Genomic DNA, 56,840 nt, shown 5'->3' with positions numbered 1-56,840 from the left:
CAAATGGTTCGGGCATGAAGCCTTTTTCGCGCTCAAGCCCGATCGCGGCGTGATTGTCGCGGCTTTCTATCGAGATTGCGCGCCGGCATCCGCGCGCTTTTGCCTGCGCCGAGAGATAGTCCAGCATGGCCCAGCCGATGCCCTTGCCGCGGTGATTGCCACAGACCGAGATCGCGATTTCCCCGGTGTCGAGCGGACCGTCACAGGCAAGCAGGCCCGAGGCGACGATCTGCCCGCTGGCACGGTTGATGCCCACCCAGGATTCGGTGCGGAAGTGATCCGCATGGACAAGCGGCTCAAGCAGCACGGGTCCGACATGATCGGTAGCAGACAGGAACCGGAAGCGGCGGTCTTCATCGGTCACGCGGTCGAAGAAGTCGGTCAGGGCCGGTGCATCGCCTTCGGTTGCCGGGCGCACGTCAAGGTCGATGCCCGAACGGGTAGGGAGAGTGACGATCATGGCAGAAACACCTTTCGATTGAACGGCGCCTTCATGGCCCACAACCGTTCGAAGCACCTTGATCGAGATCACATCGCCCGCCATCTTCAGGGAAACCGGCACATGGGCCGGAGCGCTGTTTGACTATGGTCCAACATGATCGCCCCCGCCCATTGTGCTACGCAACATCGAGGCCGGAAGAGCCCGGTCCGACAATACGAGAGGAAAATCGAATGGCCGAGTCCGTCTATCCCGTTCCCGCCCAGTGGAGCCGGACTGCGCTTGTCGACGATGCCCGCTACCAGGAGATGTACGCGCGCTCGGTGTCCGATCCGGACGCCTTCTGGCGGGAAGAAGCCCAGCGCCTGGACTGGATCAGGCCGTTCAGCGTGGTGAAGCAGACCAGCTTTCACGAAGAGGATTTCGGCATTTCCTGGTTCACCGACGGCACGCTGAACCTTGCCGCCAACTGCCTTGATCGTCATCTGGCGGAGCGCGGCGATCAGGTTGCGATCCTCTGGGAACCGGACAGCCCCTCCAATCCGGAACGCCGCATCACGTATCGTCAGTTGCACGAGGATGTTTGTCGGTTCGCCAATCTGCTGAAAGCGCGCGGCGTCAGGAAAGGTGAACGGGTAACCATCTATCTGCCGATGGTGCCGGAAGCGGCCGTGGCCATGCTTGCCTGCGCGCGCATCGGCGCGATTCATTCGATCGTCTTCGCCGGTTTTTCGCCCGATGCACTGGCCAATCGCATTCAGGACTGCGACAGCAGGATCGTCCTGACCGCCGACGCAGGACTGCGCGGCGGCAAGAAGGTTCCCCTAAAGGCCAATGTCGACGAAGCGCTGGAGCATTGCCCCGGCGTCGACAGCGTGATCGTCCTGGCGCACACCGGCACGCCTGTCCCCATGGTGGAGGACCGCGATGTCGATTGGGCGTCCGCTGTGGCGCAACAGGACGCCGAGTGCCCCGTTCAGGAGATGAACGCCGAAGACCCGCTGTTCATTCTCTACACTTCAGGATCGACCGGAAAGCCCAAGGGCGTTCTGCATACCACGGGGGGCTATTCGGTATGGGCATCGATGACGCACGAATACGTGTTCGATTACCGTCCCGGGCAAATCTACTGGTGCGCCGCTGACATCGGCTGGGTGACCGGTCACAGCTATGCTGTCTACGGCCCGCTGATGAACGGTGCGACAACCGTTATGTTCGAGGGCGTGCCGAACTTCCCCGATCCCAGCCGGTTCTGGCAGATCGTCGACAAGTTCGGGGTAGAGATTTTCTACGGCGCGCCGACCGCGCTGCGTGCTCTCATGCGTGAAGGCAACGACTGGGTGCAGAAGACCAGCCGGAAGTCGCTGCGCCTGCTCGGTTCGGTGGGCGAACCCATCAATCCGGAAGCTTGGGCGTGGTATCATGAAGTGGTGGGCGAAGGGCGGTGCCCGATCGTCGATACTTGGTGGCAGACCGAAACCGGTGGCGTCATGATCTCGCCTCTGCCGGGCGCCACCGCGCTCAAGCCGGGTTCCGCTACGCGTCCAATGTTTGGCGTGCAACCGCGCCTCCTCGATAACGACGGCCACGAGATCGAGGGGGCCGGCGATGGTTGCCTCGTCATCGTCGATAGCTGGCCGGGCCAGATGCGCACCGTCTGGGGCGATCACGAGCGTTTCTTCCAGACCTATTTCAGCACTTTCAAAGGCAGCTACTTCACTGGCGATGGCTGCCGCCGCGATGAGGATGGATACTACTGGATCACCGGCCGCATCGACGATGTCATCAACGTGTCCGGGCATCGCATGGGAACCGCCGAAATCGAAAGCGCGCTCGTTGCCCATCAAAAGGTCGCGGAAGCCGCGGTGGTCGGCATGCCGCATGAAATCAAAGGGCAGGGCATCTATGCATTCGTGACCTGCAACAGCGAGGTCGAGCCTGACGAAGCCTTGCGCAAGGAACTGATTGCATGGGTTCGCCACGAAATCGGTCCGATCGCGACGCCTGATGTGATCCAGTTCGCTCCGGGGCTGCCCAAGACCCGGTCGGGCAAGATCATGCGTCGCATTCTGCGCAAGATCGGTGAAAACGACGTGTCGAACCTGGGCGACACTTCGACGCTGGCCGACCCTTCGGTTGTCGACAACCTGCTGGCGAATCGTCCCCAGCCAGTCAGCGCCTGATCGTCAAGACGCAAGAGCCCGCGCCTTGTGCGCGGGCCCTTCAAGATGAGCCTAAAACCTTCGAAGGTCAGACCGTCCTTGACCGACAGGCAGCGCCACGTAACCTGATGCCTTACGTCCATTTCAGGATACCGGGGCACCAATGAAACTCTTTCCAGCGGCAGCGGCACTTTGCCTTGTAGCGTTCCCCTTGTCTCCGGTCGTAGCGCAGACCGCGACATGCTACCGCCTTGGCAATGTTTCCAGCTGCGGCATTCGGCAAGGCACTGTGGGCGACAACCCGGCAGAGCAGCGATACTCCTCCTTCAACGAAGTCGAACGCCTGCGCGACAAGAACGAAGCGCGCGAAGAAGTGCGCAAGGAGCAGAGCCTGAGGGAAGAAGTCGGTAGTCAGATCGCGGAGGGTCAATGCGCAGAGGCCCGGAAAACCGCTCTTCGTGCTGGCGACTTCGAACTGGCGGACAAGGCTGCGGGTATGTGCGAAAGGCAGGGCCACCGCTAAACTTGCCGGTTATTTCAATTGGCGGACAGGCTGGAATTTTGAAGCAGCATCTGCATGTGATCAGACCATGGGCAGGGCTTGGTCGGCGAACCCCCATCCTCGCAGATTCTCGGCATGTTCCATTAGGACGGTCGCATCACTGATCGAGAATGGGTGGGCGTTACTCATCTGGCCGAGCTCATCCCAGTTCACTGGCACCGCGACCGGGGCACCGTCGCGTGATCGCGCGGAATAGGGCAGCACGGCGGTGGCCCCTCGCTGGTTGCGCAGCCAGTCGATGAAGATGCGGCCCTTACGCCTGGCCTTGCTCATCGTCGCGACATAGCGGTCGGGCTCGGCAAGGCTCATAGCTTCGGCGAAGCGGCGGGCGAAGTCCTTGTGGGTGTCCCAGTCGTGCCCACGCTTCAGCGGTACGACGACATGGACGCCCTTGCCGCCGGACAGCATTGCGAAGGTCACTAGCCCGAGGTCGGCAAGTCGGGCGCGGATGTCGCCGGCGGCCCGGACGCATGCCTTGAAGTCCAGCCCCTCGTCGGGATCGAGGTCGAAGATCATGCGATCGGGATGTTCCACATCGTCGATCCGTGACGCCCAGGCGTGGAACTCGATCGTGCCCATCTGCACACAGGACAGCAGGCCCTCGGCATCGCGCAGGTAGAGGTAGTCCTCCGCGCCGCCGTCTTTTTCGCGGATCGGCACGTGATGGACGTGATCGCCGAACGTGCCGCTATCATGCTTCTGGAAGAAGCATTTCTTTGCCCGGCCCTGCGGACAGCGCACGAGGCTGATCGGCCGGTTCGCCACGAACGGCAGCATCAGCGGCGCGACGGCGGCGTAGTAATCCGCGAGGTCGCCTTTGGTGTCGCTGCTTTCAGGGAAGATCACACGCTCGCGGTTGCTGATTGTCACGGCGATCGCGGCCTGTGGCGTGGGCTGCGCTTTCTCCGGCTTCACCGCCTGGGCCTTCTTGTCGCTCCTCAGGCCAAGAAAGCTGCCATGGCGCACGCGGCCCTCGGCGGTCAGTTCAGCGAAGGCGACTTCCGCCACCAGCTTCGGAGTGACCCAGCGCGCGCCGCGTGCCTCTGCCTTGTCGACGTCCAGCGGCGGTGTCTTGCGCGCCAGCTTCTCAAGCCTTCCCGCCATGTCGGCAAGATCCTCCGCGTCAAAGCCGGTGCCCACCTTGCCGCGATAGACAAGCGTCTTGCCCTCGTATTGCCCCAGCAGCAGCGAGGAGAATGGCCGAGCCTTTGCGTTCGACTTCGCCCATCCCACGATGACGAACTCCTGCCGCCGGGTGCATTTGACCTTCACCCAGTCCTTCGTGCGGCGGCCCCGATAGGGGGCGTCTATGCGCTTGGCGATGATCCCTTCCTGTCCGGCGCCGCACATCGCATCGTAGAGCGTCTCGCCCGCGCCGATCACATGGTCCGCGACGAAGACGGGCGGCATGGCATCCGCCAGCAGCGCCTCCAGCCGTTCCTTGCGTTCGATGTTGGGCATCGCCGCAAGATCCTCGTCCTCCAGTTCGAGGAGATCGAAGGCGTGGAATTCCAGGGGCTGATCTGCGCCCTGGCTGCCCTTGCCGCGCTTGAGTACGGCCTGGAGGCTGGAGAAATCGGGGTTGCCCTGCGCCCCGCGCGCGATGATCTCGCCGTCGATCAGGCAGGGCGGCAGGTCCAGCGCGGCGATATGTGCGACAAGCGGGGCGAACTTGTCCGTCCAGTCGAGGCCGCTGCGGGTATGGACGACGATCCTGTTCCCCGCTGCGGCGATAAGCGCGCGGTAACCGTCGAACTTGATCTCGTGCATCCACAAGTTGCCGGTGGGCACGGTATCGACCAGCGTGGCTAGCTGGACGGGGCGGAATTTCGGCGGCTTGCCCGAGCCTTTGCGGGAGGGGCGCTTCTGCCGCGCGTTGCGGGAGGCGGCCTTCTCCATGACGTGCGCAAAGGCATCGCCCTTCTTGCCCTTTAGCGAAAGGGTGCCGCTCTTGTCGGTTTCGATCTCGGCCATGGTGCGGCCGGTGAGGACGCTGGTCAGGCCCTGTTCGACGAGGACATCGCCGGCCTGAGCATGGGCATCCTGCACCTTGCGCAGCAGCCAGTTCTCGCGCTTTTCTCCCGGCCGGGGCTTCATGCGCACGAGCAGCCATTCGCCCTTCATCCGCTCGCCATCGAGCGTGAAGTGGAGGTGGCCGTCTTCGATGTCCTTCACGCTTTTGCCCGCGATCGGTGCCCAGGTGCCTCGATCCCAGAGCATCACCGTACCGCCGCCGTATTCGCCCTTCGGGATGCCGCCTTCGAACGCGCCGTAGGACAGCGGGTGGTCCTCAGTGCGCACGGCAAGGCGCTTGTCTTCGGGATCGGCGCTCGGTCCCCGGGTCACCGCCCAGGACTTGAGCACGCCATCGACTTCGAGACGGAAATCCCAGTGCAACCGCCGTGCCGCATGCTTCTGCACGACGAAAGCGTTGCCGCCGTTCTTTCCGCGTTTTCCCGCTGGCTCAGCGGTCTTCGCGAAGTCGCGCTTGCGGTTGTATTCGGCAAGAACCTCCGTGCCAGAGCCGCGCTTGTTCATGGGTCGTCCTTCCCTCGCGCCCCGATACGTCGATCGCGACTCCATTCCCCTTCGATCAAGGTCAGCAGCGTGAGCATCAACACACTGGCAAGCACGCACACGGCGACAAGCGGCCAAAGGCCGGCCCCGCAGGCCACGCCGATGACAGCAGTCAGCCATAAATGAGCGGCGGTGGTCAGGTTATGCAGCTTGCCGCGGGCAAAAACGATCAAGCCGGCACCGAGAAAGCCGACAAACGCGCCGGTCGCTTCAAAAATCCGCAGCGGATCCATGCGGGATTCGCCATCGCTGTCGAACTGAAGATACAGCGCCACTACCGCGACGGTCATTGCGGCGGCCGAAACGCAGATGAGACCATGCGTACGCAGCCCTGCCGCATGACCGCGCATTTCGCGGTCTAGACCCAGTAGTGGACCAAGCACCGCCGCCGCCCCGATACGCCACAACAGTTCGGCATCCACGGCGGTCACGGGGATAGGCGCATTGAGCTCCATCGCTCAGGCACGCTTGCGGGTACGGGGGCCACCAGAGGCTGCTGGCTTCTTCGCCGCAGGCTTGCGTGAGCTCGATTTTGCGCTGCTCTTGCCGTCCCCGACCGACTTCTTGAGCGCCGCCATCAAGTCGATGACGTTGCCCTTGCCGCCGGCCGGTTCCTCCACATCCTCCAGAATGCGCTTGTTGCTCTTCGACTTGGCCTTCTTGTCGATCAGGCGGTGGAGCGCATCGACATAGCGGTCGTGGAACTCTGCGGGTTTGAACGGCGCGGTCTTCTTGTCGATCAGCGTCGTCGCAAGGTCGAGCAGGTCTGTATCGGGCTTGGCATCCTCGATGTCGCGGAAGTAGCCCTGCGCCTTGTGGACCTCGTCGGCATAGCGCAGCACTTCCATCACCAGCCCCCGCCCGCAGGGCTTGATCGAGACTAGCTGCTCGCGCCCGCGAACCGCCAACTGGCCGAGGCCAACCTTGCGCGTCTTGCGCAACGCTTCGCGCAACACCGTATAGGCTTCCTCCGCCAGATCGTCCGCAGGGACGACGAAGTAGGGCTTTTCGTAATAGAGCACGTCGATCTCGTCGGCATCGACGAACTGGACAAGTTCCAGCGTCTTGCGGCTCTCGATCTTGACCGCCTCGATCTCCTCCTCGTCGAGCAGGACATAGCTGCCCTTGGAGACTTCGAAACCCTTGATGATCTCATCGCGGTCCACGGGTCCGACGCCGGGAGCGACTTTCTCGTAGCGGATGCGCTTGCCGCTGGGCTCATGGATCTGGTGAAAGGAAATCGCCGCACCCGATCGCGTTGCCGGATAGACCTCGATCGGGATCGAGACGAGCGCCAGACGAATTTGGCCTTTCCAGTATGCGCGTGCGGGCATTAGCAGGCTCCTTCCTCCGCATCACAAGCCGGGAGCGGGCAGGTGGTTCCCGGTGGCATTACGGAGCTGCGCGCGACATGGCTTTGGAGAGTTGGCCGAAGGGATTCGCCATGCTGTGGCCATCGATCGACACACCTTCACGCCGGTGGAAGATTATCGACCGGGCCCTGTGCTACAGCAGCTTGTCGAGCGTGATCGGCAGGTCGCGCACCCGTTTTCCCGTCGCATTGTAGATTGCGTTGGCGACCGCTGCCGCCGTGCCGGTGATGCCGATCTCGCCGATGCCGCGCGCACCCATCGGTGTGTGCGGGTCGGGGATGTCGGTCCAGATTACGTCGATCTCGGGCACATCCATGTGGACCGGTACATGGTATGCGGACAGGCTGGGGTTCATCACCCGGCCATTGCGCTCGTCGATCTGGCTTTCTTCCATCAGCGCAAGGCCCAGCCCCATGATGATGCCGCCGCGAAACTGGCTGGTCGCCGTCTTGGGGTTGAGAATGCGCCCGCAGTCGAAAGAGCCGAGGAAGCGGCTGACGCGCGGTTCGCCTGTGATCGCATTGACGCGCGCCTCGCAGAACATCGCCGCATGGCTGTGCATCGACCAGTGCATGAGTTCGAGCGGCGGCGGACCTTCGCCGACCACCTCTATGCTGTTTTGACCCGCGCGGGCGAGGATCGAGGCGTATGTCTCGTGGCGTTCCGGATCGTCACGCTTGCACAGGCCGGAATCCCGGCACGCCACGTGGTCGGGCTTCAGACCTGCCAGCGGGGAATCGTTGCCGATGATGCCCAGCAGTTCCTTGATGAGTAGGCGGTGCGCCGCGATAACGGCCGCGCCGATGGCGGCGGTCTGCTGCGATCCTCCCGCCAGCACCGGGCCGGGAAGCGTGGAGGCACCGTACTCGAAATCCACCGCCTCAATCGGCAGCCCGAGCCGTTCAGCGGTGACCTGCACTTGCGCGGTGGCCGTGCCCATGCCCATTTCGTGCGCGGCGATTCCCACGCTGGCGCCTTTCGGCGTGAGGGTAAGTCGGGCCGCGCCGCCGGGCATTCGGTAATAGGGATATGTCCCCTTGGCGCAGCCCATGCCGATGAGCCATTCGCCTTCGCGCCGGCTGGCGGGCACCACACTGCGACGTTCCCACCCAAACGCCTGTGCACCTGCGCGCCAGGCATCGACGATACGGCGCGAGGAAAACGGCAGGCCGTTCAGGGGATCGACCTCGGGTTCGTTGCGGATGCGCAGTTCAATGGGATCGATGTTCAGCGCCTCGGCCAGTTCATCCATCGCCGATTCCAGCGCGAATGTGCCCACCGACTCGCCCGGCGCGCGCATGAAGGTATTGGCCAGCAGGTCCAGTTCAACCGTATGCACATCGAGTTCGATCGTCTCGGCGGCATAGGAACTGCGCGCGGCGAGGATGAACGGCTCGGGCATGACGTTCGAGGGCGTCTTCGCGGTGAGGCCGCGCTGGATCAGCGCCTTCAACCTGCCGTCCGCATCTGCGCCGAGGCTGACCTGCTGCTCGGTCAGCGAGCGACCGCCCACCAGTCGGTACACGCCTTCGCGTGACAGGACGAGCCGCACCGGGCGGCCGCAAAGCTGCGCGGCGGCGGCGGCCAGAACATGGTGCTGCCACATGCACTTGCCGCCAAAACCTCCACCGACGTAAGGCGAGGTGACGATCACCTTGTCCTCGGGAATGCCGAACATCTGCCCGAGCGACCAGGCCGTATGACTGACAAGTTGAGAGGCATCGTGAATGCGCAGGACATCGTCCTGCCACGTCACGGTTACGGCATGCAGTTCGATGGCGTTGTGATTGTGGCGCGGGGTCCGGTATGTCGCATCGATGCGCACCGCCGACGCATCGAGCGCAGCCTTGGCCTTGCCCTTTTCATCGTGGAGCGGCTGCCCCATGAACATCGCAGGCCGTGCATTGGCGCGGGCGTCCTCGAACGCCGTGACGGCAGGAGCGCTTTCATAAGTCACATCGACCAGAGACGCGGCGTGATTGGCCTGTTCCTGCGTTTGAGCCAGCACGACGGCGACGGGCTGGCCGTTCCAGTGGACCTGATCGTCCTGCATCACCGGCAGGCTGTCCCCGCCGGCCGCCTTAGGGTCGGACATGAAGGCAGGCGGCGGCGCGAGGCGGGGCGCATTGCGGTATGTCATCACCTCGACCACGCCATCGGCCGCCAGCGCGCGAACGGTGTCGAGCCTCACGATGCGGCCCTTTGCGATCGTACTGAAGACGATGGCTGCATAGACCATATCCGACATCGGAAAATCGGCGGCGAAACGGGCCGTGCCGGAGACCTTGAGCGGCCCGTCGATTCTCGACACCGCACGGCCCAGATGGCCATGCTGCCGGCCGATCAGCGGATCGGGCACACCCCCCGGAACCCAGTTGTCGGGCGCCAGTGCGACGGCTTTGGCCATCAGGCTCTGCGCCATGCCCTGGGCGAGACCCTTGGCGTCCTTGGCGATGCTCATGCCGGGTCTCCCGTCAGTTCATCAAGCACGGCGACGATGGTGCGACGGGCGAGTTCGATCTTGAAGCCATTGTCCCGCAACGCTTGGGCATGGCTCAGTTCGGCATCGGCGGCAGCAGCGAACGCAACTTTGCCGATCGGGCCGCCGCGCAGAACGTCCTCGGCGCGGTAGGCTCGCCAGGGCCGGGGCGCAACACCGCCAAGCGCAAGTCGCACGTCCCGGATATGCCCGTCCGCCAAGTCGATCGCGCCCGCGACCGAAACCAAAGCGAAGGCATAGCTCGAACGGTCCCGCACCTTGCGATAGGTGGAACGGGGGAGGGCCGGCGGCAGAGAGATGCCTGTAACGAGTTCTCCCGGTTCGAGCACGGTTTCGATATCAGGATGGTCGCCCGGCAGCCGGTGCAGTTCGGTCAGCGCGATTTGCCGTTCGCCTTTGGAGGTGCGCGTGTGGACAACGGCATCAAGCGACGCCAGCGCGACGGCCATGTCCGACGGGTGTACCGCGACACACGCATCCGAAGCACCAAGGATCGCGTGGTTCCGGTTGAAGCCGCCGAGCGCGTCGCAGCCCTGTCCCGGCTGACGCTTGTTGCAGCGCGATCCGCTCTCGTCGTAGAAATAGGCACAGCGGGTACGTTGGAGCAGATTGCCGCCGGCCGTCGCCATGTTGCGGATCTGGGCGCTGGCACCGGCAAGGATCGCGCGGGCAAGCACGGGGTAGCGCTGCCTGACGAGGGGATGCGCCGCGATAGCAGTGTTTCGCGTACCGGCGCCGATCATCAGGCCGCCGTTCTCGGTCTCCTCGACACCGACGGCAAGCCCGGACACGTCCACCAACTTTTCGGGACGCTCGATCGTCTCTCGCATCAAATCGACGAGATTGGTGCCGCCGCCCAGATACGTCGCTCCGGTCGTGGCCTGCAGTACGGCGTCCTGGGCGTCGACGGCACGGGCGTAGCGCAGCGGGGTCATTCCGCTGCCTCGGTTGCCCGCTCTGGCAACGGGGCTAAAGTCGTCGCTATGGCATCGATGATCCCATTATGCGCGCCGCAGCGGCACAGGTTCCCACTCATCCTCTCGCGAAGTTCCTCATGGCTGAACGGCATATCCGCGGCATCGAGATCATCAGTTACATGGCTTGGGACGCCGCGCCGGATTTCATCCGCCATGCCGATCGCGGAGCAAATCTGGCCGGGGGTGCAATAGCCGCACTGGAAGCCGTCATGGTCTATGAATGCCTGCTGGAGCGGGTGCAGATCGGTGGCTGAACCGACGCCCTCTATCGTGGTGATGGAGCGCCCGTCGTATTGTACCGCCAGTGCAAGGCATGACAGGATACGTTCGCCGTCCGCCAGAACCGTGCAGGCGCCGCAGGCACCCTGATCGCAGCCCTTCTTCGTGCCATGCAGGTGGAGCTGCTCGCGCAGGAAATCCAGCAGGGAAACGCGGGGGTCGCCGGGGACTTCGGCAGGCATTCCATTGACGACGATGCTCATCGGACGAACCTCCTGATGCTGGATGCGCCTGATGACGGAAAGGCACCCATCTATAATGCAATCAGTGCCTCCGCGTGCCGGCAGCGCGCCATGGTGGTGGTGCCTTAAGGCAAAGCGATAAGCTGCACCGTTTTTGAGCGCACCCCGTCCCTTCAGTTCCGCCGGGTCAGCGCGCCGAACGCCTGCTTGACCTTGGAGATGCCGAAGCGCAGCGCCTGACCGGGATCGATATGCGGCATCGCGGGTATCTCGTCGGGATTGACGACAGCATGGAGGATCGCCGGGCCGGGTTCGGCCAGCCACGCGTCCACGGCGACGGTCAGTTCGTGCGGCTTCCTCGCCGTAAACCCGCGCGCGCCGCAGGCCTGCGCAAAAGCGGCGAAATCGAGGTTTGGGAACGATGCGCCTTCGCTCGGCGGCACGCCCGCGCCCTCCATTTCGAGGTGGACGAGACCCCATGCGCTGTTGTCGTAGACCACCACCTTAACCGGCAGCTTGTGCTCCACCGCAGTCATGAATTCGCCCAGCAGCATGGTGAAGCCGCCGTCGCCCGCATGGAGAATCACCTGCCGCGCGGTATCGAGTGCCTGAACGCCGTTGGCGATGCCCATCCCGGTGCCGACGGCGGCATTGTTGAACGAGCCGGTAATCTGCTGTCGGCCGCTCTGGCGCAGCCAGTTCGCCGCCCACAGCGTCACCTCGCCGGTATCCGTCACCCACACCGCGTCCTCGGCGGCACGATCGCTAACCGCGCGCGCGACGGCCTGAGGATGGAGTATGTCGGGCGTTCGATCGAGCGCGGCCTTTTCGTCCAGCATTGCGTCCCACTTCGCGCGGTCGGCATTCACCGTATCGAGAAAGGCGGTGTCGCTGCGCTGCGGCAAGGCGTCGAGCAGCATGCGCAAGGCCGGGCGCACCGATCCGACTATGCCCAGGGCAACCGGCGTGCGGCGACCCAGCGCGAAAGCGCGCTCGTCGATCTGCACCACGCACGTCTTGGTGGGGAGGAATTCGGAATAGGGGTAGTCGGTCCCCAGCATCAGCATGAGGTCCGCCTTGTGCAAAGCGTCTACGCCGGGCCGCCCGCCGATCAGGCCGATGCCGCCGATCCAGCGCGGATCGTCGTAAGGCAGAATATCCTTGCCGCGATAGGTATGCATCAGCGGTGCGTTCAGACGGTCTGAGAGCGCTTTCAGCTCCTCCGCTGCGCCGTGGCAGCCAAAGCCGCACAGGACGGCCACGGTCTTTGCCTCGCCTATCATCTGCGCCAGAGCGGCGATGTCGGTCGGTGCCGGTGCGATTTCAGGCCGGGGGCGCAGGGTGGCAATGCTCGGTACCGGCGCGGAAACTTTCGCGGCGAAAACCTCGGGCGGGATCGAGATATGCGCGACGCCTCGCTCGCCATACGCATGCGCGATCGCCTGCTGGATCACCGCCGCTGCCTGATCGGGCGAGGCGATGATCTCGCTGTAAACGCCGACATCGCGGAACAGCGCGACCGGATCGTCCTCCTGCAGGTAGTCGCTGCCGCGCTTGGCCGTGGCGACGCCGCCCGAGATGGCAAGGACCGGCGCGTGGTCCTTGCGCGCCTCGTAAAGCCCGGCGACGAGGTGGTTGGCCCCCGGCCCTGTAGTGCCGCAGCATACGCCGAGGCGTCCGGTGACTTTGGCCTGCCCGGCAGCGGCGAGCGCGGCGCCTTCCTCATGGCGCACGCCGATCCAGCGGACCTTGTCCTGGCGGCGGATCGCATCCGTGAACGGATTGAGCGCATCGCCGACGATGCCGAAGACCTGATGGGCGCCGATCTCGTCAAGCGTGGCGACAAGCAGTTCGGCTACGGTGAGGGACATGGGTTTACTCCTGCGGATAACGGGAAAGCTGTGCGTGGATCAGGCGGGCTGGCCGTTCGACGCGGAAATCCCCGCATCGACGGCAAGGATCGCGCCCGTCACCAGCGCCGCATCTTCTGATGCGAGGAAGGCGACGGGACCGGCAATGTCCTCTGCCTTTGCATGCTTGCCCAGCGCCGAGCGCTCGTGGAATTTCGCGATCAGCTCTTCGTCGTCCAGCATGTCCCTGGTCAGGTCGCTTTCGGTAAGGGCGGGAGCGACGGCATTGACGCGAATGCCGAACTTGCCGAGGTCTAGCGCCAGCGCGCGGGTGAAATTGACGACTGCACCCTTCGCGGCATTGTAGGCCGTCATGTCCCAGTCGCCTCCGGTGCCGGAAACCGAAGCGGTGTGAACGATGCAGCCCTTGCTCGCTTTCAGGTACGGCAACGCCAGCTGCGCGCAATGGAAGGGGCCATCAACGTCGATCGCCATCGTCTGGCGCCAGTCCTCGGGCGTGGTGTCCTCGAAGGATTTCATCACCGCAATGCCGGCGTTTGAATGCAGAACGTCGATCCCGCCGAACTTCGCGACGGTTTCCTCCACCATGCGCGCCACGTCATCGCGCGAGGACACGTCGGCGACGCATACGAGGGTGCGGGCCGGATCGAGATCGGCAGCGACTGCCTCCAGCTTATCGCGGGTACGGGCAACGAGCGTGACGTTGGCGCCCTCCTGCGAGAAACGCCGGGCGCAGGCAGCGCCGATACCCGAACTGGAGCCGGTGACGATGACGGTCTTGCCGTTGAAACGGTTCATGAGAAGGGTGTCCTTGTTGCGGGGCGCAGGGGCGCGTGTCGTGAAGGAGGGCGGCGCCTTGACGGGACCGCCGCCGGGCTTTGCCGGTTTCGAGATTTCAACCCCTGCGCCTGCAACGAGGTTCCTTGCGTTGACCTGATCCGCCATTGCGCCCAGCGAAACGGCCTTGCTCCAATTCCGGTCAGTCGCGGAGATCCGAGGGCATGTCGTGAATCCAGTGATCCTTCAGCGCAGTGTAGAGCGCCCGGAAACGCGGCTGATGTTCGGCCATGCGGGCGGCCAGCCGTGCTTCGGGTTCGATACGAGAGATTTCGGGGCCTGCGGCTGGGCAGGTGTCTACACCATCGATCGCCATCCTTGCCAGGTGCGCTGCGCCAAGCGCCGGCCCGACAGCGGCATTGGCGCGCCAGACTAGCGGACGGCCAAGGGCTGCCGCTATGATCTGGCCCCACACCATCGATCGCGAGCCGCCACCCGCCATCGCCAGTTCGCCTATGGCATCTCCGCCGGCTTCCAGCGCGTCGAGACCATCGCGCAGCCCCATCGCGACCCCTTCGAGCACCGCCTTCGCCAGATCGGCGCGCGTCGTTGCCGAGGTCATTCCGAACCATACCCCTTGCGCATCCGGATCGGGGTGGGGAGAGCGTTCGCCCGACAGGTAAGGCAGGAAGATCACACCGGGCTGGACCGATGCCTCTTCTGCCTGCGCCAACAGCGCGGCGACGTCGGGAAAGGCCAGCACTCGGGCCGCCCAGTCGAGGCACGCGGCGGCTGAGAGCATGACCGTCATGCGGTGCCAGGTATCGGGAAGGGCATGCGCGAAGGCGTGGATGCCGCGCGATACATCGGGCTGGAAACCGTTGGAGACGCTGAAGATCACCCCTGACGTTCCCAGTGAGAGGAAAGCCTCGCCGGGATGGGTGACGCCAAGGCCGATCGCGCCGGCAGCGTTGTCGCCTGCGCCGCCGGCCACGGGCACCCGTTCCATGCCCCAACGCTCCGCAATCTTAGCGGTCAGCCGCCCGGCCGGAGCGCTGCCCTCGACAAGCCCCGGCATCGCCGCGCGCGACAGGCCGCAGGCGTCCAGCATGGCATCCGACCAGTCACGCGCGCCGACATCGAGCCACAGGGTTCCGCTGGCGTCCGACATGTCGGACAGCTTCTCACCCGTCATCATCAGGCGCAGCCAGTCCTTGGGCAACAGCACGGTGCGGATGGCGGCGAAGACTTCGGGTTCGTGCCGTGCCAGCCATAGCAGCTTGGGCGCTGTGAACCCGGCCACCACCGGATTTCCGGTAATCGTATGGGTACGCGGTTCAAGTTCAAGAAGCTGCGCGCACTGCGGACCGGCGCGCCCGTCATTCCACAGGATCGCCGGGCGCAGGACCTTGTCAGAAGCGTCGAGGACGACTGCCCCGTGCATCTGGCCGGACAGACCGATCGCCCGTACTTTCCGCCGTAGCGCCGGATCGAGCGCGGCGACGGCCCGTTCGGTGGCGCTCCACCAGTCGGACGGGGACTGCTCCGACCACAAGGGATGAAGACGCGATACCGAGAGCGGGATCACGGCCTGCTCGACGACCGCTCCACCGTCGTCAGCCAGTACCGCCTTGACGCCCGAAGTGCCGATGTCGATCCCCAGGTACATGCCGTCTCCTCTTGGTGGTGGGCATCATATTGAACGCACGAGGGAGCAAGCCGGGCGCAAGTGCGTTGGAAAGCCGTTGGAAATACCCGGCCCCGTGCCGCCGAGAACCGCAGATCAGCCCGCGAACGCACAGGGAAAGGCAGCTCACAGATGGCAATCGCGCCCGTATCGAAATCGACCCCTGGCGCTCAGGAACCTTCACTGCTCAATCGCGGGCTGCTGGCCTGCATCGCGACGACGGCACTGGCTGGCCTGCTGTTCGGCTTCGATACGGCCGTCATCTCGGGGACCACGGAGTCCCTGCGGCGGACTTATGCACTCGATGATTTCTGGCTGGGCATCACCGTTTCCTCGGCGCTGTGGGGAACGCTGGTCGGAGCGCTGACGGCGGGCATCCCCGGTGATCGGTTCGGCAGTCGCAACACCTTGCGCATTCTGGCCGTGTTCTACGTGGTCGGCGGACTTGGCTGCGCGCTGGCGTGGGACTGGACCTCGCTGGTGCTGTTCCGTGTCGTGGCCGGGCTGGCCGTGGGCGGTTCCTCGGCGCTGGCGCCGGTCTATATCGCAGAGATCGCGCCGCCTTCACGGCGCGGCAGCCTCGTCGCCTCGTTCCAGTTCATGGTGATCTTCGGCATTCTCGCCGCCTATGTCTCGAACGCGGTGATTGCCGGCATGGAGTTCGGCGCGGACGACTGGCGCTGGAAGTTCGGCGTCTCGGCGCTGCCGGCCGCGATCTTCCTCGTGCTGCTGCTGCGTATCCCCAACAGCCCGCGCTGGCTGCTGACCAAGGGGCGCGATGCCGAGGCGGGCCGGGCGTTTGCCCATGTTGGCCTCACCGAACAGGCCGCATCGGCCGAAATCGCTGTCGTTCGCTCTACTCTTGGCCAGCAACCTAGCGGGGAAGCGCTGTCCTGGACGCGGCATCGCAAGCCGATCCTGCTGGCGTTCATGGTGGCGGCATTCAACCAGCTGTCGGGCATCAACGCGCTTCTGTATTATCTGAACGAAATCTTTGCGAAAGCGGGGGGCAGCCTGTCTCCCGATGTGCAGGCGATCATCATCGGCGTGGTGAACGCGGTCTTCACCGCATTGGGGATGGCGCTGATCGACCGTCTGGGAAGGCGCACGCTGCTCTTGATCGGGTCGGCGGGCATGGCATCGTGCCTTGTGGTTGCGGGGCTGGCGATGAGCGCCATCCTGCCGGGCTGGATGGTCCTGCCCGCCCTGATCGGCTTCATCGCCTTCTTCGCGCCGAGTACCGGCGCGGTGATCTGGGTCTATATATCCGAGGTTTTCCCGACCGCAGTGCGCAGCCGTGGCAGCGCCATCGGCGCATCCACGCATTGGGGTTTCGATGCGGTAATCGCCGCGGCTTTCCCGATGATCGCTGCGGTTTCGGTCGGCCTGCCGTTCTATTTCTTCGCTGTCATGATGGCCCTGCAGTTCTGCCTGGTGCTGTTCTATTTTCCCGAAACGAAGGGCGTCTCGCTCGAAGAGATGGAACGCAGGCTGGGCGTCACTATGGAGTGACAGGGCTGCGGGGAGTGACGCCAACCCGCGATCGTCAAAGACCCTCGGATTGGTCCTCCCGGCGCAGGGCGGCAAGCACCAGCGCGCGATAGCTGCGTTCGCGCAGGCCGTGCGGCTCGGCCAGGCCCATGCGCTCGAGCGCTTCGGCCTCGGCTTCCGTCGGCGCAGCGCCGGTCAGGCCATGCGCCATCAGTCCGGCCAGACCGGATGGGTGATGCGCGATCTCTGCAAGGTGTTGCAGGGCCGGAAGGAGCCGTTGTTCGACGGGCGTGAAATCGGTCCCGAAAGGATAGGGCGGGAACTGCGAAGCGGACAACGACGCCGCAAGCTCCTCCGGAAGATTGCGGCGACAGGCATCGTCCGGCATCCAGTCCGGTGCCAGCTTGCCGGCATCGCGCGCTGTTTCCATCAGTTCGTCCTGAAACCGACTGTCGGCCACGGCGACGAGGCGCCGGATCACTTGTTCGTCGCTCACGCCGCGCAAGTCGGCGACGCCGTATTCGGTGACGACAATGTCGCGCAGATGCCTCGGGATCGTTTCGTGACCATAGGACCAGACGATGTTGGAGCGCAGTTCACCGTCATGCACCCGTGTCGCGGGAAGGGTGATGATCGAGCGCGCGCCTTCGAGTTCCAGCGCCTGCGCAACGAAGTTGTACTGCCCGCCAACGCCGCTGACCACCCGGCCGCCCTCCAGAGCGTCCGACACCGTCGCGCCCAGCAATGTCACCATCATCGCGCTGTTGACGAACCGGGCACCGACACGGCCCGCGCGCTTGGCCTGCTCGTCACCGTAGAGCGCATTGATCCAGGAGATTTCGCGCATGTGGATGCGGGCGCGGGTGTCCTCGTCCATCTCGCGCAGCGCTGCATAGAAACTGCGCGGACCGATGAAGAAGCCGCCGTGCAGCACGGCCCCGTCGACTTCGCGCCTGAGGATGCCGGCGCGCAGCAGTTCGAGGAACCCGTCGACGAGCATCTCGGTCGGTGCGTAAAGCCCCTGCTCGAACGGCGAGGCTTCGACCGGAGGGCGCGCGCCCACGGTGATCTCGGCCAGCGTGCGGGCGAACGCGCCGGGCTCGCGGTCCCTGCGGATCAGCGCGTGCGCTACGGCATCGCCGATCTCGCCGATGCCGATCTGGAGCGATCCGCCATCGGGCACCAGCGAGGCGACATGCAGGCCGATCGCGTGCTGCGCGGGACTGATCGGCTGCTTGGGCGGTCCGAACAGGGCAAAGCGCGTCTCGGCGCTGTCGAGGATCATCGCGAAACGATCGGAGGGCAGGTCGGCGGGGCCGGTCATGAACGGCAGTTCGTCGTTGACTTGCCCCACCAGCAGGAAATCCGCATTCCCTGCGTCACGCGCGGCGAGCAGGTCCAGCGTCATGTCGGTGTTGCAACTCAGGCTGAAGCGTTCGCCGCGCCGGGCTACGATCTGCGCGATGACGTTGACGCCCTGATCGATGAGGCAGCGCATGGCGTGGGTGTAGTTGACCGAGATGTAGCTGCGCTGCGCGTCATCGTTGCCGAGGCGGCTGCCCGCCTGGAAGAAGAACTCGTTGACCTCGATGTTGGGCGGCATGTCCCCGGCGCGCTGGGCGGCGGCGTAGACGAATTCGGGATAGCCGCCCATCGTGCGGTCGAACACCGGTCGCAGAAAACGGCGCTCCAGTTCGCTGCCGAGGGGAGGGGGCTCCAGCGTCAGGGCGGTGAAGATGGTAAGGTGAATGGCGGGATCGGCGCGCGCCATCTCGAACAGTGCGTTGGCGACGTGCGGTGCCTTGCCCAGCCCCAGCGGCAGGCCGAGCACAATCCTGCCCCCGGTATGCTCGACGATGCGGCGGGCGACCTCTGCGGGGTCGGAAAGGCAGAGGCTCACCGCAGCGCTTCCCAACCCGCGTCGGGTGCGAAGCGGGCGCCGTGCTCGTGTTCCAGCGCAGACAGTGCGGCGAGGACGTCGTCGATGCCGCGCTGTTGCGCGTAATGGATCGGACCGCCGCGAAACGGCGCGAATCCGGTACCAAAGATCATTGCCGCATCGATCACGTCGGGATCGTCGCTGACGTTCTCGCGCAGCACGGCGACGGCCGTATTCACCATCGGCAGGATGAGCCGATCGGCTAATTCGGGATCGGGATCGGGACTGTTGCTCTTCACCGGCTTGCCGTCGCGCCAGACGTAGATGCCCTTGCCAGTCTTGCGGCCCCTATCGCCGGCGGCAACCTTGTCGGCCAGCCACTGCGGCGCATCGGGCAGCGCCCAGCCGAGTTCGCGCTTGAGCATTGCCGCCACGTCCAGCGCCACGTCGAGACCGACCTGATCGGCCAGTTCCAGCGGCCCCATCGGCATCCCGAACCCGGTGGCGACGCGATCGATGGTTTCGGGTGCGAGCCCCTCATCCATCAGGATCAGCGCTTCGGCGAGATAAGGCGTGAGGATGCGGTTGACGATGAACCCCGGAGCGCTGCGGGCAGGCGCCGGTAATTTGCCGATCCGGCCGACGAAAGTACGCGCGGCAGCCTCGACCTCCGGCGCAAGGCGATCGTGCGCGATCACCTCCACCAGATCGAGGCGCGAGACGGGGTTGAAGAAATGGATGCCGACCAGCCGCTCGGGCCGCGCCAGCCCCTCGCGCAGTTCGGGCAGGGGGATCGACGAGGTGTTGGTGGCAAGGATTGCGCCTTGCTTCATGCGCGGTTCCGCCTCGGCGTAGAGCGTGCGCTTGAGGTCGGCCTTCTCGGGCGCGGCCTCGATCACGAGATCGGCCTGTGCGATGCCGAGGCCATCCGGATCGGGGATCAGCCGGTCAAGCGCGTCGCGCACCTGCAAACGGTCGCCGTGCGCGATCTTCTCGTAGAGTTTCGCGGCGCGGGCCTGCGCACCGCCGATCGGCTCCGGCTTCACGTCGGACAGGCTGGTGCGCAGGCCCTTCCATGCGCACCATGCGGCGATGTCACCGCCCATCGCGCCCGCACCGATGACGTGGACATGGCGGATGGCATCGGTCTTGCCGGCAAGATCCTTGAGCGTCTGGCGCAGGAAGAACACGCGGATGAGGTTCTGCGCGGTATCGGTCAGCATCAGCTTCGCGAAGGAGGCGATCTCCGCGCGCTTCATCGCATCAAGGTCGCCGCCGTGCTCTTCCCACAAGTCGATCAGGGCATAAGGCGCCGGGTAGTGCGCGGAAGGTGCCTGCTGCTCGGCTTCGGTGCGCATCTGGCGGGCGGCGATGCGGCGGGCGGGCGCGCTGTCCTTCGCCTTGTCGAGCACACCCTGACGGGCCTGCGGCAAACTGCCGGCCACTGCGGCATCGACGGCGGCCTGCACATGGCGCTCGGGCACCAGCGCGTCGATGAGGCCCATCGCCTTCGCCTGCCGGTCGTGGATCGTCTTGCCGGTGAGCATCAGGCTCATCGCCGCGATCGGATCGCAGATGTGGGTGAAGCGTGCGGTTCCGCCAAGGCCGGGGTGCAGACCGATCTGCACTTCGGGAAAGCCGAAGCGCGTGCCCTCCACGGCAATGCGCTGCGTGCAGGCAAGCGCGATCTCCAGCCCGCCGCCCATCGCATAGCCGTGCATGACCGCGATGGTCGGGATCGTCAGCGCCGCCAGCCGGTCCACCACGGCATGGGCCTGCTCGATGCGCTTGCGGATCGCGGCCTCGTCAGTGACGCCGCGAAACTCGCCGATGTCCGCGCCCGCAAGGAAGCCTTCACGTTTACCCGAACGGATCACCAGAGCTTTTGGCGCGCGCTGGTCGATCCGGTCGAGGATCTGCGCGAATTCCTCCAGCACCTCCTGAGCTAAGGTGTTGGCGCCCGAACCCTGCTTGTCCAGCACGGCCCAGGCGACCCCCTGCGCATCGCGAGTCAGTGTCCAGTGACGCATTCCCTCGGAGGGGACGGGACGCGGGCCGAGCGTCAGGTTGCGGTCTTCGAGATAAGTCCAGACGGGGTCCTGCATGGTCATGCGGCTGCTCCCACGTTTGCAATGCGTTCGATCAGCATGGCGCCGCCCTGGCCCCCGCCGATGCATTCGGTGGCGATGCCGAGTTCGCCGCCATGGCGTTCCATCGCCTGCACCAGATGCAACGCAATGCGCGCGCCGCTGGCGCCGACCGGATGGCCAAGCGAGATCGCCCCGCCATCGACGTTGATGCGCTCGCGCGCGATGCGCCCCGCCGCGCCGTCGAGGCCGAGGACTTCGCGGCAGAAATCGTCGTCCTCCCACGCCGCAAGGCATGCGAGGACTTGCGCGGCGAAAGCCTCATTGAGTTCCCAAAGATCGATGTCGTCAAGCACAAGCCCGCCCCGCTTCAGCAGCTCGGTTGCCGCCAGCACCGGCCCGAGGCCCATGATCGCGGGATTGAGCGCGGACCACTGGCTGTCGAGGATCTTGGCGCGCGGCGTCAGTCCGTACCGGGCTACCGCGTCCTCGGAGGCGAGGATCGTCCAGCAGGCGCCATCGGTGATCTGCGAACTGTTGCCCGCCGTGACCTTGCCGTAGGGCGGCTCGAAGACGGGGCGCAGCTTCGCCAGCTTGTCCGGTGCGCTGTCGGGTCGCACGCCGTCGTCGTGGTCGTGGACGGTGCCGTCCCGCGCGAAGGCGGGGACGAGTTCGCCCTCCAGCCAGCCTTCGGCCTGCGCGCGGGCGAGGCGCTGGTGGCTCTCCACCGCATAGGCATCGGCCTGTTCGCGGCTGATGCCGAACAGATGCGCCAGCAGTTCCGCGGTCTGGCCCATGCCAAGGTCGGTGATCGGATCGGTGAGCCCCCGTTCGAGCCCGACGATGGGTTTGAGGAAATCGGGCCGGAATCTCGCCGCCGCCTTTAGCTTGCCGAGCGGGCCGTCCTTGCTGCCCTGCATCGCCGCCAGCCATTCCACCGCATCCTGCCGCAGCACCAGCGGCGCATGACTGAGCGCTTCGGTGCCGCCCGCCAGGATCAGGTCGCCGCCGCCGTCCGCGATATAGCGATAGGCGGTATCCATCGCCTGCATCCCTGAGCCGCAGTTGATCTGAACGGTGAAGGCGCTCGTCTGCGCGCCGCAGCCAAGCCGCAGGGCCGCGACGCGGGCCGGATTGGCCTCGTCGGCGATGACGTTGACGCAGCCGAGGATCACCTGATCGATCGCCTCGGGCGCGAACGGCTGGCGCAGCAGCAGCGGGCGGCCGCATTGCACCGCGAGATCAACCGGAGTGAACGGCCCCGGCCCGCCACGGACCTTGAGAAACGGCGTGCGGGCGCCATCGACGATGTAGACCGCGCGGCTCATTCGGCGGCCTCGCGCATTGGCGTATCCGTTTTGCGGGTCAGCTCCTCGGGAGCGAAGTCATCGACGGCGATGACTTCGCTCACTGCTCCGTCCGCCTCGCGTAGTTGCTCGCGTTCGGCTTGGGAGATCAGCCCCGCCGCGAGCGCTTGGTCGGCGTCGCGGATGCGGGCCTGCTTCATGCGGTCATGGATCGGCTGGGTGTCGACGGTCTTGCGGAACGCCTCGGTCAGCCGCGCGACCGCCTCGTCCTCGCCGCCGATGTAGACGTTCTCGACCAGCCGGTCGCGGGCGGAACAGGGTTCCAGCAGGATCGACGCGGCGCGGCGTATCGTCCGGTCGGTAGGGCCGTTGCGGCGGCGACCGTAAGGCATGATGAACAGGCGCAGCATCCAGCCGACCGGGCGCGCCGGGAAATTCTCGATGATCTGCGCGAAGCTCTGCTCGATGCTGGCGAAGCCGCTCTGCATGCACCAGTCGAGCAGGGGCAGGTCGTCATCCTGCCGCCCTTCGTCCTCCCAGCGCTTGAGCGCGCCTGAAAGCATATAGAGTTCGGACAGCACGTCTCCGAGCCGCGCCGAAAGCAGTTCGCGCCGCTTGAGCTCGCCGCCCAGCGTCAGGAACGCGATGTCCGAGCAGAACGCGAAGGCGGCGGCATAGCGGCTCATCTGGCGATAATAGCGCGTGGCCTTCCCCGCCTTCGGAGCGGGAGCGAAAACGCCGCCGCTCCAGCTGCGCACGAAAGCGCGGATCGCGGTCTTGAGGGCGTGGCCGACATGCTTCCACAGCACCTTGTCGAAATTGGCCAGCGCGCGCCCGCGATTGGCATCGCCCACCGCACGGATCTCGTCGAGGAGATAGGGATGCGAGCGGATCGCGCCTTGTCCGAAGACCATCAGGCTGCGCGTCAGGATGTTCGCGCCCTCGACGGTGATGCCGACGGGAATCGCGCGGTACTGGCCGCCCATGTAGTTGCGCGGGCCCTCGATCACCGCCTTGCCACCGTGGACGTCCATCGCATCGTTGATGACGACGCGCATCCGCTCGGTCGCGTGCAGTTTCAGGATCGAGGAGATCACGGCGGGGTGGTTGCCCTGATCCAGCCCTGCACATGTCAGCCGCCGCGCGCCGTCGAGCAGGTAGGCATTGCCCGCGATCCGGGCGAGGCGTTCCTGGATGCCCTCGAACTTGCCGATCGGCAGGTTGAACTGCGAGCGAACGCGCGCGTAGGCGCCGGTGGTGTGCGCCGCGAAGGCGCCTGCCGCCGCCGACAGCGAGGGCAGCGAGATGCCTCGTCCGGCGGCCAGCGCGCTCATCAGCATCTTCCAGCCCTGACCGACCCGCTCGGCCCCGCCGATAACGTTGTCGAGCGGGATGAAGACGTCCTTGCCCTCGTTCGGGCCGTTCTGGAAGGTCTGCATCGAGGGGATGTGCCGCCGCCCGATGGTGACGCCGGGCAGGTCGGTGGGCACCAGCGCCACGGTGATGCCGATCTCGTCCTGTCCGCCAAGAAGATGCTCGGGATCGCGCAGCTTGAACGCGAGGCCGAGGATCGTGGCGACGGGGCCCAGCGTGATGTAGCGCTTGTGCCAGTTGAGACGGATGCCCAGCACCTCCTCACCCTGCCACTTCCCGTGGCAGACCACGCCTTCGTCTACCATGGCAGCGGCATCGGAACCTGCCTCTGGACTGGTGAGGCCGAAGGCGGGAATCTCGCGTCCATCGGCGAGGCGGGGCAGCCAGTGGCGCTGCTGCGCCTCGGTGCCGAAGCGCAGGATGAGTTCACCCGGCCCGAGCGAGTTGGGCACCATCGCCGTCACCGCTCCCGAAACCGAGCGGGTGGCGATCTTCCTCACGATCTCGCTATGCGCGAAGTTTGAGAAGCCGAGGCCGCCGTGCTCTTTCGGGATGATGATGCCGAAGAACTTCTCGGACTTGAGATAGTCCCAGGCCTCGGGCGGCAGGTCGTGGGTTTCCCAGGTCATGCGCCAGTCGTTGATCATCGCACACAGCGTTTCGACCGGGCCGGCTATGAACGCCTGTTCCTCCACCGTCAGCGTGGCGGGCGGCACGGCCAGCAAGGCGTTCCAGTCGGGATTGCCGGTGAACAGGGCAGCGTCCCACCACGTGTTGCCGGCATCGATCGCCTCGTTTTCCGTGGCGGACAGTGCGGGCAGCGCGGATTGCACGAGTGAAAGCACCGGGCGCGTCAGAACTTCACGGCGGGCGTTAGTGACAAACGACATCTTCAGGCTCCTTCTCCACAGGAGCCAACGCACAGAAGGCGCGCATGATCCGACCCATCGCCAACCTTATCTTCAGCCCGTCAGGGTCATTCACCTACCGAACGGCACCGCAGTTGTCGGGATTGCACATGATGTGTCTGGAACATTGCCAATGCCGGAAAGTTTGCCGGTCCGAGTACGTCGAAGTGATCGATGCGGCTTTTTGAAACGGGAGATGCCTGATGTTTCGCTGGACCATAATTTTTGCAGTAGTCGCAGTCATCGCCGCGCTTCTGGGTTTCGGGGGCGTGGCAGGTCTTTCTGCCGGCCTTGCCAAGATTTTCCTGATCCTAGGCGTCGTGATTCTCGTTCTCGGTTTCCTGTTCGGACGCGATACGAGGGTACGCTGAACCTTTGCCCATTTCCCGCTAAACGGCGCGCCCAAGGTGTCTTAAGGCCCGACGTCGCCGCCATTGGCGCGCAACTGGTGGTTGGTCCCTGCCGCGAAACCCAGCGCCGTCGCCACGCTCTCGTCGCGACCATAGGGATCGGAGCGGATGACCGGCTCACCATCTTCACCGAACAGAACGGTGTCGTAGAGAAGCCGGACGGGAATCTCGCGCGGCAGCGGCACGAAGGTTTCCTTGCCGGTGGCGCGCGCGCGGTGCCATTCGTCGAGCACGCCTTCGTCCCTCGCCAGCATCTCGGCAAAGCCCAGGGCATCCTCCACGCGCACGCAGCCGTGGCTGCGCTGGCGCTGCACTTCCTGGAACAGCTGCTTGGCAGGGGTATCGTGCAGGTAGATCTGGTGCTCGTTCTTCATGTCGAACTTGACGAGGCCCAGCGAGTTCTTCGGACCCGGCTGCTGCACCACCCAGCCATCCTTCCACGCCATGTTGTTGCGGCGCAGATAGGCGCTGCCCTTGCCGGCGATTTCCTTGTTCTGGATCGAGCGCGGGACAGTCCAGGTCGGATTGGCGACAAGGCGATAGATCGGCGAACCCAGCTGCGGAGTCTGGTTCTCCGGCTTCCCGACGACGACCTTGCGCGTATCGACCATCTTGCCGTCGCGCCAATAGATCAGGCGGCCCGCAGCGACATTGACATCGATGCGGGTCTTGGGCGGGTCGCGCTGCAGCCAGCGCATGCGCTCCATCGCGACTGCAATTGCCCGCACCTTGTCCGCATCGGAAAGGTTGAGGATTTCCAGCGCATCCTTGCCGATTACGCCGTCGGGCTTGATGCCGTAGTCCGCTTGCATTCGCTGCACGGCCTTCACCATGGCCGGCGAATAGCGGTCACCTTGCGTATCTTTGCCGTCAAGATAGTCGGACGCCACGAGCTGGCGGGCGATCAGCGGCACACGCGGGTCGGTGTTGCCCGGCTTCAGCAGCTCGCTGTCGTGCGCGATGGCCGGGGTGGGTGCGTCGCTGCTGCCGCGAAGGGACATGTAGGCTTTCGAAAGGCGCCGGTAGCCGTCATCCTGGGGCGCGAGACCTTCCAGCCAGTCCTTGAGGTCGCCGCCCTTCAAAGCTTTGGCAAGGCCGGGCAGGAGGTTCGGGTCAGGCCTCGGCACGGAATAGATGTCGTAAAGCTTCTTCGGGTCGCTGGCACCGCGCGCCAGCGCCGACGCGTAGCGCAAGGCACTTTCGGTCAGCGCGCGATCGCCTTCTGCACTGCCGGGCCGGCCATCGACCGCGAAATTCATGTGATCGAGGCCATGCGCTTGCCGGCTGTCGATCGCAGCGCGCAGGTCGCGAACGGCCGCATCGTTCCAATGAACTTCAGAGATGCTCACGGCCGGCGCAGGCGCGTCGGGTGTCTCGGAGCCGGACCCGCATGCAGCGAGTGCAACAGTCACGGCAAGCAGCGAGGAAACGATCAACCGATTGCGCACATGGATCTCCTTGTATGACCCCAGGTACAACCGACAGACATAACGGGCGTTGCTCGCCATCTGACTTTTAGGCCCGAATTCAGCTTCTTGCCGCGAAGATCATCCGCCCCTTGCCGAGGAAAGAGAAGACGTCATCGAGCTTGTTCTCCTCCACTGCAAAGCAACCCTGACCGCGGCCGAGCACATGGTGCATTTCCTCGTCATGGCGATCGACCGAGGACTGACGGCGAGCGAGATACTGACCCTCCCGTTCTATCACCCCACCTTCGAGGAAGGGCTCAAGCCCGCACTGCGCGAGATCTGTTTGCGGACAGGCGGGCCCGTCGCCATGGAGCGCGACGACGGGTTTCTCGCAGGGGCCTGAGGATGAGCTAGCCCAGACCCTCTTCTGACACAGCCTGCCGTATCGACGGTCGCTGGGTCAGCTGGTCGAAATAGCGGGTGAGGGTATCCGGTAGCGGCAATTTGGCTTTCTTCTGCGCCCACATCAGCATGACGAAGAAGTAGCAGTCTGCCGAAGTGAAGCTGTCGCCGACGATGTAATTGCGTTCAGCCAGCTGTGCCTCGAGGTAGGCGAAGCGCCTGGCCAGATTGCCTCCTGCTGCCTTCTTAGCCGCATCGGTGCTGTCCGGCATGAAGAACGGCTTGAAGCCCTTGTGCACTTCGGTCGAGATGAAGGCGATCGTCTCCAGCAATTTCCAGCGGTTATCCGGTGACGCTGCGAGCTTCCCGGATTGGTCCGCAAGATAGCTGAGAATAGCGATGTTTCGGTGAAGATGGTGCCATTGCTGAGGGCAAGCGCGGGGACGTAGGCCTTGGAATTTATCGTGGTGTAGTCGCTGCCGGTCTCGGTGCGCTTTTCCTTCAGGTCGACCTTTTCCAGCGTGTACGGCAAGCCGGCTTCGGCAAGGGCGATATGGTCGGCCAGGCTGCAAGCGCCCGGTGCATAGTAGAGCCTCATGGGACAGGTCCTCTCTTGTGTTGATCCGTGCGGTCAACTTGGGTGGTCCGGTTTGGACGCTGATCGTCTGAACCAAGATCGCTGCGCATCTGGCCATGTGCCAACACCGCGAACAGGCCGGTGCCGCCGACGATATTGCCGATCGCCGCCATGATGAAGCCGGCAGGTACTCCGTTTCCTCGCTACTTGGCCCGTCCGTCATGGAACATCCCTGTCCGGCCGACTACCTTCCAGGAGTGCCTTAAGGCTCTCGAGATCCTGGCAGACCATGGCGGCATCGCGATCGAATTCCGCGTCGCTCATGTCCGGTTGTCGATAGAGGGTGAAGACCGCCTGGGTCCCTGTCCCGTTCTCGATCAGCCGCAGCGGGATATGTATGACCGGCTTGCCGGGCAGCGTGACCCAGTGATCGAGAACGCCGAAATCGTTGGGCGGGGTGAACCGGATCCTGGCTTCACCGACGGGCGTTTCGGCCCGCCATTCATCGCCGTCCCGGTGGAGCGACGACGACATGCCCGCAGCCCATTCGGGGAAATTCTCCGGCACGTGAGCGACGGCATAGGCCTCCTCAAATGGGCAGTTGATCGCGATGCCGATCAGGCGGGCTTCGTGGGTTGCCATGATGCAGGTTCCTTTGCTGCCTATAACCCGTGAACGGGCACAGGGTTCTGCACTGGCAAAGGCGGGGTGACTGTCGGCGAGGGCGGCTCGTCGCTGTCACGAAACCGGGCACGGCGCAGCGCATTGAGAGGTCTTCATGCTGCAGGCGATCGCATAGACAAATACCGCAGAGATTCGCTGCCTCAGCCGCCGTGCTGATTCGATGGCATGGCGCTCTTCGACTGATCGCAGAATCTGGATAATTTTCGGCGGCGTCAATTCAGCGATTGGAAGATCTCCGATGGCTGGGAAGACATCGCATTCAAAACTACGCAGGATGTCTCCGGCATGGATCCGGGCCCACTGCGGCTCGACGGTTTCGAGCCAGTCATGTGCGACAAGTTCGAGCGTATTGCGGGCTGTTCAGATTTTCCTCGATCCGCAATTTCTTCTGAATGGCGCGATCTTTCCCCTCGAGCAGGATGGCGCGGTTCTCATCGCGCTTCGTCCTTGCATCGGCCAGAGACACAACTGGATAGCTCTCGAACGCCATCGTCTTCTGTTTGCCGTCGTAGGCGTAGTTCCATTTCCAAGGCCTGGGCCCGCATGGGTTCACCAGAAGGTAAAGCCGATGGCTGTCCATCTGTGGCCCCTTGTGGAGGGGGATTTGGCGGACAGGGTGGGATTCGAACCCACGGTGAGCTTGCACCCACGGCGGTTTTCAAGACCGCTGCCTTAAACCACTCGGCCACCTGTCCGCTCTGTTGTTGCGCATAGCCCAAAGTTGGGCTGGCGCAAGGGGTTGATGCTCGATGAAGAGCATTAGGTTTGCGGCGACTGTCCACGACGGCGCGCGTCGGCCCATTTGCAACCGAGGCGCTTTGTGCGAAGTTTCCTGGCGATGACCTTTGCAACCTTCATGCGATCGCTGCGTCTTCCCGTCTTCGCCATAGTGCTGGCGCTACCTGCGGCGCAGGCCTGCGCGCAGCCGGAAACGTTCCCCGATTACCTGCGCACCGTGGCATCTCACGCCCGCACACAAGGGGTCAGCGAGGGGGCGATTTCCGCCGTTCTCTCCGGCCTCACGCCTAATGAGCGGGTGATTGCGCTTGATAATTCGCAGCCCGGCAGTCGGGGGGCGCCGCCGCCGCTGGCGCCTTACATCTCCCAGCACGTGGGAAGTTCGATCGTGGCGCGCGGAAAGTCGCGCTACGCTTCGCTTGGCTCGATCCTGCCCGGGATCGAGCGTCGCTATGGCGTGCCCGCACCGATTCTTTTCGCGATCTGGGGGCACGAGACCAATTACGGCAGCTATACCGGTGATTTCGACCTTGCCCGATCTCTGGCCACGCTGGCCTGGGAAGGGCGTCGCCACGAACTGTTTGAAGGCGAACTCATCGCACTCATGAAGATGGTGGATCGGGGCGTGCCCCGCTCGCAACTGAAGGGCAGTTGGGCAGGCGCCTTCGGCTATCCGCAGTTCCTGCCAAGCGTCTACCTGCGGCTTGCGGTGGATGGTGACGGCGATGGGCGGGCTGACATCTTCTCGAACTCGGCAGACACTCTGGCATCGATCGCTAACTACTTTCGTGATGCGGGATGGCGGCCGGGCCAACCCTGGGGCGTGCGCGCAAGCCTGCCTTCCGGCTTCAACGTGAACGCCTATGCGACAAAGCTGTCCTCGCCCTCCTGCGCGGCAGTCCATGCCCGTCATTCACAGTGGAAGCCGGTGTCGCAATGGCGCGCCCTTGGCGTAACGCCACAGGGCGCCATCGGCGGGGACGTCCTCGCATCGCTCTTTCAGCCTGACGGGCCGGGCACGCCTGCTTATCTGTTAACCGGTAATTATCGGGTTATCCTCCAGTACAACTGCTCGAACTACTACGCCATGTCCGTGGGGTTGCTTGCAGATGAGATTGCCCGTTAACCATGCCCTGCCGCTTGCGGCGCTGATCCTGCTCGGCTCGGGAGGGGCCTTTGCCGCTTCCCGATCACCTCAGGCCGTGGCCCCCGCGACGGGGCCTGCGGCTGACTATCCCGTCGTTGTCGGAGAGCCTTTCACTATCGGCAGCACCGTCTGGACGCCGACAGACCAGCTCAACTACGACGCCGTCGGCAATGCCGTCACCGGGCAGGGCGAGGGTGTTACGGCCGCACACAAAACACTGCCGCTGCCCTGCTATGTCGAGGTTACTTCGCTTGGCACCGGCAGGACCATCCTTGTCCGGATCGAGCGACGCGGGCCAATGAGCAACGATGCGCTCATCGAACTTTCACCGCAGGCATCGGCGCAGATGGCGCTTCCCGCCGGAGTGAAGGCCGCAGTTCGCGTCCGTCGCGTCAACCCGCCCGAGCAGGAACGCGCCATGCTGCGTGCCGGCAATCGGGCGCCCGAACGCATGGAGACGCCGGAAGGGTTGCTTAAGGTTCTGCGCCGAAAGCTCGCCGAGCAATCGCCGCTGCTGCCCCCTCCTTCGACGCCGCCGGCCATGCCATCAGGGCAGCCTCCGGCAATCGCTTCCGCGCCGAAGGCGGCACCGCCGGCGGTCACTGCGCCGACGCGGACTACGCCAGCACCAAAGCCTGCCGCAACCAGTGTCGTGGCGCCTGCGCCAGAAGCTCCGGCACCGAAACCTCCGGCGCCAAAGCCCGAGGCATCTCGGCCTGCCGAGAAAGGCTCCACTTACGTTCAGGTGGCGGCATTTTCGTCCGAAGCGTCCGCGCGCAAGGTTGCTGCACAGCTTGGTGGCACGGTATCGGCAGCGGGCAAGTTCTGGCGCGTACGGCTTGGTCCTTACGCGAACCGTGCAAAAGCCGCGCCGGCGCTGGAGAAGGCCCGAAGCGCGGGCTATAGGGATGCCCGAATCCTCGGCGCGGACTGAACGTTAAACCTTTCCCGCGCGCAGCCAGACGCCTACAGGCGCGCGGGAGAAGTCGGGTCTTGAAGTCGTTTTCCACCATCCTCAAGCTGGCGCTGGCCGTCTCTGTCCCGGTCAGTGCCTCGGCAGCCACCATTCCGGCTCCGCCGCCGCAGGTCGCTCCGATCCCGGTCAGCCTGCTGGTCGACCTCGGCTCCGGCCAGGTGCTGGAACAGAAGCACCCTGACACCCCCTTCCTGCCTGCATCGGTGACCAAGGTGATGACTGCCTTCGTCGCTTTCGAGGAAATCGGTGCCGGACGTCTCAGCATGGACCGTCAGTTCCAGGAGCGCCCCGAAACCGAGAAGGAATGGTTCGCCAAGGGCACCAACATGTACATTACGACGAAGGACAGGCCGACCACGCGCGACCTGCTCCATGGCATCATGACCGCTTCAGCGAACGATGCCGCCGTCGTGCTGGGCGAAGGGTACGCCGGCAGTATTCAGGCATGGGCCGCCAAGATGAACGACGCCGCGCGGCGCCTTGGCATGACGCGCAGCCACTACAACACGCCGAACGGCTGGATGGACGAAGGCAACACTTACGTCACCGCCAGTGACCTCGTGCGGCTGGCCGATGCGATGATCACCCGCTATCCCGATCTTTACCGAGAGTTTTCGGGCCACAAGCGCTGGGTCTGGCGCGATGTGCACATGCGCAGTCATGACCCGACAGTGGGCGTCGTGCCGGGGGCAGACGGCATCAAGACCGGTTACACCCGCGAAGCAGGGTACAACTTCCTTGGCACGGCGGAACGCGGCGGACGGCGGCTCGTGATGGTGCTGGCAGGCTCTCCGCTTCCCAAGGTGCGTGACGACGCGGCCAAGGCCCTGCTGGAATGGGGCTTCGCCGCTTGGGATACGCGGCACCTGTTCGATCAGGGGCAGACGATCGCACAGGCCAAGGTGCAAGGCGGTGACGCCCGCTCGCTTCCGCTGGTTGCCAACCGTGAAGTCCACGCCACGATCCCTCGCGGGACCCAGCCGGGCATCACGCTTGCGGTCCATTACGATGGTCCGATCAAAGCCCCGATCCGCAAGGGCGAGCAGGTCGGCGAACTGGAAATCCGCGTTGCCGGCCTCGCCCCCGGTCGTGTGCCGCTTTACGCCGGTCGCGATGTCGGTCCGGCCGGATGGCTGGACAGACTGCTGAACGGGCTTATCAACCTCTTCACATGACGCAGGGTCGATTCATAGCGCTTGAAGGCGGGGAAGGGGCCGGCAAGTCTACTCAGGCCCGCCTGCTTGCAGAGGCGCTGCGCGCACGCGGTCTGGAAGTAGTCACCACGCGCGAGCCGGGCGGCACTGCCGGGGCGGAGGCGATCCGCGCCCTGCTGCTTGACGGTGTAGAGGGTGACGGCGGCGAAAGCTGGAACCCGCGCGCCGAAGCGCTCCTCTTTGCAGCTGCGCGATCGGACCATGTCCACCGTCTTATCCGCCCAGCGCTGGCGCGCGGGGCTTGGGTAATCTGCGACCGCTATCTTGATTCGAGTCGGGCCTATCAGGGCGGCGGCGGTGGCCTGTCGGATGCGGATATCGCAACACTGCATGCCATCGGTAGCGAAGGGCTGCTGCCCGACCTTACCGTGCTGGTGGAAGTCACGCCGACGGTGGCGATGCAAAGGCTCGCCTTGCGCGACACGCAGGGCAGCGACCGCATTGGTGGGCGCGATGCTGCCTACCATGAAAGGGTCGCCAGCGCGTTCGCCTCATTCGCGACGACCGAGCCTGCCCGTTTTGCCCGGATCGACGGTGACGGCAGCCCGCTGGACACGCACGCCCTTGTGCTCTCCGCTCTGGCGCCTCTGCTGCCATGACTGACGCAGAAAAGCCCTTCGTCGGTCAGGACGCAGCGTGGCAGGAATGGCTTGCGGCCATCGCGTCGGAGCGCATGCATCATGCCTGGCTGCTGAGCGGCGGCAAGGGTCTGGGCAAGCGCGCTTTCGCACGGGCTGCAGCGGCTGAGCTTGTGCGCCAGCCCGGCGCTGCCGTGCCGGATGTCGAAACGCATCCCGATATCCACATTCTCGATCATCTTCCCGCCAACGACGACGAAGCGAAGAAGAAGGCGGACGGCAAGCCGTACCAGACAAAGCGCAACATCACCGTCGATCAGGTGCGCGGAATGATCCGCCGCCTTGCGACGAAACCGACCCTTGGCGATCGCCGCGCCATCATCATCGATCCCGCCGATGACATGGAGAAGGGCGCAGTAAACGCACTGCTCAAGGCGCTGGAAGAACCGCCTGCAGGCACGTATTTCCTGCTTATAGCACATCAGCCGGGCCGTTTGCTGCCGACTATCCGTTCCCGTTGCCGTGTGCTGCGTTTCGCGGCGCTGAGGCCGGATGAGCTTGATGCAGTCATTCGCCGGGATGCCCCGCAGGCCGACGCCACCGCTCGCTCCGCAGCAATCGCCGCAGCGCAGGGGTCCCCCGGCGTGGCGCTCGATATCGTCGAGCATGACCTTGGCGGCATCCACGCCTTGATGATGCGCATTCTCCAGCGCGGCGATCCCGACTTTGCGCTACGCGGCGCATTGGCTGAAGAGATGGGAGGGCGTCCCGCTCGCGACCGGCAGCTTGCAGCGCTGGAACTGGCGCGTTCGGTGCTGGTCCAGCAACTGCGTGATGCTCCCCGTCGCAGACAGCTCGCCATAATCGATGCTTATGGCACGCTGACCAGGCTTGCGACGCAGGCGCCAACCTACAATTTCGACGCTGGCCTCCTGATTATGGAAATTGGCGGGTTGCTGGCCTCGGCCGCGATGCCTAGAGAAGCGGCACGTTAGCGCGATTTCGGGACTCCTGCGGGATGTTCAGAACGCACTTGAATATTGACCTGTAAACACCAGCCAGGAAAGCGCGACGCCGCATGGGCGAGCCCTATTACATCACCACAGCCATCAGCTACCCCAACGGGCGCCCCCATATCGGCCATGCCTACGAGGCAATCGCGGCAGACGTGATCGCGCGCTTCAAGAAGGCGGAAGGCTTCGACGTTCGGTTCCAGACCGGGACGGACGAACATGGCCTCAAGATGGCCCAGAAGGCACGCGATCTGGACACCACGCCGGCTGCGCTTGCGGATGAAATGTCTTCTTATTTCAAGGTGATGTGCGACACTCTGAACATCGAATACGATGTCTTTATCCGCACCACTGAACCGCGCCATCACGCCGCGACGCAAGAACTATGGCGCCGGATGGAAGCCAATGGCGACTTGTACCTCGATCGCTACGAGGGCTGGTACTCGGTACGCGACGAAGCTTATTATGACGAAAGCGAACTGCAGGCTGGCGAAGACGGCGCAAAGCTTTCGCCGCAAGGCACGCCGGTTGAATGGACGGTCGAGGAATCGTGGTTCTTCCGCCTTTCCAGGTATCAGGACAAACTGCTTGAGCTTTACGCGTCGGGTGATTTCATCCGTCCCGAAAGCCGCCGAAACGAAATCCAGCGCTTCGTCGAAGGCGGTCTGCGCGACCTATCCATCTCGCGCACCAGCTTCGACTGGGGTATCAAGGTGCCGGGTAGCGATAATCACGTGATGTATGTCTGGGTCGATGCTCTGACCAATTACATTACCGGCCTGGGCTTCCCGGAAGAAACTGCCGACTTTGCAAAGTTCTGGCCGGCCAACGTCCACCTGATCGGCAAGGACATCGTTCGGTTCCACACCGTCTACTGGCCGGCTTTCCTGATGAGCGCCGGATTAGAACTGCCCAAGCAGGTATTCGGCCATGGTTTCCTGCTGAACCGGGGGCAGAAGGAATCCAAGTCTCTTGGCAACGTGACCGACCCCATCGGTCTGGCAGAGACCTTCGGCGTTGATACGCTGCGCTACTTTTTCCTGCGCGAAGTGGCATTCGGTCAGGATGGTTCCTGGTCGGCCGAAGCGATCGTCACCCGAGCGAACGCGGAACTGGCCAACAGTTTCGGCAATCTTGCACAGCGCAGCCTTTCCATGATTTTCAAGAACATGGATGGTGAAATTAAGGCTGGTTTTGAAAGCAACGAAGCTGATGAGGCCTTGTTCACAGCCGTAGCCGAAGGCATTTCCGGGCTCCGCTCTGCCTTCGATGCGCTGGATTTCAGTAGCGGTCTTGAAGCATGGATGCGGGCAGTCTTCGCCTGCAACCAGTATGTGGATGAGCAAGCCCCCTGGGCTCTGCGCAAGAGCGATCCGGCGCGGATGGAGGCGGTCCTGATGACGCTGTTCCGCGTCGTTCGTGACCTTGCCATCGCAGTGCGCCCGGTAGTACCGACCGCGATCGACGCTCTGCTCGACCAGATGGGGCAAGCTGGCAATGCACGCGATTATGCCGCCCTCGGTAACGCAGACTGGTTTACCGATCTGGCCAATTCGGGCTTCAAGGTCGATAAGCCGCAGGGCGTGTTCCCCCGGCTTGAACTCCCAGAGGATGCCGCGGCCTGATGCTGATCGATTCCCACTGCCATCTCGAATACGAAGGTCTGGTCGAGGATCAGCAAGGCGTTCTGGCGCGTGCGCGGGAAGCCGGTATCAAGGGCTTTCTGAATATATCGACGCGGCAGCGGGAATGGGATCGCGTTGTCGCTACAGCGGCGCGAGAGCCCGACGTATGGGCCTCGGTCGGTATTCACCCGCATGAGGCTGATCAGCATGCCGATATGGGGGAAGGGGCCTTGCTTGAAGCCGCGGCCCATCCGCGGGTGATCGGCATCGGCGAAACCGGGCTGGATTATTATTACGACAAGTCCGATCGTGATGTGCAACAGGCCCTGTTCCGCACACATATCGCTGTCTCCCGCCAGACAGCGTTGCCGATCATCATTCATACCCGAGATGCAGAAGAAGATACTGCCCGCATCCTCGAGGATGAAATGGGGAAGGGCGCCTTTCCCGCGTTGATCCATTGCTTCACCGCCAGTGCTGATTTCGGCCGCAAGGTGCTCGATCTTGGCCTGACGATCAGCATATCTGGCATCGTGACATTCAAGAACGCCAAGGATTTGCAGGGCGTAGTTAAGACTATTCCTGAAGATCGCTTGCTGGTAGAAACCGATTCCCCGTTCCTGGCCCCGGTGCCTCATCGGGGACGCAAGTGCGAACCCGCATTCACCGCCGATACCGCCAGCTTCGTTGCCGGGCTTCGCGGCACGAGTGTGGAGGAACTGGGTGAGGCCACGACGCGCAATTTCTTCGCGCTCTTCACCAAGGCACAATACGCGTGAAGGTGACGATCCTTGGCAGCGGCACGTCTACCGGCGTACCCCGGCTCGGCGGCGAAGGTGGAAAGGCTGACTGGGGTTCATGCGATCCTGCCGAGCCAAAGAACCGCCGCACGCGAGTTGCCATCCTGCTGGAAAGCGACGCGGGATCCCGCATCCTTGTCGACACGCCGACCGATTTGCGGGCCCAGCTTCTTGCCAACGATATCCACCGCCTCGACGCGGTATTCTGGACGCACGACCACGCTGATCATTGCCATGGGATCGATGACTTGCGACCCTTGCGTTACGGACGTGCCGGCCCGATCCCAGGCTATGCAGATGCCGAAACGGTGCGCCGCCTTCGGCAGCGGTTCGGTTATGTGTTTGCCGGGCAGCACGGTTACCCGACACTGATTTCGCTGGAAAACCTCGACACGGTACGCTTGTGCGAGGGCTTTCGCGTCGGCCACACGCAGATGCCGCATGGCGGCATGGATTCCACGGGATATCTGTTCGACGCTGATGGAAAATCAGTGGGTTATGCCACGGACTTCAACCAGATTACGCGCGGGATGATCGATCTTTTCTACCGTTGTGACGTGCTGGTTGTGGATTGTCTGCGTCGGGAACCGCACCCCACGCACGCGCACCTGGCGATGTCGCTCGAACTGGCCGACGCGTGCCGCGTGGGCACGGCGGTGTTGACGCATCTCGACAAAAGTATGGACTATGCCACACTGGCTTCGTCCGTGCCTGAGAATGTCCGGGTCGCTTATGATGGGCTGGTGATCACGCCGTGAATATGATGGCCATGCTCGTTTCGATGATTGCCATTGCAGGCTGCCTTGTGCTGGCCTTGCGCAATCCGCAGATCCGGGCACTTGGTGACATGCAGGTGTTGCGGCTCGCGGCCATATGGGCGGTCATCATCATTGGACTCGTGATGGTGATCCAGTGGTCAGGCTTCAGGATAGAGCCGTGAACTGGCTGCTCGCACTCACATACTTTACATAATCATCATTATCGCATCGGGAATGACGGACATCTCACAGCCTCAGATCAGCCGCCTTCTGTCCATAATGGCCCGTCTGCGCGATCCGCAGGATGGTTGTGAATGGGACAAGGAACAGACCTTCGCCACAATCGCGCCTTATACGATAGAGGAAGCCTATGAGGTCGCCGAAGCGATCGCCCATGCTGACATTCCGTCTCTGCATGAGGAACTTGGCGACTTGTTGCTGCAGGTTGTATTTCATGCCCGCATGGCTGAAGAACTCGGACACTTCGCTTTCGACGATGTGGCTGCAGCCATCTCGGACAAGCTGGAAGCACGCCATCCGCATATCTTCGGAGACGACACATCCGATGATGCGCAAACGGATCGGTGGGAGAAACTCAAGGCAAATGAACGCGCCGCCAAGGGAGCCAACAGTGCAATCGATGGTGTTGCCCTGTCCCTGCCCGCGCTGATGCGCGCTGAAAAACTGCAGAAGCGCGCGGCTCGCGTGGGTTTTGACTGGCCAGATCCCAGCGGCGCTGCGGATAAGGTGGCTGAGGAAATGGTCGAATTGGCGGAAGCCGATGCCTGCCACAAGCTGGAAGAGGCTGGTGATCTGCTGTTCGCCGCAGTCAATCTTGTCCGCCTCAACGGGATCGCGCCAGAAGATGCACTGCGCGCCGCGAATGCAAAGTTCGAGCGCCGTTTCCGGGCCATGGAAGCGTGCGCGGCTGATGACGGCGTGGAATTCGCAGCCCTCCCGCTCAACGAACAGGAAGGCTACTGGCAGGTCGTCAAACGCAACGAAGCGCGCTCTTAAAGAGCGCGATATCGCCCAAGCTCACGCTCTGAAAGGCGGACTTCGAGCCGGATTTGCGGCCCCTGCTCGCCTTCGCCGGCGTCTTGTTCCGACAGCACTTCACCACGGGCGTGAAGGAACGCGAACCGCTGGCCATCCGCGACGGGAAGCACGAAGGTGTAAGTCCTCGAATCCTGAGTGAGCTTGCGTCCCGCCGTTTCCAACAGTTCGTCACAGCCCACGCCCGTCAGCGCTGACAGGGCCACGATCGTTTCGCCATCGCGGTGCTCCATGGCTTCGCGCAGCGAACCAGCCTGATCGGCCCCCAGCAAGTCCCACTTGTTCCACACCTCGATAATGGGGATCGCCGCGTCTTCCTGCCCTTCTTCGTCTTCCGGAGCCGTGATCACGCCCAGATCGGAAAGCACCTCAAGCACCTGGCGCTTCTGCGATTCCGTGTCGGGGTTGGCGATATCACGCACATGGACGATGACGTCTGCAGCAGTAACTTCTTCCAAGGTCGCCCGGAATGCAGCGACAAGCTGGGTGGGCAAATCCGAGATGAACCCCACCGTGTCGGACAGGATCGCCTTCTCCAGCCCAGGCAGCCGGATTGCGCGCATGGTGGGATCGAGCGTAGCGAAAAGCAGATTTTCCGCCATGACGCCGGCGCCGGTCAGCCGATTGAACAGTGTGGACTTGCCTGCGTTGGTATAGCCGACAAGCGCGATGACCGGCCAAGGCGCCTTTTCACGCCTGTCGCGATGCAAGCCGCGCGTTCGGCGAACTTGTTCGAGTTCGCGGCGTATCTTGGCCATACGGTCGCGAATCATGCGACGGTCGGCTTCGATCTGTGTTTCGCCCGGGCCGCCGAGGAATCCGAAGCCGCCGCGCTGGCGCTCAAGGTGCGTCCAGCTACGCACAAGGCGTCCGGCCTGATAGTCAAGATGCGCAAGTTCGACCTGCAAGCGCCCTTCCGCAGTCGCTGCCCGTTCGCCGAAGATCTCAAGGATCAGCCCGGTGCGGTCGATGACCTTGCGTTTGAGCTTTTCCTCCAGATTGCGCTGCTGGATCGCTGACAGCGAGCCGTCCACGATAATCAGTTCCGCCTCGTTCAACGCGCAGGCGGTGGCAATGTTCTGGATCTGGCCTTCGCCGAAAAGGGTGCCGGGGCGCGCTTCGCGGATGACGATCGCCATCGCGTCGGCCACTTCGAGACCGATGGCCAGTGCAAGGCCCTTCGCTTCTTCAAGGCGGGCTTCGGGATCAAGGTCGCTGCGATCGCCCCTTGGCCCCTTCATTTGCGGATAGACGACGAGGGCACGCGCGCCGCGCGTGACCTCGCCCTTGAGTTCATCGTTCAATTTTGTTCAGCTTTTCTCAGTCGTCGGCTTCTTCATGCGCCTGAAGGTCGACTGGAGTCACGGGCTGAATCGTCGAAACCGCATGCTTGTACGCAAGCTGCACGTAGCCTTCGCGCTCGAGCAGCATGCAAAACAGGTCATATGCAGCAACGCGACCCTGAAGCATCACGCCATTGATCAGGAACATCGTCACCTGCACACCGGCGTTGCGGATGCTGGAAAGGAAGACGTCCTGCAGAACGCGCTGCTTCTTGGTGTTCTCCGGACCATTGCCGAACTGGCGGGCATCGACCGGGGTCGACGGCATGATCGTGGAAATGGCATGCTTGTAGACAAGCTGCGATTGACCGTCGCGACGCAGCAGGATCGAGAAGTTGTCGAACCAGGTGACGATACCCTGCAGCTTCACGCCCTTGACCAGGAACATGGTTACCGGGGTCTTGTTCTTGCGCAGAAGGTTCAGGAACTGGTCCTGAAGGTTCTGACCACCCTTCCCGCCCGTGACGGGAGCCGGCGCGGGCGCAGCATCTGCGGCTACGGACGGAGCGGCGTCCTCGGTTTCGGGGGCCGGCGTCGATTTGGGTCGCGCAGAAAGGGTACGACCAGCCATGTGTATGCTCCTTATTTTTGGCGGCCGCCCATGCGGTCCGCGATCTGGTCCCGCTGTTGGCGCGGGCCGTTCTCGAATCGGAAACTACCCATTTGCTGCAATGCAGTAAACGGGGTTTTTGTAGCAGAAATGTTACACCGCAACTCAGATCGGTTCGTCGAGGTCCGTTTCATCCTCACGGCGCTCGGACATGCCGAGCAGCTTGAGCTTACGGTGGAGGGCTGATCGCTCCATCCCGATGAAGGCCGCCGTCTTCGAAATATTGCCGGAAAACCGACGAATCTGAACGCGCAGGTATTCTCGTTCAAAGCTTTCGCGGGCCTCACGTAAGGGCGCGCTCATAATGACGGTAACGCCGGCATCACCGCCCCCTCCCCGGCTGCTGAAGATTTCAGGAGGAAGCATATCGGCTTCGATCCGGGCCAGTTTTTCGCGCGGCGCCATGATGACGGTGCGTTCGACCACGTTGCGTAGCTGGCGCACGTTGCCGGGCCATTCGTAAGCCTGCAAAGCGGTCATCGCCTCTCCGCTGACCTGAGGCGGGGTAACGCCCTGTTCATTGGCATAGCGCGCAAAGAAGTGGTCGATCAGGGCCGGGATATCATCTCGACGCTCCCGCAGCGCGGGTATCGAGATCGGCACTACGTTGAGCCGATAGAAAAGGTCTTCGCGGAACCTGCGTTCCGTGATTTCCTTTTCAAGATCGCGAGATGTGGAAGAAACGACGCGCACGTCGACGCGGATCTGCCGGGTGCCGCCCACCCGCACGAAGGCCTGATCGGTCAGGACACGCAGTATGCGCGCCTGCGTCGACAACGGCATGTCCGCCACCTCATCGAAATAGAGCGTGCCGCCGTCGGCGCTTTCGAGAAGACCCGAACGGATCAGCGTGCCGTCGGCTTCTTCGCCGAAAAGCTCCTGCTCGAAACGTTCAGGCGTGATGCGAGCGGAATTGACGCTGACAAAGGCGTTGCCGGCACGCGGGCTCCAGGCGTGAAGCAACCTTGCGGCCACTTCCTTGCCCGATCCTGCAGGCCCGGTGATGAGCAGCCGGCTCCCGGTATTGGCGACGCGCTTGAGAGTGGCGCGAACCTGATTGATCGCACCGCTGGAACCGGTGAATTCTTCCCCGGTCGAGACGCCCTGCCGCAGTTGCGCATTTTCACGGCGCAAGCGTTCCGTTTCGGTAGCACGGGCGACAAGGTGAAGCAGCTTTTCGGCTTCGAAAGGCTTTTCGATAAAGTCTACAGCACCACGACTAATGGCTGCCACAGCCGTGTCGATATTGCCATGGCCGGAAAAGATGATGACCGGCAGTTCGGGCTCACGAGCCTTGATCGCGTCGAGAATTTCCAGCCCATCCATGGGGCTGCCGTGTAGCCACACGTCAAGCAGGACAAGTGAGGGACGGCGGGCATCGACCGCAGCCAGCGCAGCATCACTGTCGCCCGCCGTGCGGCATTCGTAGCCTTCGTCGCTCAGCACGCCGGCGACCAGTTCGCGAATGTCGCGTTCGTCGTCGACGATCAGGATATCAAGTGCCATGGGCCAATCTTCTTCGTGCTGGAAAAACGGGTCATTGCGCGGCTTCCGGCTTGCGCGCGGAAACCGAACCGGTTGCTGCTTCCTGTGCCGACGGGTCATGCGCAAAGCGCATGGTAACCGTGGTGCCCCCTCCTTGCGCGGCCGTGAACGTCATTTCACCGCCGTGCTCCTCGATGATCTTGTTGACGATCGCGAGACCGAGACCGGTGCCTTTCTCTCGCGTCGTCACGTAAGGTTCGATCAGGCGTTCCTTGTCCTGTGACAGCCCGATCCCATTGTCGGTTACGCGCACAAGGATGGAGTGATCCTCATCGACGACTTCGACAGAAATAGCGCCCGGATAATCGCCATCCGCGTCTTTTGACTTTGCTTCAATCGCTTCGACCGCGTTCTTGAGAACATTGGTCATCGCCTGCCCGAATTGATGCCGGTCGCATTCGATCACGCGAATGTCGCGCTCTGCACCAAAGCGAAAGTCGATGTCGGGGCGTGCCACTTCCTGCAGGAACAGGGCCTGCCGGGTGAGAGCGACCGGGTCTTCCGTTCTGAACACGGGCTTGGGCAGGCGTGCGAAGGACGAGAACTCGTCCACCATCTTGCGCAAGTCGCCGACCTGCCGGATGATCGTGCGGGTCAGATCTTCGAACAGTTCGGGATTGTCCGTGATCTGCTTGCGATAGCGGCGGCTGAGACGCTCGGTCGCCAGCTGGATTGGCGTAAGCGGGTTCTTGATTTCGTGCGCAATGCGCCGGGCGACGTCCGACCATGCCGCTGTGCGCTGGTCGAGAAGCTGGCGCGTGATATCCTCGAAGGTGATGACGTGCCCGGTAGCATCGCGGCTGGTCTTGACGGCCAGCGTCAGCAGATCGCCACCGCGGTTGTACTGGATCAGGCCGCTGCTGGCCCCCTGCTCCAGAATCGATCCGATCGAGGGGGCAAGTTCGGCAATCGGCACACCTTCCAGCACGTCTTCGGGGCGATTGGTCAGCAGCTTCTGTGCCGTTGAGTTGAGCAGCAGGATGCGCCCTTCCCCGTCGAGCGAAATGATGCCCGAAGTCACCGATTCCAGAACGGCCTCGATAAAGACGCTGCGTTCGTGCAGTTGGCGGTTGGCGCCAAGCAACGCCTGTGTCTGCTTGTCGATCTGCGCGGTCATGCGGTTGAAGGCCCGGTTCAGCAGGCCGATTTCGTCAGCCCCGGTACGCCCTTCAATCCGCAAGGCATAGTTGCCTGCCCCCACCCGCCGCGCGGCATCGACAAGTTCGTACAATGGCTCAACCTGACGATCCGCGAAGCGCAGCGCAAACCAAACCGAAAGCCCCACCAGCGCCAGCGATGCCACGAACAGCGCCACGTTGAAGCGCAATTGCAGTACGCGCGCCCGGTTGGTCAGCACCTCGTAAGCCTGCACGATGTTCTCGGCACGCTCACCCTGGCTGAGCGACAGCAAATCCGAACTGCGCACCACAAGCAGATAGACGCCGGAGGACCGCTCGATCGGGGCGGCTGCCACGATGCGGTTGTCCTTGGCGCTGACGACATAGGGCTCTCCCTTGTCCAGCTGCTCAAGGCCGATCTTGCTGATCCGGTTGTTCTCCGCCACGCCATCGGGGTCGACGATGATCGGCGTGCGCTGCTCTCCGCTCGAATCGATCTGGATGATTGCTGCGCCGCTCAGATTCCGGCGGATGACGTGGAACGAGAGGAACGCCTGGAATTCACGGCTTGCCACAGGACTGCGGCTCAGTTCCTCGCGCGAGTCGGTTGCCATCGCGACAGATTCGTAGCCGACGTCACGCAGGGTCTGTTCGTAGTATCCCCGCGCCAGCTTGTTCGCATTTTCAAGCAGACCACGAGAACTGTCGGAAAACCAGAACTCGACGCCGGACTGAAACAGCCACGACGCGAAGACCACGACGAGCAGCGTCGGGATCGCCGCGATCAGCGAGAAGATGAACACCAGCCGGACGTGCATCTGCCCGGTCCCGCCCGTGGCGTGCTCCGCCGCACGGCGAAGCGCCATGCGGCGGCCCAGCAGGACGAGGATCGCCATGGCCGGCACCAGCGTGCCCACAAGCAGGCTGGCCGTAAGATTGGATGGCAAAAGCTCACGCCTGTCGGCGCCGCTGTTGAGAGCGAACCATGTGGTTACGGTCATCGCCAGGAAAGCGACGGCAGACAGCACTTCCATGATGGCAAAGAAGTTTGCCCGGCGCGCAGCCACCTGCATCCGCCGCCACCATCGTGGCCATGCACGTTTCTGGACTGCAACCTCGCTCATCGTTGCGCTGTTACAACAGGACTGTGACCGCGCTGCAAGAGTAAATCCACGAGGCTACATCTAAGGCCGACGAGCGAATTCCTCGGGGTCGAGGGCAAGTTCGCCCAGACGCTTGCGCAAGGTGTTGCGATTAATCCCCAGCGCCTGGGCAGCGCGCAACTGATTACCGGCTGTCTCGCGCAGGACTTCGGCAAAGAGAGGCCGTTCGAAAGCGGCCATCGCACTGTCATAGATCGTGCCGCTGGCAGGACGATTGACGGCGAGCCACTGCGACACGGCCGTTGCGATATCGAATACCATGACCGGAGCTTCGCCCTCCGTGGCCGGCGCAGGCTCCGATGCAAGCAGCGGCAGGATCGATTCGGCATCAATGACGTCTTCGCGGGCCAGCAACGCGAGACGATAGATGAAGTTCTTCAATTCCCGCACATTTCCGCGCCAGGACTGGCGGCTGAGCACGTCCGCCGCTTCCTTCGTCAGTTGACGACGCGGCAAGCCTTCGTTGGCCGCATGTTGCAGGAAATGGCGCGCCAGCACGTCGATGTCATCGCGCCGGTCACGCAGCGGCGGCATATGGATCGGCACGACGTTGAGGCGGTAGTAGAGATCCTCGCGGAAACGGCCCGCAGCGATTTCCGGCTCAAGATCCTTGTTGGTGGCCGCCACGATGCGGGTGTCGAGGCGGATTTCCTCACGACCACCAACCCGGCGCACTGTGCCTGATTGCAGCGCGCGCAGAAGGCGGGTCTGGGCCTGCATCGGCATGTCGCCGATCTCGTCCAGGAAAAGTGTACCACCGGCCGCCTGCTCAAACTTGCCGACGTGCCGTGCCACAGCACCGGTAAAGGCGCCTTTCTCGTGCCCGAAAAGCTCGCTCTCGATCAGTTCGGCGGGAATCGCGGCGGTGTTGACGGCGATAAACGGCCCTTCGCGACGATTTCCAAGCTGGTGGATCGCCTCCGCGACAAGTTCCTTGCCGGTGCCGGACTCGCCCAGGATCAGCACCGTCAGATCATTGCGCAGCACGCGCGTGATCATGCGGAACACAGACTGCATGGCGGTGCTTCGGCCGACGAGCGGCAGGCCGTCCGCCACCGGCTCCTCGCCATCGGCGGACAACCCCTGGGCCGTCCCCGCTGCCTGGCGGACGGTGCGGGCCAGTTCATCGATATCGAACGGCTTGGGAAAATACTCGAAGGCACCCGTGTCGGTAGCGCGGACGGCTGTATCGAGCGTGTTTTGGGCCGAAAGGATGACAATCGGCATCTGGGGATGAAGCGTGCGGACACGCTCGATCGTCTCTATGCCATCACCGTCGGGCAGCATCACGTCGGTGACCAGTGCCGCAAAACTCCGTTCGGCCAGCATCCGGTCGCGCTCGGCAATAGTGACGCAATGTGATACGCCAAAGCCTTCCGCCTCCAGCGCGGCGGTGATGACGATGGCGATGGACATGTCGTCCTCGACCAGCAGAACGTCGGTCTTCATGCTGGTTTTCTCCGGGATCGGTAGCGTGTCTCGCGGGCGAGCGGCAGGTGGATGCGGAAGTGCGTCAACCCGTTCTCGTCATCGCGGTCATGGGTGATGCGCCCGTTCATGTCGCGTACCAGCTTGCGGACGAGCGGCAGGCCAAGACCCTGCCCCGACTTCTTGGTGGTGACGAAGGGCTCGAAAATGTGATCGCGCATGGCCGGGTCGATGCCGAGGCCATTATCGCTGACGCGGACCTCGATCGGCAGGCGCAGTGGCGCGCCGTCATCCCCGGTGTGAAGCTGCAGCCCGCTGGCGAAACGAGTGCGGATCGTCACGCGCGGTTCGGCAACATGCTTGCAGGCATCGGCCGCGTTGGAAAGCAGGTTCATCATCACCTGCACCAGCCCGTCGGGGCTGCCCAGCACGGGTGGCAGGGAGGGGTCGAATTCCTCCACCAGCCGGAATGCGGGCTTTTCTTCCTTGGCTGCCTTCAGCACGTCGATGGCGCGGCGCGCGGCCTCGTGCAGATTGCACGGCTCGACAGGAGGCGTGGTGCGGCCGCTAAGCTTCTGCATACGCTCGATAAGTCCGGCCACGCGGTCGACCTCACCGGTGATGAGGTCGGTCAGCGCCTTGTCCCGCTCGTCAACCTTGCGGCCGAGAAGCTGCGCGGCGCCGCGAATGCCCGCAAGCGGGTTCTTGATTTCATGCGCCATGATCTCGGGGCCGCGCAGCACAGCATTGTCAGGCCCACCCGAATCGTCGCCCAGAGCCTCTGCGGCCGAATTGTCGTGCAGGGTCACGACCTGCCAGCCGGGGCTGTCCGCAACCGGGGCCACGTTTATGTCGATCCGGCGCGCGCCCTTGCCCTTTATCTGGACGACGATTTCGCGTGCGGAAACAGGCGCTTCGGAGTCCGACAGTCGATCGAGCAGGCGCCTGTCGGAAATCGACATGATGTCGCGCAGGCGAGTGCCGACAAGCCGGCGCGCCGACTGCCCGAAGAACTGCTCGGCCGCCGGATTGAGCGAGGCGATCGTGCGCCCGAACTCCAGCAGCAGCACTGCATGCGGCAGGCTCGCCAGAAGGCGCTGCGCATCAGGCAGGTCTGTTCGGACTTCCAGGTTCATGCGGCCCTGAGCTGGCCATCGTCACCATCGCGATAGGGCGCGTAGAATTCGTCCAGTTCGCGAAGCACTTCAGCGGGATCGGCAATGAAGTTCAGCTTGTTTCTGAACTCGGCAGAGCCGCGCACGCCCTTGATGTACCAGCCAAGGTGCTTGCGGGCCATCTTGACGCCGGTGTCGGCGCCATAATGGTCAAGCATATCCTCGTAATGGCGGCGGATGATTGCATACTGGCCGGCGATAGAAGGATCGGCGTCGACTTCCTCGCCGCGCCACCACTGCATGACCTGGCCCAGAAACCACGGCCGTCCATACGATCCACGCCCGATCATCAGGCCGTCCGCGCCGGACTGCTCCAGTGCATTGGCGGCATCGGCGATCGTGCAGATATCGCCATTCACGATCACCGGGATGGAGACCGCGTCCTTGACCTTGCGCACGAAGGCCCAGTCGGCCTCGCCCTTGTACATCTGGTTGCGGGTGCGGCCGTGGACCGTGATCATCTTCGCGCCCAGATCTTCGGCAATGCGCGCAAGTTCGGGGGCGTTGAGACTGTCGTGGCACCAGCCCATGCGCATCTTGACGGTGACGGGAACCTTGACGGCCTTGACCGTCGCCTCGATCAGCTTCGTCGCCAGCGGAACCTGGCGCATCAGCGCCGAACCCGCATCGCCGTTCACGACCTTGCGCACCGGACAGCCCATGTTGATGTCGATGATCGCCGCGCCGCGATCCTCGACCAGCTTTGCCGCTTCTGCCATCTGGTCAGGTTCGCATCCGACCAGCTGCATCGAGACGGGATCCTCGATCTTGTCCCACATCGCCTTTTGCAATGACACGCGCGTCTCGCGGATGGCGGCCGGGCTGGCGATCATCTCGGTGACGTTGAGCCCCGAACCGAAAGCGCGGACCATCTTGCGGAACGGCAGGTCGGACACGCCCGTCATCGGGGCAAGCACGACCGGGCAGTCGATCGTCACGGGACCGACATGGATGGGCTTCAGCGCGGGCGGCGGTGCCGGAGGAATGGGCATGTGAGTCATGATAAATGCAGTGCTGCCTAAAAAACAGGCAGCGCATAGTGGATTGCCCTCGCCGCGGCAAGCGATTACCGGCTTCGGCAATGTCGCAAATCGTCTCAGCACCGCAGGTTTCGGCCAGTAACAGCTCAGCTAGCACCTCCGGCAATCGGGCCGATGTTCGCACTGCTGCGATTATCGTGGCGGCGGGCAAGGGCCTGCGGGCCGGCCAGCCGGTGCCGAAGCAGTTCGCACGCTGGCGCGGCAAGCCTGTCATCCGCCATTCGGTCGAGGCGCTGGCTGCTGCCGGATGCATGCCGATCCTCGTCATGATCCCGGAAAATGCAGAGCCGGTTGCCCGTGATGCCCTGTCCGGGATCGACGGCGTGCAGTTTGCCACCGGCGGCGCGACCCGGCAGGAATCGGTGCGGCTGGGGCTGGAAGTTCTCGCCGCGCTGGAACTCGATCGCGTCCTCATTCACGATGCCGCCCGGCCCCTGCTTCCGGCCACAGTCATCGAGCGGCTCCATGCCGCGCTGGACCGGCACAAGGGCGCGATCCCCGTGCTGCCGGTGGCGGACAGCCTGACCCACGCCTCCGGCGAAGTCATGGGTGCGCCCGCCCGCCGCGAAGACTTGCGCCGCGTACAAACACCGCAGGCTTTCCGTTTCGCCGACATCTTGGCCGCCCATCGCGACTGGGATGGACCGACCAGCGCCGGGGACGACGCGCAGGTTGCGCAGGCATGGGGCATTGAAATCGCGCTCGTCGAAGGGGACGAAATCTTGCACAAGCTGACTTACGCCTCCGACTTCGGCGCCGCCAAGCCGCTCATCCGGGTCGGAACGGGCTATGACGTGCATCGTCTTGAGGAAGGCGAGGAACTTTGGCTTTGCGGCGTCCGGATCGAACACAGCCATGGCCTGTCCGGCCACAGCGACGCCGACGTTGCCATTCACGCGCTTGTCGATGCCCTGCTCGGCGCGATCGGGGCCGGCGATATCGGCCAGCATTTTCCGCCCAGCGATCCGCAATGGAAGGGCGCGGCTTCCGACCGGTTCCTTGCCCATGCGGGCAAACTGGTGGCGCAGGCCGGATACGTTTTGGGCAACGCAGACGTCACCATCATCTGTGAAGCCCCCAAGATCGGCCCCTACCGGGAAGCCATGCGCGCACGCCTTGCCGAAATACTCGACGTTGACATCGCGGCGATCAGCGTGAAGGCAACGACGACCGAGAAGCTGGGCTTCACCGGGCGGCGCGAGGGGATCGCGACGCAGGCAGCCGTCAGCCTCTCCCTGGCTTAACCTCGCGGGGCGCGAAGGAATATTTTCAGATGCGTGGACTTTCGCGAACACTTGCCCTGACATTGGCCATGATGCCGTGCGCTGCGATGGCGGCGGAACCCGTGTGTATCAGCAAGGCCGAAGCCACATCGTTGATCGCCTATGCTCTGCCGCAGGCGATCAACGGGACCGCGAAGCGCTGCGCCCCCGCTCTCCCCGCCGATGCTTTCCTGCGCACCAAGGGGCCGGGCCTTGCCTCGCGCTACGCCGCGCAGAAGGACCGCTACTGGCCCAAGGCCAAGCCGGCGTTGATGAAGGCCCTGAACGCGAAGAACGGCGGCAGTTCCGCAGGCATGTTCGCCGGTCTGCCCGACGACACGCTGCGCCAGATGGCCGACGTCTTCGTCGAAGGCTTCGTATCGCAACGCATCGCGACGCGTTCGTGCAAGCAACTCGACCTTGCGATCGATCTGCTGTCCCCCCTCCCGCCCGAGAATACCGCCGGGCTGATCGCGCTGAGCATGGACGTTGCAGGCGCAGCCGACCCCAAGCTCGGCAACGTAACGCTTTGCAAGGATTGACCATGCCTGCCAACGCCTTCTTTCCCGCGGACCTCTATGCCCTCGCCCAAAAGGTGATCGAGGAAAACAAGGCGCTTGGCCGCATGGTTTCGGTGGCGGAAAGCTGCACCGGCGGCCTTGTCTGCGCGGCGCTGACCGAAATTCCCGGCTCTTCGGCAGTTCTCGATCGCGGCTTCGTGACGTATTCGAACGAAGCCAAGATGGAGATGCTGGGGGTCCATTCGGACATTATCGATTCGTTCGGTGCGGTGTCCCCGGCGACGGCATGGGCCATGGCGCAGGGCGCCATCGGCAAGAGCCGGGCGGACGTGGCAGTCGCCATCAGCGGTATCGCCGGACCGGACGGCGGGAGCGAGATGAAGCCGGTCGGCACCGTCGTCTTCGCCTGCGCCAAGCGCGGCGAGGAAGAGGTCAACGCCGAACAGAAGCTGCTGGACGGCAAGACCCGCGCCGAGATCCGCCATCAGGCAGCGATCGTGGCGCTGGAACTGCTGCTGCCCTGACCCCTAGCCCGCCTGTGCCGCGCCGTAGAGTTCGGAGGCGCGGGTTTCGAACGCGGCCACCATCTTGCGGAAGGCCTTGTCGAAATACTGCCCCGCCAGCTTTTCGAACAGCGGATTGCGGAACGTGAACTTCACGTCGAACTCAAGGTCGCACGAAGTTTCATCTACCGGATGGAAGGTCCAGACATTGTCGAGGTCGCGCATCGGGCCGTCGACATAATGGACCTTGATGACGCGTGGACGCTCCTTTTCGACGCGCGAGGTGAACTTTTCCCGCAGCGCCTTGAAGCCCACCAGCATGTCCGCGATCATTTCGTGGCCATCGTCCGACTTTACCCGCGTGGCGACGACCCAAGGCAGGAATTCCTGATAGCGGCCCACATCGGCGACAAGGTCGAACATCTGCTCTGCGCTGTACGGCAGGCGCTTGGTCTCATGAATGCCGGGCACGGATCAGACCCCGGCGCTTGCCGTCACAGGCTGCATCTTCGCCAGCTTGGCGTCGCGGGCGGCCTTCATCTGCGCGAAATCGTCACCGGCGTGATAGCTTGACCGCGTCAGCGGCGAGGACGCCACCTGCAGGAAGCCCTTTGCACGGGCGATCGCACCATAGGCCTTGAACGCCTGCGGAGTGACGAATTCCTTGACCTCGGCATGCTTGGGCGTCGGGCGCAGGTACTGGCCCATGGTCAGGAAATCGATATCGGCGCAGCGCATATCGTCCATCACCTGATGGACTTCGAGCCGTTCTTCGCCAAGGCCGAGCATGATGCCTGACTTGGTGAAGATCGACGGATCGTGGCGCTTCACTTCCTCCAACAGCCGCAGCGACGCGTAATAGCGCGCACCGGGGCGGATGGTCGGATAAAGCCGGGGCACGGTTTCAAGATTGTGGTTGTAGACGTCCGGTCGCGCCTGAACGATTGCCTCGACTGCGCGCTGCATCTTGTTGCGGAAGTCCGGAGTCAGGATTTCAATCGTGGTGGCGGGCGAAGCCGCGCGCACAGCCTGGATTACCTTGACGAACTGGCTGGCGCCGCCATCGGGAAGATCGTCGCGGTCGACCGAGGTGACCACGATATGCTCCAGCCCGGTCTTGAGCACCATTTCCGCCACGTTGTCGGGCTCTGCCGCATCGACGCGGCCGGGCATCCCGGTCTTGACGTTGCAGAACGCGCAGGCGCGGGTGCAGGTGTCCCCCAGAATCATCACGGTGGCGTGCTTCTTCGTCCAGCATTCGCCGATGTTCGGGCAGGCCGCTTCCTCGCACACGGTATTGAGCTTGAGGTCGCGCATGAGCTGGCGAGTCTCGCCATAACCCTTGCTGGTCGGCGCCTTGACGCGAATCCAGTCGGGCTTGCGCTGACGGGCGGGGGCTTCTTCCGGAACCGGGACGGAGGACAGATCGTTCATGCCGTCCAGATAGTCATATGGACGCAAGCTTGCCAGTACGAATATCCAGCGTATGGCGAAGCACCCCTTTCGAAAACAGCAACGGAGCCACCATGACCGAGACAAACGACCGCGTATTGAACGGCCTGATCGACGGCTACCGCCGCTTTCGCGGCACCGGATGGAGCGCGAACCGCGCCCGCTGGGACGAACTGGGACAAGGCCAGTCGCCCGAAGTCATGGTCATCGCCTGCTCTGACAGCCGCGTCGATCCCAGCCAAATCTTCGACGTTGACCCCGGCACCATCTTCGTGGTGCGCAACGTCGCCGCGCTGGTCCCGCCCTTCGAGACGACTCCCGGTCACCACGGCGTTTCAGCCGCGCTTGAATTTGCGGTGCAGGTGCTCAAGGTCAAGGAAGTGGTCGTCATGGGCCATGGCCTGTGCGGCGGTTGCAAGGCTGCGCTGACTCAGGATCTGAAGGACGCGGAAATCGGCCAGGGCGGCTTCGTGGCCGACTGGATCTCGATGCTGGACGAAGCCCGCGTGCCCGTTGCGCACGAACATGGCACCTCGGGCCGCACCGCAGAACGCGCCATGGAGCAGGCGGCAGTGAAGGTCAGCTTGGAAAACCTGATGACCTTCCCCTGCGTGCAGAGCAAGGTGGCCAAGGGCGACCTGAAGTTGCGTGGCGCCTTCTTCGCGATCTCGGACGGTGTGCTGCACCTGCTTGACGAAACCAGCGGCGAATTTGCACCGGTGGAGTAACGGCGTTGGGTGATGGGGCTTCGGCGGCTGAGGCTGGTCCGTCGAAGTCCCATCGGCATTCACAATCTCGCCGCACACGAAAAAGGGCGCCGGTTTCCCGGCGCCCTTTCCTGTTTCGGCCTGGAGCGAAAGCTCAGTTCGCGGCAGCCGGGGCTGCAGCTGCCGGCGCAGGCGAAGCCTTGCTCTTGGCATAGGCCGACCACAGCTTGGCAACTGGCTGACGGGTGCCGGTGACCTTGGCGAAGTTGGCTTCGGCATCGGCATACTTACCCTGAAGGGTCTGCGACATACCAAGGCGAAGCGCGACCTTGTTGGCATCCACGCCCGGCATCGAGGCAGCCTTGGCGTAAAGGGGCTCCGCCTTCGCAGCCTGATCGTAGCTCAGGAACACGTCCGCAGCGCCGACGACGGTGGCAGCCGTCGCGCCCGGCTTGTTGGCATCACGCTCGGTCGCGGGCAGCGAGGCCTTGTCGGCCGCCACACGGCCGTCAGTGTTCGCCTTGTCGGGAACGTCGGCTGCCGTCAGCTTGCCCTTCGAGATACCCGCGTTCATCACCTTGCTGGCTTCACCGGGGAAAGCGCGCGGATCGGCGTTTTCGAGGTACTCGTAGTAGTCGCGCTTGTCGTTCATCGAATCGGTGAGGAACATCAGGCGCATCAGGTCGAGGTTCTGGTCACGCGGCAACGAAGCGAGCTGGCGCACGACCGAGATCGCGGTGTTCCAGGTCGACGGGTAATACTGGCCCAGAAGAGCGGCATATTCCGTCGACGGGCCAAGCTGCTTGGCCGAATAGGTCTGCTGAAGCACCGAACGCAGCGCGGTTTCCGAAGGCGCCTGCCCCTTGGCCTGGGCAGCGGCAACATCGTCCTTGGCCATCTGCAGGGCAGCTTCGGGATTGTTGTTGCGCTTGTAGGCATCGGCCAGAACAGCGTCGAGCTGGCCGGTCGAATCGACGAAGCCGCCGTCCTTCGCCGCCTTCAGATAAGTCGCCGCCCCGGCGTAGTCCTTCAGCTGATACGCGGTGATGCCGGCGTCGTAATTGGTCTTGGCGACTTCCTCGGCCGGCAGCTTGCCGCTGGCGAGCATCAGCTTGTTGCCTTCCTGCTTGGTAGGAAGATCCTGCGAGATGATGCCGAAGTTGCGCATCATCGAACCCAGTGCGCTCTTGTCGTCAGGCGTTGTCGCGGTCGGCACCGCAGCGGCGAACGCTGCCTTGCCGTCGCCGCCCACAGCGCCGTCGAACGCGGCCTTGGCCTTCGCCATCGCTTCGGGCGTCTGCTGACCACCGAGTGCTGCGATTGCGGCTTCCATCGCCTTCTGGAGCGGCTGCGCGGCCTTCACGAACTCGGGGGAGAACTTGCCGCCTGCGGCTTCCTTCTCCTTCTTCGCGGCCATCGCGGGGGTTGCGACCGTCATCGCCAGGCCGCTCGACAGCGCGACGGCAAGAGCGACACGGGAAACAAGGAACTTGCGAGCCATCAAGGCTACTCCTCTCAAGGACAAAACCAAGATCCTGCGGGGCATAAGAAATCCTGCCCGACAGGATCGAAAAAGGGCCGGGAGGGTTTGGCCGGGAAAAAGACCCTTGGCAACCTCTCGCCGCAAATAGGTTTGCGCCACTGAACGCGCATTGAATGCAATTCATCGCAGCTGTTCAGGTTCCCGTCGCGCAGTGCGTCCGGTAGATGTGGAAAAACCCGCCTGGACGCCGCTTCCGGTGGCTTTCCCCCCGCGCATGTCCTAGTGCGGTTCATCCATCCTTTCCCGCAACAACGGCGAACCAATCCGCGTGAGCGACGAAACCGAAAACCTTCCCGCCAACCCGCCAATGGGCCCCGAGGGCGAATTCACCCGCGTCGACATCGTCGACGAGATGAAGACGAGCTACCTCGATTACGCGATGAGCGTGATCGTCAGCCGCGCGCTTCCCGATGTGCGCGACGGTCTGAAGCCGGTCCACCGCCGTATCCTTTTCGCCTCGCAGGAAGGCGGGTTCGTCGCGGGGAGGCCTTACCGCAAGTCCGCAAAGATCGTCGGCGACGTGATGGGCAACTATCACCCGCACGGCGACAGCGCGATCTACGATGCTCTCGCGCGCATGACGCAGGACTGGTCGATGCGCGTGCCGCTGATCGACGGTCAGGGCAACTTCGGTTCGATGGACCCCGATCCGCCGGCCTCGATGCGCTATACCGAAGCGCGCCTTGCCCGCGTCGCCAATTCGCTGCTTGACGATCTCGACAAGGATACGGTCGACTTCGCGGACAACTACGATGGTTCGCGTCAGGAACCCACCGTCCTGCCCGCCCGCTTCCCGAACCTGCTGGTCAATGGCGCAGGCGGTATCGCGGTCGGCATGGCCACGAACATTCCGCCCCACAACCTTGGCGAAGTGATCGACGGCTGCTTCGCGATGATGGAAAACCCGGGGATCACCTCGGAGGAGCTGTTCCAGATCATCCCCGGCCCCGATTTCCCTACTGCCCCGCTGATTCTTGGTCAGAGCGGTGCGCGTAACGCGGCGCTGACCGGGCGTGGCTCGATCATCCAGCGCTGCCGCAGCCACGTCGAGGAAGGGCGCGGTTCGCGCAAGGATGCGCGCTCGATCGTGCTCACCTCGATCCCCTTCCAGGTCGGCAAGTCGAACCTGGTCGAAAAGATCGCCGAGGCCGCCAAGGACAAGCGGATCGAGGGCGTTTCGGACATTCGCGACGAATCCAACCGCGAAGGCGTGCGCGTGGTCATCGACCTCAAGCGCGATGCCTCGCCTGAAGTCGTGCTCAACCAGCTGTGGCGCAGCACCCCGGCGCAGTCGAACTTCGCGGCCAATATGCTGGCGATCCGGGGCGGCCGCCCCGAGATCATGTCGCTACGCGATATCCTGCAGAACTTCATCCAGTTCCGCGAACAGGTCATCACCCGCCGCACCAAGTTCGAACTGAACAAGGCGCGTGACCGGGCGCACATCTTGCTTGGCCTCGTCGTCGCGGTGTCGAACCTCGACGAAGTGGTGAAGATCATCCGTTCCTCGCCCAATCCGGCAGAGGCACGCGCCAAGCTGCTCGCCAAGGAATGGCCGATCGGCGACATCGCCCAGTACATCCGTCTGGTCGAAGCGATCGAACCCGAGGCCGAGGCCGAAGGCGGCATCTATCGCCTGTCCGAAGTGCAGGTGAAGGCGATCCTCGACCTGCGCCTGCATCGCCTGACGGCGCTGGGCCGCGACGAAATCGGCGACGAGCTGAAGCAACTTGCGATCGCGATCGAGGAATTCCTCGCCATCCTGGCCGACCGCGTGAAGCTTTACGGCGTCATGCGTGAAGAATTGCAGGCCGTACGCGATGCTTACGCAACGCCGCGCCTGTCCGAAATCACCGCCGCCTTCGACGGGATCGACGATGAAGACCTGATCGAGCGTGAGGACATGGTCGTCACGGTGACCATGGACGGCTATATCAAGCGCACCGCCCTCTCCACCTTCCGCGCCCAGAACCGCGGCGGCAAGGGCCGCGCCGGCATGGCCACGAAGGACGAGGATGCGGTGACGACGATGTTCGTCACTTCCACTCACAACCCGGTGCTGTTCTTCTCCACCGCCGGCAAGGTCTACCGCCTCAAGGTCTACAAATTGCCCGAAGGCGGCCCGACCACGCGCGGTCGCCCGATCGTCAACCTCCTGCCCGCGCTGGACAAGGACGAGACGATCCAGACCGTGCTTGCCCTGCCTGAAGATGAGGCAGAGTGGAGCAAGCTGTCGGTCGTGTTCGCCACGGCCAAGGGCAACGTGCGCCGCAACGCCATGGATTCCTTCGCGAACATTCCGTCGAACGGCAAGTTCGCGATGCGTTTCGACGAAGGCAGTGATGATCGCCTGATCGGCGTTGCACTGCTTGAACCCAGCGACGACGTGCTGCTCGCCACCCGTCAGGGCAAGGCGATCCGTTTCCCCGGCGACGACGTGCGCGAATTCACAAGCCGCACCTCCACCGGCGTGCGCGGCATGACGCTGAAGGGCGATGACGAGGTCATCTCGCTCTCGATCCTGCACCGCGTCGGCACCGATGCCGAAGAGCGCGAACAGTATCTGCGCTTCGCCCCGTGGAAGGGTGAGAAGGACGGCGAACCGACTCTGTCAGCCGAACGCATGGCCGAACTGGGCGAGCGGGAGCAGTTCATCCTTACCGTCTGCGCAAATGGCTACGGCAAGCTGTCCTCGGCCTATGAATACCGCCGCACCGGTCGCGGTGGTCAGGGTATCACCAATATCGACAACATCGGCCGCAATGGCCCCGTCGTTGCCAGCTTCCCGGCCACGCGTGCCCAGCAGCTGATGCTGGTGACCGATCAGGCCAAGCTGATCCGCCTGCCCCTCGATTCCCTGCGCGTGATCGGTCGCGGTTCGGCGGGTGTGCGCCTGTTCACCGTTTCCGGCGACGAGCACGTCGTCAGCGCGGTCCGCCTCGACGAGGAACCCGATAGCGAGGTTGCTGACGCACCTGCCGCCGGATCTTCGTCCGATGGCACCGAAACCGGCAACGGCGTTATCGGCACCGACAACAACGGCACCGAAGAGGCATGACGCAAACCGTCGCCTACAAGATCCTGACCGGCGAGCAGCTTTCGCGGCTGCTCGCCGAAGGGACGTTTGCCGGGGCACCTGTCGATCTGGCGGACGGCTACATCCACATGTCTACTGCCGATCAGGCGCAAGGCACGCTGGACAAGCACTTTGCCGGTCAGGACGATCTTCACGTGGCCGCGGTGGACCTTGCCGCGATGGGAAGCGCGGTGAAGTGGGAAGTCTCACGCGGGGGTGCGCTGTTCCCGCATATCTACGCGCACCTGCCGCTGTCAGCCGTGATAGTGCATGGTCCGGTCGTGAGGGACGCGGACGGCGCGTTACAGCTTCCGCGCTGATCTTGACATTTATAACCAAATAGGCTATATGGCCCGGCATCCGGGGTGACGAGGTACACGTCGCCTGCGGTGTATCGGGTCGGCGTCGTGGGCCGGGATGCGGTTTCAAAAGCCGTGATCACGCACCCCACGCGTCCGTTCGAAGACCCGGACCGTCCTCTCGGCTTCTGGAAAGGTGGCATCTGCCTGATCCTGCGACATACGGCGGGACATCG

51 protein-coding genes, 1 tRNA gene and 1 pseudogene (1 of these 53 running past the window's edge) are annotated in these 56,840 nt (G+C 63.7%); 21 read left to right on the top strand and 32 right to left on the bottom strand.

Features of this window, described 5'->3' with window-relative positions; genetic code table 11:
* Window positions 1–460 carry the 5' portion of a GNAT family N-acetyltransferase gene (locus tag A8V01_RS10885; protein ID WP_103095925.1) on the bottom strand. 44 nt of this gene lie to the left of the window's left edge, so the window shows 460 of its 504 coding nt (coding positions 1–460); it begins with the start codon at window positions 458–460; the stop codon falls past the left edge of the window.
* A 212-nt stretch (window positions 461–672) separates the two neighbouring features.
* On the opposite strand from A8V01_RS10885, the gene acs reads away from it, so the two are divergent.
* Both acs and A8V01_RS10875 read left to right on the top strand, forming a co-directional pair.
* Complete coding sequence (gene acs / locus A8V01_RS10880; RefSeq protein ID WP_103095870.1) at window positions 673–2,622, top strand: acetate--CoA ligase; 1,950 nt, start codon at window positions 673–675, stop codon at window positions 2,620–2,622.
* A 142-nt stretch (window positions 2,623–2,764) separates the two neighbouring features.
* Window positions 2,765–3,124, top strand: a complete 360-nt coding sequence (locus A8V01_RS10875) for a hypothetical protein (protein ID WP_146037236.1) — start codon at window positions 2,765–2,767, stop codon at window positions 3,122–3,124.
* Window positions 3,125–3,184: 60 nt separating this feature from the next.
* Here the strand turns inward: A8V01_RS10875 and ligD are convergent, their stop codons facing one another.
* From ligD to xylB, 9 genes are all read right to left on the bottom strand, one after another.
* A complete protein-coding gene (gene ligD, locus A8V01_RS10870; RefSeq protein ID WP_103095868.1) occupies window positions 3,185–5,701 on the bottom strand; it encodes a DNA ligase D in 2,517 nt (838 codons plus the stop codon).
* Window positions 5,698–6,195 carry an MgtC/SapB family protein gene (locus A8V01_RS10865; protein WP_103095867.1) on the bottom strand — a complete coding sequence of 166 codons (498 nt, stop codon included), beginning with the start codon at window positions 6,193–6,195 and terminating at the stop codon, window positions 5,698–5,700. The genes ligD and A8V01_RS10865 overlap by 4 nt, the downstream gene beginning before the upstream one ends.
* Before the next feature lie 3 nt (window positions 6,196–6,198).
* Complete coding sequence (gene ku / locus A8V01_RS10860; protein WP_103095866.1) at window positions 6,199–7,074, bottom strand: non-homologous end joining protein Ku; 876 nt, start codon at window positions 7,072–7,074, stop codon at window positions 6,199–6,201.
* Between the two features lie 172 nt (window positions 7,075–7,246).
* Complete coding sequence (locus A8V01_RS10855) at window positions 7,247–9,574, bottom strand: xanthine dehydrogenase family protein molybdopterin-binding subunit (RefSeq protein ID WP_103095865.1); 2,328 nt, start codon at window positions 9,572–9,574, stop codon at window positions 7,247–7,249.
* Entirely contained in the window at window positions 9,571–10,548 is a 978-nt protein-coding gene (locus A8V01_RS10850) for an FAD binding domain-containing protein (RefSeq protein ID WP_103095864.1), read from the bottom strand. Before A8V01_RS10850 ends, A8V01_RS10855 begins: the two co-directional genes overlap by 4 nt.
* Window positions 10,545–11,072, bottom strand: a complete 528-nt coding sequence (locus tag A8V01_RS10845; protein ID WP_103095863.1) for a 2Fe-2S iron-sulfur cluster-binding protein — start codon at window positions 11,070–11,072, stop codon at window positions 10,545–10,547. Before A8V01_RS10845 ends, A8V01_RS10850 begins: the two co-directional genes overlap by 4 nt.
* Window positions 11,073–11,224: 152 nt before the next feature.
* Entirely contained in the window at window positions 11,225–12,922 is a 1,698-nt protein-coding gene (locus tag A8V01_RS10840; protein ID WP_103095862.1) for a thiamine pyrophosphate-binding protein, read from the bottom strand.
* A gap of 39 nt (window positions 12,923–12,961) precedes the next feature.
* Window positions 12,962–13,720 carry a meso-2,3-butanediol dehydrogenase gene (gene budC / locus A8V01_RS10835; RefSeq protein WP_103095924.1) on the bottom strand — a complete coding sequence of 253 codons (759 nt, stop codon included), beginning with the start codon at window positions 13,718–13,720 and terminating at the stop codon, window positions 12,962–12,964.
* A gap of 181 nt (window positions 13,721–13,901) precedes the next feature.
* Window positions 13,902–15,368 carry a xylulokinase gene (gene xylB / locus A8V01_RS10830; protein WP_103095861.1) on the bottom strand — a complete coding sequence of 489 codons (1,467 nt, stop codon included), beginning with the start codon at window positions 15,366–15,368 and terminating at the stop codon, window positions 13,902–13,904.
* 150 nt (window positions 15,369–15,518) lie between these two features.
* On the opposite strand from xylB, the gene A8V01_RS10825 reads away from it, so the two are divergent.
* The gene (locus A8V01_RS10825; protein WP_245892422.1) at window positions 15,519–16,898 is read left to right on the top strand and encodes a sugar porter family MFS transporter; all 1,380 of its coding nucleotides are present in this window, start codon (window positions 15,519–15,521) and stop codon (window positions 16,896–16,898) included.
* A gap of 34 nt (window positions 16,899–16,932) precedes the next feature.
* Here A8V01_RS10825 and A8V01_RS10820 read toward each other — a convergent pair whose 3' ends face one another.
* From A8V01_RS10820 to A8V01_RS10805, 4 genes are read right to left on the bottom strand one after another with little or no spacing between them, the layout of a single operon-like run.
* On the bottom strand, window positions 16,933–18,777 hold the full coding sequence (locus A8V01_RS10820; RefSeq protein ID WP_103095860.1) for an acetyl-CoA hydrolase/transferase C-terminal domain-containing protein: 1,845 nt from the start codon (window positions 18,775–18,777) through the stop codon (window positions 16,933–16,935).
* Window positions 18,774–20,867 carry a 3-hydroxyacyl-CoA dehydrogenase NAD-binding domain-containing protein gene (locus A8V01_RS10815; RefSeq protein ID WP_245892421.1) on the bottom strand — a complete coding sequence of 698 codons (2,094 nt, stop codon included), beginning with the start codon at window positions 20,865–20,867 and terminating at the stop codon, window positions 18,774–18,776. The genes A8V01_RS10820 and A8V01_RS10815 overlap by 4 nt, the downstream gene beginning before the upstream one ends.
* On the bottom strand, window positions 20,864–22,171 hold the full coding sequence (locus A8V01_RS10810; protein ID WP_103095859.1) for an acetyl-CoA C-acetyltransferase: 1,308 nt from the start codon (window positions 22,169–22,171) through the stop codon (window positions 20,864–20,866). The genes A8V01_RS10815 and A8V01_RS10810 overlap by 4 nt, the downstream gene beginning before the upstream one ends.
* Window positions 22,168–24,414: an acyl-CoA dehydrogenase gene (locus A8V01_RS10805; protein ID WP_103095858.1), complete on the bottom strand. Its 2,247-nt coding sequence runs from the start codon at window positions 24,412–24,414 to the stop codon at window positions 22,168–22,170. Before A8V01_RS10805 ends, A8V01_RS10810 begins: the two co-directional genes overlap by 4 nt.
* Window positions 24,415–24,635: 221 nt before the next feature.
* Between A8V01_RS10805 and A8V01_RS10800 the strand changes: the two genes are divergently transcribed.
* Entirely contained in the window at window positions 24,636–24,803 is a 168-nt protein-coding gene (locus A8V01_RS10800; RefSeq protein ID WP_103095857.1) for a DUF1328 domain-containing protein, read from the top strand.
* Between the two features lie 41 nt (window positions 24,804–24,844).
* Here A8V01_RS10800 and A8V01_RS10795 read toward each other — a convergent pair whose 3' ends face one another.
* On the bottom strand, window positions 24,845–26,290 hold the full coding sequence (locus A8V01_RS10795) for a L,D-transpeptidase family protein (RefSeq protein ID WP_103095921.1): 1,446 nt from the start codon (window positions 26,288–26,290) through the stop codon (window positions 24,845–24,847).
* A 184-nt stretch (window positions 26,291–26,474) separates the two neighbouring features.
* Here A8V01_RS10795 and A8V01_RS28150 point away from each other — a divergent pair, with 184 nt between their 5' ends.
* Window positions 26,475–26,654, top strand: coding sequence for a hypothetical protein (locus tag A8V01_RS28150; protein WP_146037235.1), 180 nt, complete (start codon window positions 26,475–26,477; stop codon window positions 26,652–26,654).
* Between the two features lie 7 nt (window positions 26,655–26,661).
* On the opposite strand, the gene A8V01_RS29210 is transcribed toward A8V01_RS28150, so the two are convergent.
* The 7 genes and pseudogenes from A8V01_RS29210 to A8V01_RS10765 all read right to left on the bottom strand — a co-directional run bounded on the left by A8V01_RS29210 (window position 26,662) and on the right by A8V01_RS10765 (window position 28,609).
* Window positions 26,662–26,985, bottom strand: a complete 324-nt coding sequence (locus A8V01_RS29210; RefSeq protein WP_245892420.1) for a glutathione binding-like protein — start codon at window positions 26,983–26,985, stop codon at window positions 26,662–26,664.
* 125 nt (window positions 26,986–27,110) lie between these two features.
* Window positions 27,111–27,251 (bottom strand): annotated as a pseudogene (locus A8V01_RS29205) (glutathione transferase GstA); the annotation flags it as partial.
* The gene (locus A8V01_RS10780) at window positions 27,248–27,403 is read right to left on the bottom strand and encodes a hypothetical protein (RefSeq protein WP_245892419.1); all 156 of its coding nucleotides are present in this window, start codon (window positions 27,401–27,403) and stop codon (window positions 27,248–27,250) included. The pseudogene A8V01_RS29205 and the gene A8V01_RS10780, both read right to left, overlap by 4 nt.
* Window positions 27,404–27,449: 46 nt before the next feature.
* Window positions 27,450–27,872, bottom strand: coding sequence for a polyketide cyclase (locus A8V01_RS10775; RefSeq protein WP_103095856.1), 423 nt, complete (start codon window positions 27,870–27,872; stop codon window positions 27,450–27,452).
* 96 nt (window positions 27,873–27,968) lie between these two features.
* Window positions 27,969–28,205: a phage integrase central domain-containing protein gene (locus tag A8V01_RS29760; RefSeq protein WP_425437310.1), complete on the bottom strand. Its 237-nt coding sequence runs from the start codon at window positions 28,203–28,205 to the stop codon at window positions 27,969–27,971.
* 34 nt (window positions 28,206–28,239) lie between these two features.
* The gene (locus A8V01_RS10770) at window positions 28,240–28,494 is read right to left on the bottom strand and encodes an Arm DNA-binding domain-containing protein (protein ID WP_103095855.1); all 255 of its coding nucleotides are present in this window, start codon (window positions 28,492–28,494) and stop codon (window positions 28,240–28,242) included.
* Between the two features lie 25 nt (window positions 28,495–28,519).
* Window positions 28,520–28,609, bottom strand: a tRNA-Ser gene (locus A8V01_RS10765).
* 161 nt (window positions 28,610–28,770) lie between these two features.
* On the opposite strand from A8V01_RS10765, the gene A8V01_RS10760 reads away from it, so the two are divergent.
* From A8V01_RS10760 to mazG, 10 genes are all read left to right on the top strand, one after another.
* Window positions 28,771–29,778, top strand: a complete 1,008-nt coding sequence (locus A8V01_RS10760) for a lytic murein transglycosylase (RefSeq protein ID WP_103095920.1) — start codon at window positions 28,771–28,773, stop codon at window positions 29,776–29,778.
* Window positions 29,762–30,733 carry an SPOR domain-containing protein gene (locus tag A8V01_RS10755; protein WP_103095854.1) on the top strand — a complete coding sequence of 324 codons (972 nt, stop codon included), beginning with the start codon at window positions 29,762–29,764 and terminating at the stop codon, window positions 30,731–30,733. Before A8V01_RS10760 ends, A8V01_RS10755 begins: the two co-directional genes overlap by 17 nt.
* Before the next feature lie 59 nt (window positions 30,734–30,792).
* Window positions 30,793–31,950, top strand: coding sequence for a D-alanyl-D-alanine carboxypeptidase family protein (locus A8V01_RS10750; RefSeq protein WP_103095853.1), 1,158 nt, complete (start codon window positions 30,793–30,795; stop codon window positions 31,948–31,950).
* The gene (gene tmk, locus A8V01_RS10745; protein ID WP_103095852.1) at window positions 31,947–32,588 is read left to right on the top strand and encodes a dTMP kinase; all 642 of its coding nucleotides are present in this window, start codon (window positions 31,947–31,949) and stop codon (window positions 32,586–32,588) included. Before A8V01_RS10750 ends, tmk begins: the two co-directional genes overlap by 4 nt.
* Window positions 32,585–33,562, top strand: coding sequence for a DNA polymerase III subunit delta' (locus A8V01_RS10740; RefSeq protein WP_103095851.1), 978 nt, complete (start codon window positions 32,585–32,587; stop codon window positions 33,560–33,562). Before tmk ends, A8V01_RS10740 begins: the two co-directional genes overlap by 4 nt.
* Before the next feature lie 83 nt (window positions 33,563–33,645).
* On the top strand, window positions 33,646–35,205 hold the full coding sequence (metG, locus tag A8V01_RS10735; protein ID WP_103095850.1) for a methionine--tRNA ligase: 1,560 nt from the start codon (window positions 33,646–33,648) through the stop codon (window positions 35,203–35,205).
* Entirely contained in the window at window positions 35,205–35,984 is a 780-nt protein-coding gene (locus tag A8V01_RS10730; protein ID WP_103095849.1) for a TatD family hydrolase, read from the top strand. Before metG ends, A8V01_RS10730 begins: the two co-directional genes overlap by 1 nt.
* Window positions 35,981–36,763, top strand: a complete 783-nt coding sequence (locus tag A8V01_RS10725) for an MBL fold metallo-hydrolase (RefSeq protein WP_103095848.1) — start codon at window positions 35,981–35,983, stop codon at window positions 36,761–36,763. Before A8V01_RS10730 ends, A8V01_RS10725 begins: the two co-directional genes overlap by 4 nt.
* 2 nt (window positions 36,764–36,765) lie before the next feature.
* Entirely contained in the window at window positions 36,766–36,945 is a 180-nt protein-coding gene (locus A8V01_RS10720) for a hypothetical protein (RefSeq protein WP_245892424.1), read from the top strand.
* 52 nt (window positions 36,946–36,997) lie between these two features.
* Window positions 36,998–37,780 carry a nucleoside triphosphate pyrophosphohydrolase gene (gene mazG, locus A8V01_RS10715; RefSeq protein WP_103095846.1) on the top strand — a complete coding sequence of 261 codons (783 nt, stop codon included), beginning with the start codon at window positions 36,998–37,000 and terminating at the stop codon, window positions 37,778–37,780.
* Here the strand turns inward: mazG and hflX are convergent.
* The 7 genes from hflX to dusB form a co-directional block, all read right to left on the bottom strand.
* Window positions 37,777–39,123: a GTPase HflX gene (gene hflX / locus A8V01_RS10710; RefSeq protein ID WP_211295001.1), complete on the bottom strand. Its 1,347-nt coding sequence runs from the start codon at window positions 39,121–39,123 to the stop codon at window positions 37,777–37,779. The two genes, mazG and hflX, sit on opposite strands and share 4 nt — an antisense overlap.
* Before the next feature lie 16 nt (window positions 39,124–39,139).
* On the bottom strand, window positions 39,140–39,733 hold the full coding sequence (hfq, locus tag A8V01_RS10705; RefSeq protein ID WP_103095845.1) for an RNA chaperone Hfq: 594 nt from the start codon (window positions 39,731–39,733) through the stop codon (window positions 39,140–39,142).
* 144 nt (window positions 39,734–39,877) lie between these two features.
* Entirely contained in the window at window positions 39,878–41,278 is a 1,401-nt protein-coding gene (gene ntrX / locus A8V01_RS10700; RefSeq protein WP_103095844.1) for a nitrogen assimilation response regulator NtrX, read from the bottom strand.
* Window positions 41,279–41,309: 31 nt separating this feature from the next.
* A complete protein-coding gene (locus A8V01_RS10695; protein ID WP_103095843.1) occupies window positions 41,310–43,508 on the bottom strand; it encodes a sensor histidine kinase in 2,199 nt (732 codons plus the stop codon).
* A 111-nt stretch (window positions 43,509–43,619) separates the two neighbouring features.
* Window positions 43,620–45,047, bottom strand: coding sequence for a sigma-54-dependent transcriptional regulator (locus A8V01_RS10690; protein ID WP_103095842.1), 1,428 nt, complete (start codon window positions 45,045–45,047; stop codon window positions 43,620–43,622).
* Window positions 45,044–46,162: a two-component system sensor histidine kinase NtrB gene (locus A8V01_RS10685; protein WP_103095841.1), complete on the bottom strand. Its 1,119-nt coding sequence runs from the start codon at window positions 46,160–46,162 to the stop codon at window positions 45,044–45,046. The genes A8V01_RS10690 and A8V01_RS10685 overlap by 4 nt, the downstream gene beginning before the upstream one ends.
* Window positions 46,159–47,202 (bottom strand): tRNA dihydrouridine synthase DusB, encoded by a 1,044-nt coding sequence (dusB, locus tag A8V01_RS10680; protein WP_170065893.1) that lies wholly within the window; start codon window positions 47,200–47,202, stop codon window positions 46,159–46,161. The genes A8V01_RS10685 and dusB overlap by 4 nt, the downstream gene beginning before the upstream one ends.
* 80 nt (window positions 47,203–47,282) lie before the next feature.
* On the opposite strand from dusB, the gene A8V01_RS10675 reads away from it, so the two are divergent.
* Genes A8V01_RS10675 through A8V01_RS10665 form a run of 3 tightly spaced genes read left to right on the top strand, consistent with a single transcriptional unit; the run spans window position 47,283 to window position 49,548 of the window.
* Entirely contained in the window at window positions 47,283–48,485 is a 1,203-nt protein-coding gene (locus tag A8V01_RS10675) for a bifunctional 2-C-methyl-D-erythritol 4-phosphate cytidylyltransferase/2-C-methyl-D-erythritol 2,4-cyclodiphosphate synthase (RefSeq protein ID WP_103095839.1), read from the top strand.
* Between the two features lie 29 nt (window positions 48,486–48,514).
* Window positions 48,515–49,045 (top strand): hypothetical protein, encoded by a 531-nt coding sequence (locus A8V01_RS10670; protein WP_103095838.1) that lies wholly within the window; start codon window positions 48,515–48,517, stop codon window positions 49,043–49,045.
* A gap of 2 nt (window positions 49,046–49,047) precedes the next feature.
* Window positions 49,048–49,548, top strand: a complete 501-nt coding sequence (locus A8V01_RS10665; RefSeq protein WP_103095837.1) for a CinA family protein — start codon at window positions 49,048–49,050, stop codon at window positions 49,546–49,548.
* Window positions 49,549–49,551: 3 nt separating this feature from the next.
* On the opposite strand, the gene A8V01_RS10660 is transcribed toward A8V01_RS10665, so the two are convergent.
* Both A8V01_RS10660 and lipA read right to left on the bottom strand, forming a co-directional pair.
* On the bottom strand, window positions 49,552–49,998 hold the full coding sequence (locus A8V01_RS10660; protein WP_103095836.1) for a type II toxin-antitoxin system RatA family toxin: 447 nt from the start codon (window positions 49,996–49,998) through the stop codon (window positions 49,552–49,554).
* A gap of 3 nt (window positions 49,999–50,001) precedes the next feature.
* Complete coding sequence (lipA, locus tag A8V01_RS10655; protein ID WP_103095835.1) at window positions 50,002–50,961, bottom strand: lipoyl synthase; 960 nt, start codon at window positions 50,959–50,961, stop codon at window positions 50,002–50,004.
* Window positions 50,962–51,053: 92 nt separating this feature from the next.
* Between lipA and A8V01_RS10650 the strand changes: the two genes are divergently transcribed.
* Window positions 51,054–51,707, top strand: a complete 654-nt coding sequence (locus tag A8V01_RS10650; RefSeq protein WP_103095834.1) for a carbonic anhydrase — start codon at window positions 51,054–51,056, stop codon at window positions 51,705–51,707.
* Window positions 51,708–51,840: 133 nt separating this feature from the next.
* Here the strand turns inward: A8V01_RS10650 and A8V01_RS10645 are convergent, their stop codons facing one another.
* A complete protein-coding gene (locus tag A8V01_RS10645) occupies window positions 51,841–53,187 on the bottom strand; it encodes a hypothetical protein (protein ID WP_103095833.1) in 1,347 nt (448 codons plus the stop codon).
* Window positions 53,188–53,536: 349 nt separating this feature from the next.
* On the opposite strand from A8V01_RS10645, the gene gyrA reads away from it, so the two are divergent.
* Both gyrA and A8V01_RS10635 read left to right on the top strand, forming a co-directional pair.
* Window positions 53,537–56,287, top strand: a complete 2,751-nt coding sequence (gyrA, locus tag A8V01_RS10640; RefSeq protein ID WP_103095918.1) for a DNA gyrase subunit A — start codon at window positions 53,537–53,539, stop codon at window positions 56,285–56,287.
* Entirely contained in the window at window positions 56,284–56,625 is a 342-nt protein-coding gene (locus tag A8V01_RS10635; RefSeq protein WP_103095832.1) for a DUF952 domain-containing protein, read from the top strand. The genes gyrA and A8V01_RS10635 overlap by 4 nt, the downstream gene beginning before the upstream one ends.
* Window positions 56,626–56,840 lie beyond the last annotated feature (215 nt).

This window comes from Novosphingobium guangzhouense, from assembly GCF_002896965.1.
In the GTDB taxonomy this organism is placed as follows: Bacteria; Pseudomonadota; Alphaproteobacteria; order Sphingomonadales; family Sphingomonadaceae; genus Novosphingobium; species Novosphingobium guangzhouense.
The sequence above is the reverse complement of the archived record's forward strand: the minus strand, read 5'-3'. Positions and strand labels throughout refer to the sequence as shown.

Excerpts from the sequence above, each read along its gene's own strand:
- A8V01_RS10780 (WP_245892419.1), bottom strand. The coding sequence starts at position 27,403 with ATGGCGGCGATCGGCAATATCGTCGGCGGCACCGGCCTGTTCGCGGTG.
- A8V01_RS10875 (WP_146037236.1), top strand. The coding sequence starts at position 2,765 with ATGAAACTCTTTCCAGCGGCAGCGGCACTTTGCCTTGTAGCGTTCCCC.
- A8V01_RS10695 (WP_103095843.1), bottom strand. The coding sequence starts at position 43,508 with ATGCAGGTGGCTGCGCGCCGGGCAAACTTCTTTGCCATCATGGAAGTG.
- A8V01_RS10800 (WP_103095857.1), top strand. The coding sequence starts at position 24,636 with ATGTTTCGCTGGACCATAATTTTTGCAGTAGTCGCAGTCATCGCCGCG.
- mazG (WP_103095846.1), top strand. The coding sequence starts at position 36,998 with ATGACGGACATCTCACAGCCTCAGATCAGCCGCCTTCTGTCCATAATG.
- A8V01_RS10690 (WP_103095842.1), bottom strand. The coding sequence starts at position 45,047 with ATGAAGACCGACGTTCTGCTGGTCGAGGACGACATGTCCATCGCCATC.
- A8V01_RS10850 (WP_103095864.1), bottom strand. The coding sequence starts at position 10,548 with ATGACCCCGCTGCGCTACGCCCGTGCCGTCGACGCCCAGGACGCCGTA.
- ku (WP_103095866.1), bottom strand. The coding sequence starts at position 7,074 with ATGCCCGCACGCGCATACTGGAAAGGCCAAATTCGTCTGGCGCTCGTC.
- A8V01_RS10810 (WP_103095859.1), bottom strand. The coding sequence starts at position 22,171 with ATGAGCCGCGCGGTCTACATCGTCGATGGCGCCCGCACGCCGTTTCTC.
- A8V01_RS10760 (WP_103095920.1), top strand. The coding sequence starts at position 28,771 with ATGCGATCGCTGCGTCTTCCCGTCTTCGCCATAGTGCTGGCGCTACCT.
- metG (WP_103095850.1), top strand. The coding sequence starts at position 33,646 with ATGGGCGAGCCCTATTACATCACCACAGCCATCAGCTACCCCAACGGG.
- acs (WP_103095870.1), top strand. The coding sequence starts at position 673 with ATGGCCGAGTCCGTCTATCCCGTTCCCGCCCAGTGGAGCCGGACTGCG.
- ligD (WP_103095868.1), bottom strand. The coding sequence starts at position 5,701 with ATGAACAAGCGCGGCTCTGGCACGGAGGTTCTTGCCGAATACAACCGC.
- A8V01_RS10770 (WP_103095855.1), bottom strand. The coding sequence starts at position 28,494 with ATGGACAGCCATCGGCTTTACCTTCTGGTGAACCCATGCGGGCCCAGG.
- A8V01_RS10645 (WP_103095833.1), bottom strand. The coding sequence starts at position 53,187 with ATGGCTCGCAAGTTCCTTGTTTCCCGTGTCGCTCTTGCCGTCGCGCTG.
- A8V01_RS10685 (WP_103095841.1), bottom strand. The coding sequence starts at position 46,162 with ATGAACCTGGAAGTCCGAACAGACCTGCCTGATGCGCAGCGCCTTCTG.
- A8V01_RS10775 (WP_103095856.1), bottom strand. The coding sequence starts at position 27,872 with ATGGCAACCCACGAAGCCCGCCTGATCGGCATCGCGATCAACTGCCCA.
- A8V01_RS10675 (WP_103095839.1), top strand. The coding sequence starts at position 47,283 with ATGTCGCAAATCGTCTCAGCACCGCAGGTTTCGGCCAGTAACAGCTCA.
- A8V01_RS10720 (WP_245892424.1), top strand. The coding sequence starts at position 36,766 with ATGATGGCCATGCTCGTTTCGATGATTGCCATTGCAGGCTGCCTTGTG.
- A8V01_RS28150 (WP_146037235.1), top strand. The coding sequence starts at position 26,475 with ATGGTGCATTTCCTCGTCATGGCGATCGACCGAGGACTGACGGCGAGC.
- gyrA (WP_103095918.1), top strand. The coding sequence starts at position 53,537 with ATGGGCCCCGAGGGCGAATTCACCCGCGTCGACATCGTCGACGAGATG.
- A8V01_RS10865 (WP_103095867.1), bottom strand. The coding sequence starts at position 6,195 with ATGGAGCTCAATGCGCCTATCCCCGTGACCGCCGTGGATGCCGAACTG.
- A8V01_RS10740 (WP_103095851.1), top strand. The coding sequence starts at position 32,585 with ATGACTGACGCAGAAAAGCCCTTCGTCGGTCAGGACGCAGCGTGGCAG.
- xylB (WP_103095861.1), bottom strand. The coding sequence starts at position 15,368 with ATGTACCTGGGGATCGACATCGGCACTTCGGGCGTCAAGGCGGTACTG.
- A8V01_RS10825 (WP_245892422.1), top strand. The coding sequence starts at position 15,519 with ATGGCAATCGCGCCCGTATCGAAATCGACCCCTGGCGCTCAGGAACCT.
- dusB (WP_170065893.1), bottom strand. The coding sequence starts at position 47,202 with ATGACTCACATGCCCATTCCTCCGGCACCGCCGCCCGCGCTGAAGCCC.
- lipA (WP_103095835.1), bottom strand. The coding sequence starts at position 50,961 with ATGAACGATCTGTCCTCCGTCCCGGTTCCGGAAGAAGCCCCCGCCCGT.
- hfq (WP_103095845.1), bottom strand. The coding sequence starts at position 39,733 with ATGGCTGGTCGTACCCTTTCTGCGCGACCCAAATCGACGCCGGCCCCC.
- A8V01_RS10815 (WP_245892421.1), bottom strand. The coding sequence starts at position 20,867 with ATGACCATGCAGGACCCCGTCTGGACTTATCTCGAAGACCGCAACCTG.
- A8V01_RS10845 (WP_103095863.1), bottom strand. The coding sequence starts at position 11,072 with ATGAGCATCGTCGTCAATGGAATGCCTGCCGAAGTCCCCGGCGACCCC.
- budC (WP_103095924.1), bottom strand. The coding sequence starts at position 13,720 with ATGAACCGTTTCAACGGCAAGACCGTCATCGTCACCGGCTCCAGTTCG.
- ntrX (WP_103095844.1), bottom strand. The coding sequence starts at position 41,278 with ATGGCACTTGATATCCTGATCGTCGACGACGAACGCGACATTCGCGAA.
- A8V01_RS10635 (WP_103095832.1), top strand. The coding sequence starts at position 56,284 with ATGACGCAAACCGTCGCCTACAAGATCCTGACCGGCGAGCAGCTTTCG.
- A8V01_RS10650 (WP_103095834.1), top strand. The coding sequence starts at position 51,054 with ATGACCGAGACAAACGACCGCGTATTGAACGGCCTGATCGACGGCTAC.
- A8V01_RS10855 (WP_103095865.1), bottom strand. The coding sequence starts at position 9,574 with ATGAGCATCGCCAAGGACGCCAAGGGTCTCGCCCAGGGCATGGCGCAG.
- tmk (WP_103095852.1), top strand. The coding sequence starts at position 31,947 with ATGACGCAGGGTCGATTCATAGCGCTTGAAGGCGGGGAAGGGGCCGGC.
- A8V01_RS10755 (WP_103095854.1), top strand. The coding sequence starts at position 29,762 with ATGAGATTGCCCGTTAACCATGCCCTGCCGCTTGCGGCGCTGATCCTG.
- A8V01_RS10840 (WP_103095862.1), bottom strand. The coding sequence starts at position 12,922 with ATGTCCCTCACCGTAGCCGAACTGCTTGTCGCCACGCTTGACGAGATC.
- A8V01_RS10670 (WP_103095838.1), top strand. The coding sequence starts at position 48,515 with ATGCGTGGACTTTCGCGAACACTTGCCCTGACATTGGCCATGATGCCG.
- A8V01_RS10730 (WP_103095849.1), top strand. The coding sequence starts at position 35,205 with ATGCTGATCGATTCCCACTGCCATCTCGAATACGAAGGTCTGGTCGAG.
- A8V01_RS10805 (WP_103095858.1), bottom strand. The coding sequence starts at position 24,414 with ATGTCGTTTGTCACTAACGCCCGCCGTGAAGTTCTGACGCGCCCGGTG.
- A8V01_RS10665 (WP_103095837.1), top strand. The coding sequence starts at position 49,048 with ATGCCTGCCAACGCCTTCTTTCCCGCGGACCTCTATGCCCTCGCCCAA.